Annotated in this window: 52 protein-coding genes and 1 tRNA gene (2 of these 53 only partly in view); 31 read left to right on the top strand and 22 right to left on the bottom strand. The window is 61.6% G+C overall.

Features of this window, described 5'->3' with window-relative positions; translation table 11 throughout:
• The 7 genes from WMW70_RS06240 to WMW70_RS06210 all read right to left on the bottom strand — a co-directional run.
• Positions 1-1,722 carry the 5' portion of an HD domain-containing phosphohydrolase gene (locus tag WMW70_RS06240; protein ID WP_341436653.1) on the bottom strand. 1,239 nt of this gene lie to the left of the window's left edge, so 1,722 of the gene's 2,961 nt are visible here — the first part of the coding sequence; it begins with the start codon at positions 1,720-1,722; its stop codon lies off the left edge, out of view.
• A gap of 175 nt (positions 1,723-1,897) precedes the next feature.
• Positions 1,898-2,962 carry an FUSC family protein gene (locus WMW70_RS06235; RefSeq protein ID WP_341436652.1) on the bottom strand — a complete coding sequence of 355 codons (1,065 nt, stop codon included), beginning with the start codon at positions 2,960-2,962 and terminating at the stop codon, positions 1,898-1,900.
• A gap of 3 nt (positions 2,963-2,965) precedes the next feature.
• On the bottom strand, positions 2,966-4,297 hold the full coding sequence (locus tag WMW70_RS06230; protein WP_341436651.1) for a deoxyguanosinetriphosphate triphosphohydrolase: 1,332 nt from the start codon (positions 4,295-4,297) through the stop codon (positions 2,966-2,968).
• Positions 4,298-4,444: 147 nt separating this feature from the next.
• Positions 4,445-5,608 (bottom strand): EAL domain-containing protein, encoded by a 1,164-nt coding sequence (locus tag WMW70_RS06225; protein WP_341436650.1) that lies wholly within the window; start codon positions 5,606-5,608, stop codon positions 4,445-4,447.
• A 432-nt stretch (positions 5,609-6,040) separates the two neighbouring features.
• The gene (locus tag WMW70_RS06220; protein ID WP_341436649.1) at positions 6,041-6,385 is read right to left on the bottom strand and encodes a hypothetical protein; all 345 of its coding nucleotides are present in this window, start codon (positions 6,383-6,385) and stop codon (positions 6,041-6,043) included.
• Entirely contained in the window at positions 6,382-6,762 is a 381-nt protein-coding gene (locus WMW70_RS06215) for a phage holin family protein (RefSeq protein WP_341436648.1), read from the bottom strand. The genes WMW70_RS06220 and WMW70_RS06215 overlap by 4 nt, the downstream gene beginning before the upstream one ends.
• A 12-nt stretch (positions 6,763-6,774) precedes the next feature.
• On the bottom strand, positions 6,775-7,089 hold the full coding sequence (locus WMW70_RS06210) for a DUF883 family protein (RefSeq protein WP_341436647.1): 315 nt from the start codon (positions 7,087-7,089) through the stop codon (positions 6,775-6,777).
• Positions 7,090-7,460: 371 nt separating this feature from the next.
• Here WMW70_RS06210 and WMW70_RS06205 point away from each other — a divergent pair, with 371 nt between their 5' ends.
• A complete protein-coding gene (locus WMW70_RS06205) occupies positions 7,461-8,669 on the top strand; it encodes an ammonium transporter (RefSeq protein WP_341436646.1) in 1,209 nt (402 codons plus the stop codon).
• A 67-nt stretch (positions 8,670-8,736) separates the two neighbouring features.
• Here WMW70_RS06205 and WMW70_RS06200 read toward each other — a convergent pair whose 3' ends face one another.
• Positions 8,737-10,002: an OprD family porin gene (locus WMW70_RS06200; protein WP_341436645.1), complete on the bottom strand. Its 1,266-nt coding sequence runs from the start codon at positions 10,000-10,002 to the stop codon at positions 8,737-8,739.
• A 255-nt stretch (positions 10,003-10,257) separates the two neighbouring features.
• On the opposite strand from WMW70_RS06200, the gene WMW70_RS06195 reads away from it, so the two are divergent.
• The 3 genes from WMW70_RS06195 to WMW70_RS06185 all read left to right on the top strand — a co-directional run bounded on the left by WMW70_RS06195 (position 10,258) and on the right by WMW70_RS06185 (position 12,660).
• Entirely contained in the window at positions 10,258-11,409 is a 1,152-nt protein-coding gene (locus WMW70_RS06195; RefSeq protein ID WP_341436644.1) for a DUF5610 domain-containing protein, read from the top strand.
• Positions 11,410-11,488: 79 nt separating this feature from the next.
• Complete coding sequence (locus tag WMW70_RS06190; RefSeq protein WP_341436643.1) at positions 11,489-11,725, top strand: glutaredoxin family protein; 237 nt, start codon at positions 11,489-11,491, stop codon at positions 11,723-11,725.
• A 50-nt stretch (positions 11,726-11,775) separates the two neighbouring features.
• The gene (locus tag WMW70_RS06185) at positions 11,776-12,660 is read left to right on the top strand and encodes a chemotaxis protein CheV (RefSeq protein WP_341436642.1); all 885 of its coding nucleotides are present in this window, start codon (positions 11,776-11,778) and stop codon (positions 12,658-12,660) included.
• An 87-nt stretch (positions 12,661-12,747) separates the two neighbouring features.
• Here the strand turns inward: WMW70_RS06185 and WMW70_RS06180 are convergent.
• From WMW70_RS06180 to mobA, 3 genes are all read right to left on the bottom strand, one after another.
• Positions 12,748-12,824: transfer RNA gene (locus WMW70_RS06180), tRNA-Pro, on the bottom strand.
• Between the two features lie 133 nt (positions 12,825-12,957).
• Positions 12,958-13,179, bottom strand: a complete 222-nt coding sequence (locus tag WMW70_RS06175; protein ID WP_341436641.1) for a YgdI/YgdR family lipoprotein — start codon at positions 13,177-13,179, stop codon at positions 12,958-12,960.
• 81 nt (positions 13,180-13,260) lie between these two features.
• A complete protein-coding gene (mobA, locus tag WMW70_RS06170) occupies positions 13,261-13,848 on the bottom strand; it encodes a molybdenum cofactor guanylyltransferase MobA (protein WP_341436640.1) in 588 nt (195 codons plus the stop codon).
• Positions 13,849-13,916: 68 nt separating this feature from the next.
• On the opposite strand from mobA, the gene moaB reads away from it, so the two are divergent.
• Positions 13,917-14,456 carry a molybdenum cofactor biosynthesis protein B gene (gene moaB, locus WMW70_RS06165; protein ID WP_341436639.1) on the top strand — a complete coding sequence of 180 codons (540 nt, stop codon included), beginning with the start codon at positions 13,917-13,919 and terminating at the stop codon, positions 14,454-14,456.
• Positions 14,453-15,667 carry a molybdopterin molybdotransferase MoeA gene (locus WMW70_RS06160; RefSeq protein ID WP_341436638.1) on the top strand — a complete coding sequence of 405 codons (1,215 nt, stop codon included), beginning with the start codon at positions 14,453-14,455 and terminating at the stop codon, positions 15,665-15,667. The genes moaB and WMW70_RS06160 overlap by 4 nt, the downstream gene beginning before the upstream one ends.
• A gap of 71 nt (positions 15,668-15,738) precedes the next feature.
• On the opposite strand, the gene gliR is transcribed toward WMW70_RS06160, so the two are convergent.
• Entirely contained in the window at positions 15,739-16,761 is a 1,023-nt protein-coding gene (gene gliR / locus WMW70_RS06155) for an AraC family transcriptional regulator GliR (protein WP_341436637.1), read from the bottom strand.
• A 125-nt stretch (positions 16,762-16,886) separates the two neighbouring features.
• Here gliR and WMW70_RS06150 point away from each other — a divergent pair, with 125 nt between their 5' ends.
• The 3 genes from WMW70_RS06150 to WMW70_RS06140 all read left to right on the top strand — a co-directional run bounded on the left by WMW70_RS06150 (position 16,887) and on the right by WMW70_RS06140 (position 21,704).
• Positions 16,887-18,482 (top strand): FAD-binding oxidoreductase, encoded by a 1,596-nt coding sequence (locus tag WMW70_RS06150; RefSeq protein ID WP_341436636.1) that lies wholly within the window; start codon positions 16,887-16,889, stop codon positions 18,480-18,482.
• Positions 18,483-18,484: 2 nt separating this feature from the next.
• Positions 18,485-20,065: a glycerol-3-phosphate dehydrogenase/oxidase gene (locus tag WMW70_RS06145; protein ID WP_341436635.1), complete on the top strand. Its 1,581-nt coding sequence runs from the start codon at positions 18,485-18,487 to the stop codon at positions 20,063-20,065.
• A 79-nt stretch (positions 20,066-20,144) separates the two neighbouring features.
• A complete protein-coding gene (locus tag WMW70_RS06140) occupies positions 20,145-21,704 on the top strand; it encodes an FGGY-family carbohydrate kinase (RefSeq protein WP_341436634.1) in 1,560 nt (519 codons plus the stop codon).
• A gap of 86 nt (positions 21,705-21,790) precedes the next feature.
• Here the strand turns inward: WMW70_RS06140 and WMW70_RS06135 are convergent, their stop codons facing one another.
• On the bottom strand, positions 21,791-22,489 hold the full coding sequence (locus WMW70_RS06135; protein ID WP_341436633.1) for a pirin family protein: 699 nt from the start codon (positions 22,487-22,489) through the stop codon (positions 21,791-21,793).
• A 209-nt stretch (positions 22,490-22,698) separates the two neighbouring features.
• On the opposite strand from WMW70_RS06135, the gene yegS reads away from it, so the two are divergent.
• Positions 22,699-23,595, top strand: a complete 897-nt coding sequence (gene yegS / locus WMW70_RS06130) for a lipid kinase YegS (protein ID WP_341436632.1) — start codon at positions 22,699-22,701, stop codon at positions 23,593-23,595.
• A gap of 153 nt (positions 23,596-23,748) precedes the next feature.
• On the top strand, positions 23,749-24,684 hold the full coding sequence (locus WMW70_RS06125; RefSeq protein WP_341436631.1) for a chemotaxis protein CheV: 936 nt from the start codon (positions 23,749-23,751) through the stop codon (positions 24,682-24,684).
• A gap of 17 nt (positions 24,685-24,701) precedes the next feature.
• Here the strand turns inward: WMW70_RS06125 and WMW70_RS06120 are convergent, their stop codons facing one another.
• Positions 24,702-25,112: a DUF1499 domain-containing protein gene (locus WMW70_RS06120; protein WP_341436630.1), complete on the bottom strand. Its 411-nt coding sequence runs from the start codon at positions 25,110-25,112 to the stop codon at positions 24,702-24,704.
• 67 nt (positions 25,113-25,179) lie between these two features.
• On the opposite strand from WMW70_RS06120, the gene WMW70_RS06115 reads away from it, so the two are divergent.
• Positions 25,180-25,983 carry an MOSC domain-containing protein gene (locus WMW70_RS06115; protein ID WP_341436629.1) on the top strand — a complete coding sequence of 268 codons (804 nt, stop codon included), beginning with the start codon at positions 25,180-25,182 and terminating at the stop codon, positions 25,981-25,983.
• Between the two features lie 53 nt (positions 25,984-26,036).
• On the opposite strand, the gene WMW70_RS06110 is transcribed toward WMW70_RS06115, so the two are convergent.
• Positions 26,037-27,962: a transglycosylase SLT domain-containing protein gene (locus WMW70_RS06110; RefSeq protein WP_341436628.1), complete on the bottom strand. Its 1,926-nt coding sequence runs from the start codon at positions 27,960-27,962 to the stop codon at positions 26,037-26,039.
• 281 nt (positions 27,963-28,243) lie between these two features.
• Between WMW70_RS06110 and WMW70_RS06105 the strand changes: the two genes are divergently transcribed.
• Both WMW70_RS06105 and WMW70_RS06100 read left to right on the top strand, forming a co-directional pair.
• Positions 28,244-30,163, top strand: coding sequence for an ATP-binding cassette domain-containing protein (locus WMW70_RS06105; protein WP_341436627.1), 1,920 nt, complete (start codon positions 28,244-28,246; stop codon positions 30,161-30,163).
• A gap of 60 nt (positions 30,164-30,223) precedes the next feature.
• On the top strand, positions 30,224-30,910 hold the full coding sequence (locus WMW70_RS06100; RefSeq protein WP_341436626.1) for a DUF6901 family protein: 687 nt from the start codon (positions 30,224-30,226) through the stop codon (positions 30,908-30,910).
• A 28-nt stretch (positions 30,911-30,938) separates the two neighbouring features.
• Here WMW70_RS06100 and WMW70_RS06095 read toward each other — a convergent pair whose 3' ends face one another.
• A complete protein-coding gene (locus tag WMW70_RS06095; RefSeq protein ID WP_341436625.1) occupies positions 30,939-31,379 on the bottom strand; it encodes a universal stress protein in 441 nt (146 codons plus the stop codon).
• Between the two features lie 89 nt (positions 31,380-31,468).
• Here WMW70_RS06095 and WMW70_RS06090 point away from each other — a divergent pair, with 89 nt between their 5' ends.
• Positions 31,469-31,906 (top strand): hypothetical protein, encoded by a 438-nt coding sequence (locus WMW70_RS06090; protein ID WP_341436624.1) that lies wholly within the window; start codon positions 31,469-31,471, stop codon positions 31,904-31,906.
• 148 nt (positions 31,907-32,054) lie between these two features.
• On the opposite strand, the gene WMW70_RS06085 is transcribed toward WMW70_RS06090, so the two are convergent.
• Positions 32,055-32,873 carry a hypothetical protein gene (locus WMW70_RS06085; RefSeq protein WP_341436623.1) on the bottom strand — a complete coding sequence of 273 codons (819 nt, stop codon included), beginning with the start codon at positions 32,871-32,873 and terminating at the stop codon, positions 32,055-32,057.
• A gap of 486 nt (positions 32,874-33,359) precedes the next feature.
• On the opposite strand from WMW70_RS06085, the gene fadB reads away from it, so the two are divergent.
• The 6 genes from fadB to WMW70_RS06055 all read left to right on the top strand — a co-directional run bounded on the left by fadB (position 33,360) and on the right by WMW70_RS06055 (position 40,672).
• The gene (fadB, locus tag WMW70_RS06080; RefSeq protein WP_341436622.1) at positions 33,360-35,507 is read left to right on the top strand and encodes a fatty acid oxidation complex subunit alpha FadB; all 2,148 of its coding nucleotides are present in this window, start codon (positions 33,360-33,362) and stop codon (positions 35,505-35,507) included.
• 30 nt (positions 35,508-35,537) lie between these two features.
• Positions 35,538-36,713, top strand: a complete 1,176-nt coding sequence (fadA, locus tag WMW70_RS06075; protein WP_341436621.1) for an acetyl-CoA C-acyltransferase FadA — start codon at positions 35,538-35,540, stop codon at positions 36,711-36,713.
• Between the two features lie 85 nt (positions 36,714-36,798).
• Complete coding sequence (locus WMW70_RS06070) at positions 36,799-37,035, top strand: DUF1653 domain-containing protein (protein ID WP_090387350.1); 237 nt, start codon at positions 36,799-36,801, stop codon at positions 37,033-37,035.
• Positions 37,036-37,160: 125 nt separating this feature from the next.
• Positions 37,161-39,770 carry a type I DNA topoisomerase gene (topA, locus tag WMW70_RS06065; RefSeq protein ID WP_341436620.1) on the top strand — a complete coding sequence of 870 codons (2,610 nt, stop codon included), beginning with the start codon at positions 37,161-37,163 and terminating at the stop codon, positions 39,768-39,770.
• Positions 39,771-39,841: 71 nt separating this feature from the next.
• Positions 39,842-40,360 carry a DUF6586 family protein gene (locus tag WMW70_RS06060; RefSeq protein ID WP_341436619.1) on the top strand — a complete coding sequence of 173 codons (519 nt, stop codon included), beginning with the start codon at positions 39,842-39,844 and terminating at the stop codon, positions 40,358-40,360.
• A gap of 78 nt (positions 40,361-40,438) precedes the next feature.
• Entirely contained in the window at positions 40,439-40,672 is a 234-nt protein-coding gene (locus WMW70_RS06055) for a hypothetical protein (protein WP_341436618.1), read from the top strand.
• 107 nt (positions 40,673-40,779) lie between these two features.
• On the opposite strand, the gene sulA is transcribed toward WMW70_RS06055, so the two are convergent.
• Both sulA and lexA read right to left on the bottom strand, forming a co-directional pair.
• Positions 40,780-41,253: an SOS-induced cell division inhibitor SulA gene (gene sulA, locus WMW70_RS06050; RefSeq protein WP_341436616.1), complete on the bottom strand. Its 474-nt coding sequence runs from the start codon at positions 41,251-41,253 to the stop codon at positions 40,780-40,782.
• 10 nt (positions 41,254-41,263) lie between these two features.
• Positions 41,264-41,875, bottom strand: a complete 612-nt coding sequence (gene lexA / locus WMW70_RS06045; RefSeq protein ID WP_341436614.1) for a transcriptional repressor LexA — start codon at positions 41,873-41,875, stop codon at positions 41,264-41,266.
• Positions 41,876-42,148: 273 nt separating this feature from the next.
• Between lexA and WMW70_RS06040 the strand changes: the two genes are divergently transcribed.
• Genes WMW70_RS06040 through WMW70_RS06025 form a run of 4 tightly spaced genes read left to right on the top strand, consistent with a single transcriptional unit; the run spans position 42,149 to position 45,196 of the window.
• Positions 42,149-42,856, top strand: coding sequence for a TetR/AcrR family transcriptional regulator (locus WMW70_RS06040; RefSeq protein WP_341436613.1), 708 nt, complete (start codon positions 42,149-42,151; stop codon positions 42,854-42,856).
• Between the two features lie 47 nt (positions 42,857-42,903).
• On the top strand, positions 42,904-43,428 hold the full coding sequence (locus tag WMW70_RS06035) for a L,D-transpeptidase (protein WP_341436612.1): 525 nt from the start codon (positions 42,904-42,906) through the stop codon (positions 43,426-43,428).
• Between the two features lie 21 nt (positions 43,429-43,449).
• On the top strand, positions 43,450-44,448 hold the full coding sequence (nagZ, locus tag WMW70_RS06030) for a beta-N-acetylhexosaminidase (protein WP_341436611.1): 999 nt from the start codon (positions 43,450-43,452) through the stop codon (positions 44,446-44,448).
• Positions 44,449-44,458: 10 nt separating this feature from the next.
• Positions 44,459-45,196, top strand: a complete 738-nt coding sequence (locus tag WMW70_RS06025; RefSeq protein WP_341436610.1) for an S-methyl-5'-thioinosine phosphorylase — start codon at positions 44,459-44,461, stop codon at positions 45,194-45,196.
• Between the two features lie 53 nt (positions 45,197-45,249).
• On the opposite strand, the gene WMW70_RS06020 is transcribed toward WMW70_RS06025, so the two are convergent.
• Both WMW70_RS06020 and mfd read right to left on the bottom strand, forming a co-directional pair.
• On the bottom strand, positions 45,250-45,789 hold the full coding sequence (locus WMW70_RS06020) for a CsiV family protein (RefSeq protein ID WP_341436609.1): 540 nt from the start codon (positions 45,787-45,789) through the stop codon (positions 45,250-45,252).
• A gap of 11 nt (positions 45,790-45,800) precedes the next feature.
• Positions 45,801-49,253 (bottom strand): transcription-repair coupling factor, encoded by a 3,453-nt coding sequence (gene mfd, locus WMW70_RS06015; RefSeq protein WP_341436608.1) that lies wholly within the window; start codon positions 49,251-49,253, stop codon positions 45,801-45,803.
• A 133-nt stretch (positions 49,254-49,386) separates the two neighbouring features.
• On the opposite strand from mfd, the gene WMW70_RS06010 reads away from it, so the two are divergent.
• The gene (locus WMW70_RS06010; protein WP_341436607.1) at positions 49,387-50,853 is read left to right on the top strand and encodes a glyceraldehyde-3-phosphate dehydrogenase; all 1,467 of its coding nucleotides are present in this window, start codon (positions 49,387-49,389) and stop codon (positions 50,851-50,853) included.
• Between the two features lie 79 nt (positions 50,854-50,932).
• On the opposite strand, the gene WMW70_RS06005 is transcribed toward WMW70_RS06010, so the two are convergent.
• Positions 50,933-51,493, bottom strand: a complete 561-nt coding sequence (locus WMW70_RS06005; protein WP_341436606.1) for a chalcone isomerase family protein — start codon at positions 51,491-51,493, stop codon at positions 50,933-50,935.
• A gap of 272 nt (positions 51,494-51,765) precedes the next feature.
• Between WMW70_RS06005 and WMW70_RS06000 the strand changes: the two genes are divergently transcribed.
• The 5 genes in view from WMW70_RS06000 to nqrE are tightly spaced (at most 3 nt apart) and all read left to right on the top strand, a layout consistent with a single transcriptional unit that may run on beyond the window.
• Positions 51,766-53,103 (top strand): Na(+)-translocating NADH-quinone reductase subunit A, encoded by a 1,338-nt coding sequence (locus WMW70_RS06000; RefSeq protein WP_341436605.1) that lies wholly within the window; start codon positions 51,766-51,768, stop codon positions 53,101-53,103.
• Between the two features lie 3 nt (positions 53,104-53,106).
• The gene (locus tag WMW70_RS05995) at positions 53,107-54,318 is read left to right on the top strand and encodes an NADH:ubiquinone reductase (Na(+)-transporting) subunit B (protein ID WP_341436604.1); all 1,212 of its coding nucleotides are present in this window, start codon (positions 53,107-53,109) and stop codon (positions 54,316-54,318) included.
• Complete coding sequence (locus WMW70_RS05990) at positions 54,311-55,099, top strand: Na(+)-translocating NADH-quinone reductase subunit C (RefSeq protein ID WP_341436603.1); 789 nt, start codon at positions 54,311-54,313, stop codon at positions 55,097-55,099. Before WMW70_RS05995 ends, WMW70_RS05990 begins: the two co-directional genes overlap by 8 nt.
• A gap of 2 nt (positions 55,100-55,101) precedes the next feature.
• Positions 55,102-55,770: an NADH:ubiquinone reductase (Na(+)-transporting) subunit D gene (locus WMW70_RS05985; RefSeq protein WP_341436602.1), complete on the top strand. Its 669-nt coding sequence runs from the start codon at positions 55,102-55,104 to the stop codon at positions 55,768-55,770.
• Positions 55,770-56,113 carry the 5' portion of an NADH:ubiquinone reductase (Na(+)-transporting) subunit E gene (gene nqrE / locus WMW70_RS05980; RefSeq protein ID WP_090238197.1) on the top strand. 265 nt of this gene lie beyond the right edge of the window, so only the first 344 of its 609 coding nucleotides appear in the window; it begins with the start codon at positions 55,770-55,772; the stop codon falls past the right edge of the window. The genes WMW70_RS05985 and nqrE overlap by 1 nt, the downstream gene beginning before the upstream one ends.

Below are 56,113 nucleotides of genomic sequence, written 5' to 3'. Positions count from 1 at the left end.
CACTGCTTCGACGAAGGCGATGCGTTCGGGGCGCAGCATGGTCTGGTCGGACTCTTCGCCGAGGTCGCGATGCAGCAGCAGCAGGACTCCAAGGGTATCGCCCTGACGGTTGTGCAGGCCGGTGGCGACCAGGTGCACCCTGGGGCTGTCGAGGGCCTGCAGCAGGCTCTGGAAGTCGCCGGCCTGGTCGAAGCCTATGGAGGTGGCCGTACTGCCGCCGCCACTGGCCGGCTGGCGCAACCAGTCGGGTATCTGGCTGGTTGCCAGGTCGTAGTGGATCAGACCGTGCTTGCCCAGGCTGTGCTGCTGGCCATTGATAAACAGGCCGTGGGGTTCCAGGCGGCCACTCTCGCTATCGCTCAGGTAAATCAGCCCGCCATTGGCCCCGCTGATATCCACGGTTTCTTCCAGCACTCGTTTCAGCAGTGGGTCGAAGCGGGTTTCGGCGGAAAGGCTGGCGGCGATTTCCAGGAAGCTGGAGATCGTCTCTTTCATCCGCGTCATGGACACCGCCAGTTGATCGACTTCCAGCACCGGCGAACGGCCGCTGGCCGGGTAGCTGAAATCGAAGCGGCGAATCGCCTCGGCCTCCAGCACCAGGGAACGTAACGGCCTGACGATAATCCGCGAGCTGAGCCAGCCCAGGGGCAGGCAGAGCAGCAGGGTGGTCAGGGTGACCAGCGCGCCTTGCCAGCGGATGCGGTAGGCGTCGGCCAGCAGTTCGTCTTCCGGCACCAGCAGGGCCAGATGCAGGCCCTGGGGGCCGCCTTCCTGCAGATGGCGGCTGGAAACCACCCAGCGCCGCTGGTTGAGTTCCAGGGTGTCCTGTTGCCGTTGCTCCACGCCATTGGCGAGCAGGGCGGCAAAGGTCGGGCTGAGGTCCCTGGCCAGAGTCAGCTTGGGCGTGCCGTCATCGGTTACCAGGCGTTCTCTGTCCGGGTAGGCCACGGCATTGCCCTGGGGGTCGAACAGGATCACCTCGGTCGAAGGCGTGACTCTGTGCTTGGCCAGGGTATCGGAGAGGTCGGCCAGGGTCAGGTCGGCCCCCAGCACCGTGGTCATGCCGGCGCGCCGGGCCAGCGTGGTGCCGACCTCGGCGGTGGAAAAGAACACATAGGGGGCGGTGGTGATCTGTCCGCCATCGGCGCGGGCGCGGTTGTACCAGTCGCGCTTGCGCGGGTCGTAGCTTTCCTTGAGGCGCTGGCGGCGGCTGATGGGGTTTAGCGAGCCATCGAAGAACAGGTAGTTGGCCTCGGTGCCGGCGGCGCTGCGTTCGATCGACCAGACCTGGTAGGCGGCCTGCTCCGGGGCGTCGAAGCGCTCCTTGAGCATGTCGCTGCGCAGCGGGCGCACCATAAAGAAATCGCCATCGGCGTAGCCGAGGTACAGCGATGCCAGTTTCGGGTTGTCGCGCAGCGCCTGCACCAGGGGCTTGAGCAGCGTCAGGCGGCCTTCCAGGTCGGTGGCCTGGGTGGCTTCATGCAGGGCCAGCAGGCTGAGGAGGTGGCGGATGGGTTGATAGGTGTGCTGCAGATCCTGTTGCACCTCCTGCTCGATACGCTGGAACAGGCTGTTGCTGCTGGTGAAGATGATCTGGGTGGTTTGCCGGTAATTGAACACGCCGAGAACGATGCCGGTCAGCAGGAGCAGAAAGGTGAACAGCGCGCTGATATGGATATGCAGCGGTGCGCGTCGCTCGCGTATGCGGACTTGGTCGGGCATTCGCCTCACTCCTGTGGTTTGCGCTCTGTTAGCAGCAAAGCATAGTGAAGGCGCGACGGTTTGCCGGCGGAACGTAGCGAAGAAGATAAAGTTTTATTGCCAGCGGTTCTAAGCGCTCAGGGTGGACGACAGCCCCAGTGGGGCTGTCTGCAGGCACGCGCCTGTGCGCGACCGCTCAGGGCTGCGGCTGATTGGCCGCCAGCCGCTGGGCGCGGTTGCTCAACAGCTGGCGCAGGCCGTGAACCAGCAAGGCGATAGACAGGGCGATTACCACGCCGAACAGCGCATTGAGCAGACGTACTTCGGCCAGGTCCCAGTCCTGGGCCAGGCTTTCCGCCAGGAGCACGAAGCACACCGTGGTCTGCAGCACGAACAGCCCGTAATTGTTGGCCTGCAGGCCGCGACTGAGGGTGATCAAGGGCAGCAGGATGGCCACCATCAGCGCCGGATCCTGCACGCTATGGCCGAGCAGGATCAGCAGGCCGGCTGCCGCCACGCTGGCCAGGATCGATTGCAGGGCGCGCACCAGGCTGCCCTGGAAATTCAGCTGCAGGGTGGTGACCACGGTCAGGGTCAACCAGTAGCCGCGCTCCAGCCCCGCCAGGTTGACGACCAACCCCGCCAGGGCGAAGGCCAGGGTGCAGGCCAGGGCATGCAGCCGCCATTGCTGCTGCGGCAGGCGTTTGGCGTGGCGCTTGAGTACCTTGAAGATGCTGATAAAGCGCGGCATATAGGGCCACATGCGCAGGCCGTGCATGCCGCGCAGGCCGAAGGCCAGAAGCATCACCCAGAGCCCGCCGAGGATAAACAGCATGGCGATGGCATAGGGGTTGTTGAGGTTGCCCAGGCCCTGCTGGCCCTGACCCAGGCACAGGCAGATAGCCAGGCCGATGCCCAGCTTGCCGGCTTCGCTGCCGAAGCGCTGCAGCCAGGCCAGAAGGAAACCGAAGGCGGCGAAGATAAAGAAACTGGCATAGGGGTGGCTGGCCGACCAGAAGCCCAGACCGGCGCTGCAGGCCCCCAGGCCACAGAGCATCAGCATGCGCAGCATGCCCAGGCGATGCAGCGGGTTGGCCTGGGCGGCCTGGAACGCCCCCGCCGAGGCCCAGAGAAAGCCCGGGTGAGCGCTGAACAAACCGAGCAGCAGCGGCAGGGCGCAACCGAAGCCGGCGACCATGGCCGGGCCCCAGGCGGGTGGGCCGGCGTGCCAGCTGAAGACTTGTTTGAGCAGATGCTTCATCGCTTATACCGGGCTTGAGCGGCCGGTCATCTCCCGGGCCATTTCAGTAGCGTAGCTGTCGGTCATGCCGGCGATAAAGTCGATCATGCGCAGGAACGAGCGGTACAGCGGCCAGTTCGGATCGGGCGCGTTGTTGCCGAGCAGGTCGAGAATGCGCCGATTCTTGAACGAAGGCGTGCGTCCGCCGTGCTGCTCCAGGGCCGCGCCGCAGAAGGCGTTGAGGAGGATTTCCAGGGTGGTGTAGGCACCGATCTCGTGCAGGGTCTTGCGCTTGTCCTGGAAGATCTTCTGCCGGGCCATGTCCTTGGCACTCTGTACGCAGCGCTTGGCGGTGCCATGCATATGCTCGACCAGATCGCCCTGCAAGGTGCCGGCGAGCAAGGCATCCTGCTGCTCGACAAAGGCCTCGGCGGCGGCATTGGTCAGATGTTCGATGGCCTTGCCGCGCAGGATCGCCAGCTTGCGCCGCCTGGAGTCGTCCGGGCCGAGTTGGCGGTAGGTTTCCGGCAGGTCATCGCCCACCAGGTCGAGCAGCAGCGCTTCGACTTCGCTGTAATCGAGCAGCTCCATTTCCAGGCCGTCTTCCAGGTCGATCAGGCCGTAGCAGATATCGTCCGCGGCCTCCATCAGGTAGACCAGCGGGTGACGCCCCCAGCGCTGTTCTTCCAGCTGCGGTAGGCCGAGTTTGCCGGCGATCTGCTCAAGCAGCGGCAGCTCGCTCTGGTAGCAGCCGAACTTGTGCTTCTTGTAACCCAGGGCCTCGGCGTGGCGGGCGGTCCAGGGGTATTTCAGGTAGGTGCCGAGGGTTGCGTAGGTCAGCCGGGTACCGCCGTCGAACTGGTGGTATTCCAGCTGGGTGAGCACGCGAAAGCCCTGGGCGTTGCCCTCGAAACTGAGAAAGTCACCACGCTCGGCGTCGCTCATGCTGTCCAGCCAGCCGCGTCCGGCGGCCTGTTGAAACCAGTGGCGAATGGCGTCTTCACCGGAGTGGCCAAAAGGAGGATTGCCGATGTCGTGGGCCAGGCAGGCGGACTGCACGACCATGCCCAGGTCGCTTGGCGCGCACCAGGCCGGCAGGGCATCGCGGATCATTTCGCCGACGCGCATGCCCAGAGAGCGGCCCACGCAGCTTACCTCCAGCGAGTGGGTCAGACGGGTATGGATATGATCGTTGCTCGATACCGGGTGCACCTGAGTCTTGCGCCCCAGGCGGCGGAATGCGCCGGAGAAGATGATGCGGTCGTGGTCTTTGTGAAAGGGCGTGCGGCCCAGTTCATCGGCGCTGTGTGTCGGCTTGCCAAGGCGTTCGCGGTTGAGCAGGGTTTGCCAATCCAAAGCATGTCCTCGCCATCGGGTGGCTTGTTGGGGCGCTATCGAGCTGCCCTACGGAAACGTCTGGGCCCTAGCTTCGGGGTTCGGCGGGGCGGCTGCAAGTGGCTCGTTGAATTGTCAGGGGTTTTCTGCGTGCCCCGGTGCCCCGGGTCAGAAGCCTGCGGCGTCGATGTCCATCAGCAGCAGGCGTTTGCCATTTTCGATAAATTGCCCGGCGGTCAGGCAGTACTGGTTGGTTGTGGCGTCGCGGTAGGTGCTGGAAAGAATCAGTCGGCGCTCGTCCCAGCCTTCGGCGAGCAGCTGGTAGAAGTAGGGCCGCCACGACCAGTTATGCCCGACATAGCGTGCGTCGCTTTGCCAGGCGCTGTCGCGCCACTCCAGATTGGCGGTGAGCTGGGTGCCGTGGCGGTCGCACTGGTAGATGCGCAGCAGCCAGGGATAGGCCTGTGGCAGTTGCAGCAGGTGCTCCGGTGAGCCGTTTTCCACCCACTGTTTGAAGCTGTTCATCAATTCGCTCAGTTGCTGGCGCAGGGTCATCAGGCGGGCGCGCTCTGCAAGCTTCTGTTGCACGTAGTGGTCGCGCAGCTGGGCGAAGCGTTTGACGAAGGCATTGCTGCTGAAAAAAGTCTCTTCGGGTTTGGCGAACAGATAGCCCTGTACATAACGCGCGCCGCATTCCAGGGCGAAGTCCAGCTCGGCTTCGGTTTCCACCCCTTCGGCGATGATCCAGCAGCCGGTCTTTTCTGCCATCTGTGCCAGGGCCTTGACCACCTCGCTGCTCGGGCCGCCGCGGGCGGCTTGCTGGAACAGGCGCATGTCCAGCTTGAGGATATCTGGCTGCAGGGCCAGTACCCGGTCAAGCTGGGAATAGCCCGCGCCAAAGTCGTCGATGGCTATGCGTGCGCCGGCCTCGCGATAGCGCTCGACCACCCGCGGCAGGCGCAGGGTGGCCCCGCCCAGTTCGGTGATTTCAAAGACAATACGCGCCGGGTCTATACCGCTGCGCTGCAGTTGCTTGAGGCTGGGCAAGGGTTGCCCGGGCCGCAGCTGGCTGATCCAGCGGGGGGAAATATTCAGGCTGAGAAACCAGTCCTGGGGGGCTTCATGAAAGCGCTCCAGGGCTTGCTCGCGCACGGCGCGATCCAGGCGCCGCAAGGCCGCCGGCGGCGTTTTCGGGTCGCTGAACAAGGGGCCAGCGGAATGCAGCTGGCCGTCTTCGTTGCGCAAGCGCGCCAGTGCCTCGACCCCAGCGATGCGGCCGGTGGCGGTGTCGATAAAGGGTTGGAAGACAGCGACTGGTTGACCGTCGAACACCAAGCACATCCTTAGGGTTTGTTGCCGTTTCGTTCGCGGCCGCGCCGGAGCCTGTTTTAGCGCGAGGCAAGGCACGAGACACGAAGTTTGGTTGTTCCAAATGAGTGTCGAGAAACGCAGTATCGCGCTAAAACAGGCCCGGCCCTTCGGGTTGCGCGCAAAATCTCGCCATGCGGTGTTGGAGGACTTGGCAAGGGAACAACCATTACCTGCGTCCTCCGCCTAGCGGAGCGCCGCCCGGCCATGGCGAGATTTTTCGCGGCAACGCGGTTCGCGACGAAACGGCAACAGACCCTAGGCAGCGCAGTGCCCCGATAGATGGCACCGGCATTACCTTAGCAATATTGCTGCCAGGCTGATGGCAGAGTGCTCTGTGTGCTGCGGGCGGCAGCGGCTGTCAGGGCTTTGCGCTCGGATGCTGTTGGTCGGGGCTCAGGCCGCGTCGTCTGTGCCCGTCGCGCGGCTCGGCGGGCGGGGTGGGTTGCGTCTGAGCAGGGGAAAGGCGACCAGGGCGATGCGCAGCCAGCGTCGCCAATTACCCTGACGCACGCCGAGAGTGGCCAGGAGCAAGGCACCGCCTGCGACCCAAAGTGGTGCATTGCTTTTTCCCAGCTCTTCGCGCCAGTGCTGCGTGAAGTACTGCGCCTGGCGCAGCGGTTGCAGCATCACCAGGGTTTCATGGCGCAGCTCCTGGCGGTGCATCTCCAGGCGCATGCGCAGCATGGCTTTGCGCAGGTCGCGGCGCGAGGCTTTGGCGGGCAGGTCGGTTAGGCTCATGGCAGCAGTTGCTCGCGGTCACGGGCCAGCTCTTCCAGGCTGGCGGCGAAGGGGGCTGGGGCGTTACGTACACGCAGCAGCAGGCCAAACAGGCAGGCCAGCAGACCCAGGGCGTAGAAGGCGCAGAGCAGCGCGATCACCGTAAGCCGGTGACTTTCCCAGAAGACGATCAGCAGCGCAGTCGACAGACCCAGCAGCAACAGAAAGGCGAAGGCCAGACTCAGGCTGACCAGCACCAGCAGGCTCAGGGTATGGCTCTGCTGCTCTTTGAGTTCTTCGCCGAACAGGGCCACATGGCCCTGCAGCAGACCCAGCAGGGCACCGGCAAAGCGCCGCGGTGCGGCACCGCGGCTTGGGGATGACGGTGTTTCTTGCATATGTATTCTCGATCAGCGTCGCGAAATCAGCATGCCCAACAGCAGGCCGATGGCGGCGGCAACCCCCAGGGTCTGCCAGGGATGGGTCTGGACATAGCCTTCGGTGGCTTGCACGGCGGCCTTGCCGCGCTCAAGCAGGGCACCTTCGGCATTGTGCAGGGTGGTACGGGCGCGGCCGAGGCTGCTGCGGATCTGCTCGCGCAGCTCTTCCGCCTGCTCGCCGGCCAGGCTGGCCGAGTGCTGCAGCAGTTGCTCGGTGTCGCGAACCAGTGCCTGAAACTCTTCCAGTAACTGGTCTTGGCTGGATACAGGGTTTTTACGGGCCATGGTGTCTCTCCTTTGACTTGTCAGTTCAGTGTAGGGGGTTCGAGTCCTTTGTGGGACCAGGGTTCCTTCTTTAATTGTGCGCTCCAGCTGAAGCCAGGGCTGGTATAGCGCTTGCATTGCGTTGGTGCGCTTTCTTGCAGATGTGCGCCTTTATGGGGCTCTGCAGGGGTTGGCCTGGACGCCGTGGTGCATCAATAACCCATTAATAACTATGGATTTAGTACCTGAAAGCTGATCTGGCAAAGTGTCATTTTGGTGCCTTGCCCGAGGCTGAAGACTGACCTTATGTGCAGTTTGTGCTGCTATATGGTGCGTTTTTGCCGTAAATGATCCTCTTTGGTGCTTTTCCCGCAACGGAGTTTTCTTTGCCGATGGAAAACATCAACAGTGCTGTGGAAACCCTGATTCACGGCTCTAATACCCTGTTTATCCTGCTCGGTGCCGTAATGGTACTGGCCATGCACGCCGGCTTCGCCTTCCTTGAGGTCGGCACGGTCAGGCAGAAGAACCAGGTCAATGCCCTGTCGAAGATCATCTCCGACTTTGCCGTTTCGGCCCTGGCCTACTTCTTTGTCGGCTACTGGATCGCCTATGGGGTGTCCTTCCTGGAGCCGGCCAGTGTGCTGACCGAGGGCCACGGCTATGGTCTGGTGAAGTTCTTCTTCCTGCTGACGTTCGCTGCGGCGATTCCGGCGATCATTTCCGGCGGCATTGCCGAGCGCGCCAAGTTCGGCCCGCAGCTTTGCGCCACGTTGCTGATCGTCGCCTTCATCTACCCATTCTTCGAGGGCATGATCTGGAACGGCAACTATGGCGTACAGGCCTGGCTCGAAGCGCAATACGGTGCGGCCTTCCATGATTTTGCCGGCTCGGTGGTGGTGCATGCGGTGGGCGGCTGGCTGGCCTTGGGCGCGGTGATTCTGCTGGGCCGGCGCGATGGTCGCTATCGCGATGGTCGCCTGGTGGCGTTTGCCCCGTCGAATATTCCGTTTCTGGCCCTGGGCTCGTGGATCCTGATCATCGGCTGGTTCGGCTTTAACGTGATGAGCGCGCAGACCCTGGGCAGCGTCAGTGGCCTGGTGGCGGTCAACACCCTGATGGCGATGGTCGGTGGTACGGTGGCGGCCTTGCTGGTCGGGCGCAATGACCCGGGCTTCCTGCACAACGGCCCGTTGGCCGGTCTGGTGGCGGTGTGTGCCGGTTCCGATCTGATGCATCCGGTCGGTGCACTGGCGACCGGCGCGATTGCCGGTGCGCTGTTCGTCTGGGCGTTTACCGCGACCCAGGTCAAATGGAAGATCGATGATGTGCTCGGCGTCTGGCCGCTGCACGGCCTGTGTGGCGTGTGGGGCGGCATCGCCTGCGGCATCTTCGGTCAGCAGGCGCTCGGTGGCCTGGGCGGCGTCAGCCTGGCCAGCCAGTTTATCGGTACTGCGCTGGGCGTGGTGGTGGCGCTGCTGGGTGGTTTTCTGGTGTATGGCGTGCTGAAGGTTTCGATCGGCATTCGCTTGACCCAGGAAGAGGAATACTACGGAGCCGACCTGTCGGTGCATAAGATCGGTTCGCTCAGCCAGGACTGATCGAGGCGCGCAACGCAAAAGGCCCGGACAATGTCCGGGCCTTTCTATTTACGGTTGTTGCCGGCAGTTAAAGCAGCGGCAGGGTGTAGCTGACAATCAGACGGTTCTCGTCGATGTCGTTAGTAAAGTTCGAGCGCACAGTCGCATTGCGCCAGCGCACGCCGAGGTTCTTCAGCGCGCCTTCCTGGAACACATACATCAGCTCAGTATTGCGCTCCCACTCTTTCCCTTCGGAGGCAGTGGCACCGCGGTCGACGTTATCACCGGTCAGGTAGCGGGTCATAAAGGTCAGGCCGGGGATGCCGATGCTGGCGAAGTTGAAGTCATAACGCGCTTGCCAGGACTGCTCGTCCTTGTTGGCAAAGTCACTGATTTGTACGTAGTTGACCAAGAACGGATCGGTGCTGGTTGCCAAGTAAGCAAAGCCAGTGTCCCCACTCATCTTCTGGTAGCCCAGGCCGAAGCTGTGACCTTCGATGCCATAGGTAATCATGGCACCCAACGCCTTGTTGTCGACGTTGCTGCGCCCGTCATCGGTGGAACGGGCGTAACGCAGGTCGGTCTTCAGGGTTTGCTTATCAGCCAAGGGCAGGACATGGACCAGGTTGAAGGAGTTCTGCTTATACAAATCCTCCAGGTTGGAATAGTAATACGCGCCAGTCAGGTCCTGAGTCAGCTTGTAGGTGCCGCCGAGGAAGGTGAACGCATCGGTGGTGCTGTCGCCCGTTACGCTAATCCCGCGCCGGCCGCCAGTAGTCATGGACAGGTCTTCAAAGTCACCTGAATTTCGGTTGTTCACTTCCCGCACATAACCGCCGTCGAGGGTCAGCCCGTCGATTTCCTGGGAAATGAGCTGGCCGCCCTTGAAGACCTGCGGGGTCAGACGGCTATCGCTGGAGGCGATGGCCATGTTCTTGAACTGCATGCTGCCGACGCGCAGGGTGGTCTTGGACACTTTGGCTTTTGCCGCTACGGCCAGATCAGAGGAGTAATCCTGTGAGCCGCCGGAACGATCCGGAACCAGCAAATCGGTATTGGCGGTGCCGCCACCAGAATCCAGCTTGAAGCCGAGCATGCCGATAGCGTCGAGACCAAAACCAAAAGTGCCTTCGGTGTAGCCGGAGTCTGCACGCAGGATAAAGCCCTGAGCCCATTCTTCACGCTTGGCTTGGGACGCACCGTCCTGACGGAAATCACGGTTGAAGTAGAAGTTACGCAGTTCCAGGCTGGCTTTGCTGTCCTTGATAAATTCAGCCTGGGCCAGTGACGGCAGGGTCATGCAGGTGCCCAGTGCGGCGAGTGCCACAGCGCGGGCGAGGGGAGATTGACTCATTATTGTTAGCTCCTCATGTGTGCGGGTCGGCTTGTGGCCGATCTATTACAGCGAAACGCAATAAAACACGGGCAAGGCGGCTTGACCCTTAGACTTTGGTCGGCCCACCGCGCGCCCTGCACGTTGAAAGTGACCGTGCAGTCGCTGTGCGCTGTTTGTGCGCCGGGTACCGTTGATCGGGCACTTTTCCCCTGAGCTAAAGTTTCACCTGTTACCGCCGCTAACCATCCAGATACTCCGCCTAGGTAATTTGCCATGAACCCCCTGGCCTCGCCGTCATCCACTGCTACCCGCCCATCTTCCAGCAGCACTCAGCCGGTCGTGCGCACTGTCGCCGATGCCAATGCGGTGCTGGCCAACCGTCTGGCCGAGCGCCTGGGGTTGCCGCCGGGTGGCATGGGGATCAAGGCCGAGGACTACAGCCCGGAGAAAGTCGCCGGGCGCATCATCGGCTTTATCGAGCAGCGCCTGCACAGCGAGCAAGCCGGCGGTGCCGATACCGGCAAGCTGCAAAAGCTTCTCGACCAGGCCCGCAGTGGTGTGGAAAAGGGCTTTGCCGAAGCGCGGCAGATCCTTGATGGCATGGGCGTGCTGCAGGGCAAGGTGGCGAGCGATATCGACGACACCTACCAGCGTATTCAGGACGGCTTTGCCAGCCTGGATCAGCGTTTCAATCCACCCGCCCCAGCGGAAGGCGGCACCACGGCAGTGGCGGCCTATAGCGAACGCTTGAGCGCCCAGGCGCAAACCTTCGAGCTAGCGGTCACGACCCGCGATGGCGACCGTTTGCGTATTTCCATCGCCCAGGCCTCGGCCAGCTGGTCGCAGAACAGCATTGCCGCGGCGAGTAATGGCAACAGCAGTGCGGTGGTCGCCAGCAGCCAATCGGGGAGCCTGCAGATCGGGGCCTGGCAGGTCAGCGTCGAAGGTGAACTTGACGAGCAGGAGCGTGCGGCCCTGGAGAAACTCTTCGGCCAGGTGCAGGAGCTGTCCAACAAGTTCTATTCCGGCGATCTGTCGGGGGCCTTCGACCGGGCCATGGCCCTGGATCTGGATGGCGAGCAGTTGGCCTCCATGTCCCTGCGGTTGACCCAGACCAGTATTCGCCAGGCCACCGATGCCTACAGTGCAGTCGCCGAGCAGGGTGGTCAGGCCGCAAGCGCGGTCAATGCCAGTCTGCTTGATTACGCCCAGAGCCTGCTGGAGGCGCTGCGCAGTGCCAATCAGGTGAGCGACGACGGCAAAGGCAGTCTGCTCGACCTGCTCAAGGGCGGTTTTTCTCTGGATGAGCGTTTTGATGACAAGCGTCTGGAAAAAGCCGAGCGCCTCAACAGCCGTCTGCTCGAAGGCTTGCAGCCTCTGCTTGATGAGCCCCAGCCCGCCGCCGGAAAAAATACCGAGGTCTGATGGCTGCGACTAAGGATCGAGCCGATGGTCGTGCGGGCAGTGCTAGACTGAGCCCTTAGTGAATGATCGAGGCGTGCAGATGCTTCCGGAATGTCAATTGTTCGGTACCCTTGGCTGCCACCTGTGCGAGGTCGCGGAGGCGTTACTGATGCCGTTCGTCGAGCACGGTTTGCTGGTCGAGCTGGTCGATATCGTCGAACACCCGGACTGGCTTGAACACTACGCGTTGCGCATCCCGGTGCTGCGCCGTAGCGACACCGGTGCCGAGTTGAACTGGCCATTCGAAGCCGAACAGATTGTCGAATTTCTGCGCTGAGCCTGCCTGTTCCAAGTGCTTGATAACTCATAGTCAAAGGATAAAGAAGCATGAGCATGGTGCTGGGGGATGCCTTGTCGCTGCTGTTGTTTCGGCTGCACAGTGGCCGCTTGTTGGGAATCAACCTGCTCAAGGTTCAGGAAATCATTCCCTGTCCGGTCTTGACCAAACTTCCCAGTCGCCACCCGCATGTGCGTGGGGTAGCGACCTTGCGCGGCTCGGCTCTGACCGTGATCGACCTGGCCCGGGCAATCGGCGAGCAGGGCGTCAGCGACAGTCGCGATGGCTGCCTGATCGTCACCGAACTCAGCCGCTCGCGTCAGGGTCTGCATGTGCAGAGTGTCGAACGTATCGTCCAGTGCTCGACCCGTGATGTGCGTCCACCGCCCGCCGGCTCCGGGAGCAAGGCGTTTATCACCGGGGTGACCCAGATCGACGGCAAGATCGTGCAGATTCTCGATATCGAGAAGGTGCTGCACGAACTGGCCCCGGTGGTTGTCGAGGAGCTTGATGAGCAGCTGCTGTCGGAGGCCGAGCGCAACCTGCTCAGGGGTCGCCGAGTACTGGTCGTGGACGACTCCCATGTGGCCCTGCAGCAAAGCATGATCACCCTGCGCAAGCTGGAGCTGGACTGCCAGATGGTCAGAAGCGCCGCCAGTGCGCTGCAGCTGTTGCTGGCTGAGCACGAGGCGGGGCGGCCGATCGAGGTGCTGGTTTCGGATATCGAGATGCCGGAGATGGATGGCTACGACCTGGTGCGCGCGATCCGCAAGCAGGCGGATATTGGCCAGACCTATGTGCTGCTGCACACCTCGCTGGATAGCACCATGAACACCGAAAAAGCCCGGGCGGTGGGAGCCAATGATGTACTGACCAAGTTCTCCACCGTCGACCTGAGCAAAGCCCTGGTGCGTGCCTTTTCCAGCCTGAACTAGCTTTCCAGCGGCCACAAAAAAGCCCGCTATCTGCGGGCTTTTTTGTGTGTTCTGACTGCGTATTGCACGCTGGAAAGAACTGGGAATTGGTCGGAGAGACAGGATTCGAACCTGCGACCTTCTCGTCCCGAACGAGACGCGCTACCAAGCTGCGCTACACTCCGAATAATTCGAGATTGTACTCAAAAAGTTTTGTTGCACAAGGGGTTAGGCGCGTTTTTTTTGAGCCGTCGAGGGCTCCGCGGCTATCAGGCGGCACGCCATAACGGCATAGACACGCCTGAATGCAGCCGCTAATTACAATTCCTTGACCGTACGAACCTGGTCCTTGTTGACCTTGGCGCGTTTGCCGTCGAGTTGTTCAAACTCGTAGAAGCCGGAGGTGGAATCGTAGTCGGGAGCATCGACTGTCTGGATTTCGCGGCCATCGTTCAACGTGATCACCGAAGGCGATGCACAACCCGCCAGAGTGGCCAGGCCGAGGGCGAGCATTAGTGCCGGAACAGTGCGCAGTGTCATGTGAATCTCCTTGGTTAATAGGGCTTTGCACATTCGTGAGACGAGACCTGATCGGCCAAGTTCCCTAGCGAGGCTTATACATCAACTACGGCGCGCGGATTCAAGTAATTCAGGCGTGTTCAGGTTGGCCAGCCGCGGATCGTCTGCCGGGCAATCGACCGTCGCTATGGCGAGGCTGCGCAGCCAGCGCTGCGGGCTGCGTTCGCCGGCTTGCCAGGCCCGCTCCAGGGCCGGGGAAAGTGCACTGGGGATCAGGCTGAACAATGGCTCCAGATAGCCCCCCTGGCGTACCACCACCGGCTGTTCGCCCGCTTGGCTGAGCAGGGCCTGGAGCAGTTCCCGGTCGATTCTGGGGGCATCGCAGGGCAGTACCAACAGCCAGGGGTGGCGTGCCACCTTGAGGCCGGCGCGGATACCCGCCAAGGGGCCCGGAAAGTCCTTGTCGTCATCCTCGATCAGGCGGTCGGCGTAGGGGGCATAGCGCTCGGCGTTGCGGTTGCAGGAGATAAGCAGATCATCGGTCAGCGGTCGCACCAGCTCGTGCAGCCAGGCAATCAGCGGGCGGCCTTGCCAGTCGATCAGGCCCTTGTCGGCACCGCCCATGCGTTGTCCGCGGCCGCCGGCCAGCAAGAGGACGGAACAGCTGGGCAGGGTAACGGGAGCGGGCATGACGGAGCCTCCGGGGATGGGCCTGTGATATAACGGCGAGCATTATCGCCCATAACTGGAAGCCTGCCATGAACCACAAGGCCGAGGCACATTTCGTGCCTTTGAATATCGCGGTGTTGACTGTCAGCGACACCCGCAACCTGGACACCGACACCTCCGGCCAGCTGTTTGTCGACCGCCTGCAGGCCGCCGGTCACCAGCTCGCCGCACGGGTTTTGCTCAAGGACGATCTGTACAAGATTCGCGCCCAGGTCGCCACCTGGATTGCCGATGATCAGGTGCAGGTGGTGCTGATCACCGGCGGCACCGGCTTCACCGGCCGCGACAGCACCCCGGAAGCGGTGGCCTGCCTGCTGGACAAGCAGGTCGACGGTTTTGGCGAGCTGTTCCGACAGATTTCCGTGGCGGATATAGGCACCTCGACTGTGCAGTCCCGCGCTCTGGCTGGCCTGGCCAATGGCACCCTGGTGTGTTGCCTGCCGGGCTCGACCAACGCCTGTCGCACCGCCTGGGATGGCATCCTCGGCGAGCAGTTGGATAACCGTCATCGCCCGTGCAATTTCGTTCCGCATCTCAAAGCGGTGGCCGCCTGCGAGAGTCGTGGATGAGCGGCTGTGACCAGCCCGGGCTGATGCCCGTCGAGACAGCGCTGGCGCGCTTGCTGGCGCAGGCCGAGGCCAGCGCCATTGTTGAAACCGAGCGGGTCAACCTGAGTGACGCGGCTGGCAGGGTATTGGCCGAGCCGTTGCTTGCCGAGCTTGATCTGCCGCCTTGGGACAACAGCGCCATGGACGGTTACGCCCTGCGCCTGGCCGATTGGAACGGCGAGCCCCTGGTCGTTAGCCAGCGTATTCAGGCCGGTAGCGCGCCTGCACCTTTGCAACCCGGCACCTGCGCGCGGATCTTCACCGGCGCACCGCTGCCGGCCGGTGCCGATACCGTGGAAATGCAGGAAAACGCCGTGCTTGGCGAGGATGGCCGCGTCGCCTTTAGCGAGCCTTTGAGCCTGGGGCAGAACGTGCGCGCTCAGGGGCAGGAAACCCGGATCGGCGATTCGGTATTGCCGGCGGGTACTCGTCTGGGCCCGATCGAACTGGGCCTGGCTGCATCCCTGGGGTGCGCCGAGTTGACGGTGCGTCGGCGGCCGCGCGTGGCTGTGTTGTCGACTGGCGATGAGTTGGTCGAGCCGGGCCAGCCGCTGGGCCCCGGGCAGATCTACAACAGCAATCGCCGTTTGCTGATCGCCTGGCTGCAGCGTCTGGGCTGCGAAGTAGTGGACGGCGGCATTCTGCTCGATGACCTGGAACTAACCCGCGCTGCGCTGGGCGCGTTGAGCGACGTCGACCTGATTCTCTCCACCGGCGGTGTGTCGGTGGGCGAGGCGGATTTTCTCGGCATGGCCCTGCGTGAAGAGGGCGAGCTGGCGCTGTGGAAGCTGGCGATCAAGCCGGGCAAGCCGCTGACCTGCGGACAGTTTCGCGGCGTGCCGGTGATTGGCCTGCCGGGCAATCCGGCCTCGACCCTGGTGACTTTCGGCTTGCTCGCGCGGCCTTATCTGCTGCGTCGCCTGGGCGTGCAGCGGGTCGAACCGCTGGGTTTTCCGATGCCCGCCGGTTTCGCTTGGAACAAGGCCGGCAAACGCCGCGAATACCTGCGCGCGCGTCTGGAAAACGGCCGGGTGGTGCCTTATCCGAACCAGAGCTCCGGGGTGCTGCGCAGCGCCGCCTGGGCCGAGGGATTTGCTGAAGTGTTGGAAAATACCACGCTGGCCGAGGGCGATAGCCTTAGGTTTATCCCGCTAAGCGAAATCCTCGGCTAGCGCCGCGTAGGATGGGTCTGAGGTAGGGTGGATGACGCTTTACCCATCCACCAACCCCAAAGCTCATGGTGTTAACTATTGCGCTTGCTCTCGCGAAATTCTCCCGGAGTCTGCCCGGTCCAGGTCTTGAAGCTGCGGTGGAAGGAGCGCGACTCGGTAAAGCCCAGGTAGCTGGCGATATCCTGAATCGCCAGGTCGCTGCGCAGCAGGTAGTGCTCGGCCAGTTCCTGGCGCAGCTCATCGAGAATCTGCTGGTAGCTGGTGCCGGCCAGTTGCAGGTGGCGCTGCAGGGTGCGCACCGTCATATTGAATTTCTCCGCCACCCGTTCCTTGCGTGGCAGACCATCCTTGAGCAGCAGGCGCAGGGCGTTCTTTACCCGTTGTGGCAGTGGCTCGTTGTCGTCCAGGCCGGCCATCAGGGTCAGGGCATGTTCTTCCAGAGTGCGCAGCAGGTTGGCATCGGCCTGGCGCAGCGGCACTGTGAGGTATTCCAACGGCACGATCAGCGCATTGCAGCTCTGCTCGAAGCGGATCGGGCAGCCGAAAATCGCCTGGTACTCGGCAATATCGACACTTTCAGGCAAGGCGTGCTCGAACCATACCTCCCGCGGCGAGCTGTCTGAGTCGGAGATCCAGCGCGCATACAGCAACCACGAAGCCAGTACGTTCTCCACCATGTGCCGGCGGATCGGCTCAGCCTGATGACGACAGGTCCAGATCAGGCGAACGTGGTCTGCGCCGGCCTCGACCCGGCTGACGCCCATATCCCCCACCAGTTTTTCGTAGGGCACGATGCGGCTCATGGCCTCACCGAGGGTTGCGCAGTTCATGGTGATATAGCCCAGTACGCTCCAGGAGCCTGGCTGCACAAAACGCGCGCAGTGCAGGCCGAACAGCGGGTCACCGGATACGCGCAGCAGATGGGCGAGCAGGCGCTCATGGGTTTCGCTGGGGATGCGCTTGCCGTTGTCAGCCAGGTCCTCGGCCTTGAGGCCTACGGCTGCCAACGCCTGGTCGATATCCAGACCCAATTGCTCGGCGTGGCGCAGGTACTTGAGCAGGGAGGGGACGGAGGTGTAGCCGAGGTTTTCCATGAACTGTTCTTATTCTGAATGTCTTGATTGGCGATAACGCCTGGCTCGATACGACAGTGACGCCCTGAAGAGGCCAGCTAGTATAGGCAGCCATCGAGGGTGACTGAAATATCCGGGAGATGCAGATGCGACGTTGGAACGGCTGGGGTGATGAAGCAACAGTGGTGGAACTGCCGGCCCATGGCGAGGCTTTTCTGGCCGAACTGGTCGGTCCTGGCCAGCTGCTTGCCGATGCCAGCCTGGAACAGGTGCTGGCGCAGGTACCGGCCTCGCGTCTGCCGGCCCATCCGCTGATCTGTCTGAATGCTGAAGATCGCGTGCGCCACGCCCGTGGCCAGAGTCTGCCGGACTGGCTGGCGATGCGTTCCGGCGATTTTGGTGTGTTCCCCGATGGCGTGGCCTACCCGGAGAGCTCCGCGCAGATCCGCGAGTTGCTGGCCTGGGCCGGTCAGCAGGATCTGATCGTGATCCCCTATGGCGGCGGCACCTCGGTGGCCGGGCATATCAACCCGCAGGCCGGCCGCAAGCCGGTCCTGACCCTGTCGCTTGAGCGCATGGGCAAGCTGATCGAGATCGACCACGACAGCCTGATCGCCACCTTCGGCCCCGGTGCCACTGGCCCGCAGGTGGAAAGCCAGTTGCGCGCCCAGGGCTACACCCTCGGCCACTTTCCACAATCCTGGGAGCTTTCGACCCTCGGCGGTTGGGTCGCCAGCCGCTCCAGCGGCCAGCAGTCGCTGCGCTACGGGCGCATCGAGCAGCTGTTCGCCGGCGGCACGGTCGAGACTTTCGCCGGCACCCTGGACATTCCGACTTTCCCGGCTTCCGCCGCTGGGCCTGACCTGCGGGAAATCCTGATGGGTTCGGAAGGGCGCTTCGGCATCATTTCCGAGGTCAAGGTGCGCATCACCCGCCTGGCCGAGCAGGAAAACTTCTACGCGGTGTTCCTGCCCAACTGGCAGCAGGCGCTGAACGCCATCCGCAGTCTGGCCCAGGCGCGGGTGCCGCTGTCGATGTTGCGCCTGTCCAATGCCATCGAAACCAAGACTCAACTGGCCCTGGCCGGTCATCCGCAGCAGATCGCCTGGCTGGAGAAATACCTGGCCCTGCGCGGCGCACGCGAGGGCAAATGCATGCTGACCTTCGGCGTCACCGGTAGCCGTGCGCAGAACGCCGCCTCGCTGAAACAGGCGAAGAAGCTGCTGAAGAGCTTTGACGGCGTGTTTACCGGCACCCTGCTGGGCAAGAAGTGGGCGGAAAACCGCTTCCGTTTTCCCTACCTGCGCCACGGCCTGTGGGCCGCCGGTTATGCGGTGGACACCCTGGAAACCGCCACCGACTGGAGCAACGTCGACAGCCTGCTGGACAAGGTCGAGACCAGCCTGCGCAACGGGCTGAGTGAGGAGGGCGAGCAGGTGCATGTGTTCACCCACCTGTCCCACGTCTACAACCAAGGGTCGAGCATTTACACCACCTACGTGTTCCGCCCTGGCAATAGCTACGCCGAGGCCATGGCGCGCTGGCAGAAGCTCAAGCACGCCGCCAGCCTGACCATCGCAGGCAACCGCGGCACCATCAGCCATCAGCACGGTGTGGGTCGCGATCACGCGCCTTATCTGCCGGTGGAGAAGGGCGAACTGGGCATGGCCACACTCAAGGCACTGGCCGGCCATTTCGACCCTGAGCAGCGCCTAGCCCCTGGCGTGTTGATTCAGGACTGATGATGAGCAACTGGAACGCCGCCTGGCGCGAACTGGCCTTGCCCGAACTGGCCGCACGCGACTGGGATCTGATAGTCGTGGGTGGCGGTATCAGCGGTGCCGGGATTCTGCGTGAAGCAGCGCGGCGTGGCTGGAAGTGCTTGCTGCTGGAGCAGCGCGACTTCGCCTGGGGCACTTCCAGCCGTTCCTCGAAAATGGTCCACGGCGGGCTGCGTTATATCGCCAAGGGCCAGCTGGCGCTGACTCGGGATTCGGTGCGCGAGCGCCAGCGTCTGCTGCAGGAAGCGCCGGGGCTGGTCGACCCCTTGAGTTTTATCATGGCCCATTACCAGGGCGGCTTCCCTGGCCCCAAGGTATTCGGCAGCTTGCTGGCGCTGTACGACGCTCTGGCCGGCAAGCGCAACCATCTGTACTACCCTTTGCAGCAGCTGCGTTATCTGGCTCCGGGTCTCAAGGAAGACGGCCTGCTGGGCGGTACGCGGTTCTTCGATGCGGTGACCGATGATGCGCGACTGGTGCAGCGCGTGCTGGGTGAGGCTCGCGCCGAAGGTGGCGAAGCGCTCAATGGCATGCGCGTGGTCGAGCTGCTGCGTGAGGACGGGCGAGTCACCGGCCTGCTCGCCGAAGACAGCGAAACCGGCTTGCGCTGCGGCTTTAATACCCGCGCCGTGGCTCAGGCCACAGGTGCCTGGGCCGATCAGCTGCGGCAGAAAACCGGCCTGGAACATATCCGGCCGCTGCGTGGCAGCCATCTGTTGCTGCCTGCCTGGCGTCTGCCGGTGGCCCATGCGTTCAGCTTTATGCACGCGGCTGACAAGCGCCCGGTATTTGTCTTCCCCTGGGAAGGTGCGACGGTAATCGGCACCACCGATCTGGATCACACGGCACCGTTGTCTGAGGAAGCGCGAATCAGCTCGGATGAAGTGGAGTATCTGCTGGCGGCCTGCGCTCAGCAGTTCCCTGCTGCGCAGATCAAGGCCGCGGATGTGCTCTCGACCTGGGCCGGCGTGCGCCCGGTGGTCACGGATGGCAGCGAAGGGCGCAAGCCTTCGGATGAGAAGCGTGAGCATGCGCTGTGGGTCGAGCCCGGCTGCGTGACCCTGGCCGGCGGCAAGCTGACTACTTTCCGTCTATTGGCGCTGGAAGTGCTGCGGGCCTGTGCGCCTTTTGTGGGGCGTACTGTGGATGATCAAGGCGCGGCGACCTTTGCAGCGGTCCCCAGCCAAACAATGCCAACCCTAAGCCCCGCTCAGCAGAAGAGACTGATCGGCCGTTATGGCCGGGCGCTGCCGCAGCTGCTGGCGCTGGTCGATGAGCTGGGTGTCGAGCAGGTGGCGGGTACGGATACGCTCTGGGCCGAACTGGCCTGGGCCGCCGAGCAGGAGCTGGTGCTGCACCTGGATGATCTGCTGCTGCGCCGTACCCGCCTGGGTCTGCTGCTGGCGCTCGGCGCGGCTGCCGAACTGCCGCGTATTCGCGCGTTGTGTCAGGCCCGCCTTGGTTGGAGTGATGCGCGCTGGCAGCTGGAAGAAGCGGATTACCTGGCGTTGTGGGCGCGCTGCTACAGCCTGCCACAACACTAGGGTACGCCGTGCATACCGGGATGAAAGGCGGTGCGCATGGCGTACCCTACAGAGTTTGCATAGCGCTAAGGATGATGTCTTGAGCGAGAAAAACTACCTGCTGGCCATCGACAATGGCACCCAAAGTATCCGGGCGCTGTTGTTCGATCTTCAGGGCAACCTGCTCGCCAAGGGCAAGGTGGAGCTTGAGGCTTATTACTCCAAGCAGCCCGGTTGGGCCGAGCAGGACCCCGAGTATTACTGGGCCAGCCTGGGCCAGGCCTGCGCGCAGTTGTGGCAGCAGGTGGATATCGACCGCAGCCTGATCAAGGGCGTGTCGCTTACCACCCAGCGCGGCACCCTGATCAATGTTGACCAGCAAGGTCAGCCCCTGCGCCCGGCGATGCTCTGGCTCGATCAGCGCCAGGCCAAGGTCGAGGGACGGATCAGCGGGCCCTGGGGCTGGCTGTTCAAACTCGCGGGTTTGCAGGCTACGGTGGATCATTTTCGTGCCCAGGCCGAGGTCAACTGGATCGCGCAGAACCAGCCGGAGATCTGGGCCAATACCCACAAGGTGCTGCTGCTCTCGGGTTTTCTCACCCATCGCCTGTGCGGCAAATTTGTCGACTCGCTGACCAGCTGCGTGGCCTACCTGCCGTTCGACTACAAGCGCCTGCAGTGGGCCAAGCCCGGTGACTGGAAATGGCAGGCCATGCCGGTGCGCCGCGAGCAGTTGCCGGAGCTGTGCAAGCCGGGCGAGCTGCTGGGGCATATCAGCGCGGCAGCCAGCCGCCATACCGGCATTCCCGAGGGTCTGCCGCTGATTGCCGCCGGTGCCGACAAGGCCTGCGAGGTACTCGGCGCTGGCGGTGTGGAGGCGAGCACGGCCTGTCTGTCCTATGGCACCACGGCGACGATCAACACCACCCGCAGCCAGTACCTGGAAACCATCCCGCTGATTCCGCCATACCCCTCGGCGATTCCCGATCACTTCAACACCGAGGTGATGATCTATCGCGGTTTCTGGATGGTCAGCTGGTTCAAGCAGGAATTCGGCCTGCGCGAGATGCAGCGGGCCAAGGAGCTGGGCGTGGAGCCTGAGGCGCTGTTCGATGAGCTGGTCAACAGCGTACCCGCCGGCTCCATGGGCCTGATGCTGCAACCCTACTGGTCGCCGGGCATCCGCGAGCCGGGGCTGGAGGCCAAGGGCTCGATCATCGGTTTTGGCGACGTGCACACCCGTGCGCATATCTACCGGGCGATTCTGGAAGGACTGGCCTATGCCCTGCGCCAGGGCAAGGAGAGGATCGAGAAGCGCTCGGGCACGCGCATTACCCGCCTGCGCGTCTCCGGTGGCGGCTCGCAAAGCGATGCGGCGATGCAGTTGACGGCCGATATCTTCGGCCTGCCGGCCGAGCGCCCACATCTGTATGAAACCAGCGGCCTGGGCGCGGCGATCAATTGCGCGGTAGGGCTGGGCTTGTACCCCGACTACCCCACGGCGATTGCCGCCATGACCCGGGTCGGCCGGGTGTTCGAGCCCAATCCCGAGGCGCAGCGCACCTATCAGCAGCTGTATACCCAGGTCTATCAACGCATGTACAAGCAGCTCAAGCCGCTGTATCAGAGCATTCGCAAGATCACCGGCTATCCAGCGTAGGATGGGTATCGCGCATATCGGTGGGCCACGCCTTCGGCTAACCTGCGCGGCCCGACCCATCCTACGGGCTAAGCCATCACGGTGGGTCAGGCCACATCCACCAGGATGATTTCGCTGTCTTCGAGTGCCGTCACCCGAATCACCTCGACATCGCTAATGGCCACACCATCGCGAGCCTGGGCGCTGACGCCGTTGACCTCGATACTACCGCTGGCGGCTACCAGATAAGCACGGCGCGCAGCGCCAATCGGGTACTCGGTGCTCTGACCGGCTTGCAGGGTGGCGGCGGCCATCCGCGCATTGCTGCGGATCGACAGGGCGTCCTGGTCTTCGGCAAAGCCGCTGGCCAGGGTGACAAAGGCTCCGGCGCGTTCACCCTTGGGAAACGGCTTGGCTCCCCAGGACGGCGGCAGGCCCGACTGGTTGGGCTGAATCCAGATCTGGAAGATCTTGGTGGTGGTGTCTTCCAGGTTGTATTCACTGTGGGCAATCCCGGTTCCGGCGCTCATGACCTGCACATCACCGGCTTCGGTACGGCCATGGTTACCCAGGTTGTCCTTGTGGGTGATGGCCCCTTGGCGTACATAGGTGATGATTTCCATATCGCGGTGCGGATGGGTTGGAAAGCCCGTGTGCGGCGCGATCTCATCATCGTTCCAGACCCGCAATGGCCCCCAGCTCATACGCGCCGGGTCATAGTATTCGGCAAAGGAAAAGTGATGACGGGCATTCAGCCAGCCGTGATGGGCACCGCCGAGTTCGGCGAAGGGGCGTACTTCGATCATCTGCGTATCCTAATTGAGGAACACCGGCTTGCAGCGGCGGTGTTCATTGGCGATGAACAGATGATCCAATAAATTAATACGATTAAAAATACGTAAATATTGAGCTTAATGATCTGTTTTGTTGATGCTTCTGTGGGCCTGTCGCAAGCGTATACAGCCTCACATCATGTTGCCGAGCCTTTATCTAAGGCGCGAAAAGGATGCCGGGAATGCAAGAACGTAAAGCGCTGCTGATTCTGCATGGCAAGCAAGCTCTCAATGCCGAGGTGCGTGCTGCCGTGCAGGAGCGTCGTGAAGAGGGCTGGCAGCTGGATGTGCGGGTGACCTGGGAGGCTGGTGATGCCCAGCGTCTGGTCAATGAGGCGCTGCAGGCCGGTTACCCGACCCTGATCGCCGGCGGCGGTGATGGCACCCTGCGTGATGTGGCCGAAGCCATGGCACTGGCAAAAACCAAGGCCAGCCTGGCGCTGTTGCCGTTGGGCACGGCCAACGACTTTGCCCACGCGGCGGGGATTGGCCTTGAGCCGCGAATTGCCCTGGCGCTCTTGGATACGCCAGCGCAGCCGATTGACCTGGGTGAAGTCGACGGCCAGGTGTTTCTCAATATGGCCACTGGCGGTTTTGGTTCCAACGTCACTGCCAATACCTCGGACGATCTCAAGCGTGTACTCGGCGGCGCGGCGTACTTTCTGACGGGCCTGACCCGTTTTGCCGAAGTGCAGTCGTCGTTTGGCCGCTTTACCGGGCCGGATTTTCAGTGGGAAGGCGAGTTTCTCGCCCTCGGCATCGGCAATGGCCGTCAGGCTGGCGGCGGGCACGTGCTGTGCCCGCAGGCACGGGTCAACGATGGCCTGCTGGATGTCTGCATCGTGCCGGCGGCGGCCGATGTGGTCGGCACCCTGGGCACGCTGCTGTCGGGCGGTATCAATGGCTTGCAGAGCGTGGCCCTGAGCGCGCGGCTGCCCTGGCTGGAGGTCGAGGCACCGGAGGGGTTGGATCTCAACCTGGATGGCGAGCCGATGGAGAGTCGCAAGCTGCGTTTTGCGGCAATGCCGGCAGCCTTGCGTGTGCATCTGCCGGAAAACTCGCCGCTGCTGGAGGAGTAGGCAGGGCGGCTAATGCCGTCTGACTGGCCTCGGCGCTGCGCTTGTCGCATGATGGCTCCGCGCTATCTGCCTTCAGATGCGCGGCAGGAGGCCGATACATCAGGCTATGGCTATTTCAGCTAGGCTAAACCGATACGTTAACAGGAGCGCATGATGGCCGGCATTCTCGACTCAGTGAATCAACGCACCCAGCTGGTGGGTGAGAATCGCCTGGAAATTCTCATGTTCCGCCTGGCGGGTCGGCAGTTGTTTGCGATCAACGTGTTCAAGGTGCAGGAAGTCCTGCAGATGCCCAAGCTGACCCTGATGCCGCAGCGTCACCGCTTTGTCTGTGGGGTGGTCAACCTGCGCGGGCAGACCCTGCCGGTGATCGATCTGTCCCAGGCCATCGGCATGCGTCCCATCGTCCCCGATGAGCGCAGCACCATCATCGTTACCGAGTACAACCGCTCGGTACAGGCGTTTCTGGTGGGCGGCGTGGAGCGCATTCTCAACCTCAACTGGGAATCCATCCTGCCGCCGCCGGGTGGGGCCGGCCGTCAGCATTACCTGACCGCGATCACCAAGGTCGAAGACCAGATCGTCGAAGTGATCGACGTGGAAAAGGTGCTGGCGGAAATCACCCCGATGAGTACCAAGGTGTCCCCGGAAAAACTCGCCGATCCGCTGCTGGAGTTTGCCCGCGGCCGTGAGGTGCTGCTGGTGGACGACTCCAGCGTGGCCATGAGTCAGCTCAAGGGCACCATGGCGCAACTGGATGTTCGCTGCCATGCCGCGAGCGACGGCCTGCGTGCCCTGAACCTGCTGAAGAGCTGGGCCGATGCCGGGGTCGATGTGCATGAAAAACTGCTGATGGTGATCACCGATGCGGAAATGCCGGAGATGGACGGCTATCGCCTGACCACCGAGATCCGCAATGATCCGCGCCTCAAGGATCTTTATGTGGTGCTGCACACCTCGCTGTCCGGCAGCTTCAACGAGGCCATGGTGAAGAAGGTCGGCTGCAATAACTTTCTCTCCAAGTTCCAGCCCGACAAGCTGGTGGATGTGGTGCACGAGCGTTTGGCGTTGCTGCACCCGGAGGCGTAAGCCGGGGCGCAGGCGCGCTACTCGCCGAGGCGCTGGCGTAGCCGCTCGATACGCTCGCGATTGACGTCGAAATCCGCATAGCCCAGGCGCGACGCCGAGCGTACATCGACGGCGGTCGCGCCGATCATAAACTCCACATCGTCGACAAAGCGCATCAGCTTGCTGCTGAATTCCGCGCGCAGATAACCCGGGCTTTCCTCCACCAGGCGCGTTCGCGGTTCGCTGGCGAGCAGTTGCTTGAGCAGCGCCTGGGTGGCTTGCGCCGAGCCCTTGAGCGGCAGGGGGGCTATCGCGTGCCTAGGGTCGCTGGCCTGGCTGTTGACGCAGTTGGGCGAGTCCGGGCAGGGAGCCAGGCGACCGTCATGGATGCCCAGGTTTTCTGCCGGGCTACCACTGCAGGCAGCCAGCAACCAAGCCAGGGCTAACACCAAGGTTGGCTTGTGGGCGCGGCGGGTTACTAATATAAGAGCGTTTTGCCAGAAGGAACGCGGGTTCATGTATCTCTCCGGGTTGTACCGATATCCATTGAAGTCTGCTGCGGGCGAATCCCTGAAGGAAACTGACCTGGATGCCCTGGGCGTGGTGGGTGACCGTCGCTGGATGGTAGTCGATGCAGCGACCGGGCGCTTCCTGACCCAGCGCCTGTTGCCGCAGATGAGCCAGTTGCAGGCGCGTTGGCAGGGCACTGAGCAGCTGCTGCTCAATGCCCCGGGGATGTCCGAACTGAGGGTGGCGCTGCCTAATCAGCGCGCCGAGCTGCGCGGCGTCACCATCTGGCGCGACAGCCTGCAGGTGCCCGATGCCGGCGAGGCCGCGGCGCTGTGGCTGAGCCAGTTGCTCGGTCGCGTCTGCCGCCTGGTGCAGGTGCCGGCCGCCTATGCGCGGCAGGTCGATACCGCTTATGCCGAGGTGGGCGACAAGGTGGCCTTTGCCGATGGCTTTCCCCTGCTGCTGATCGGCCAGGCTTCGCTCGACGATCTGTCGGCGCGGGTCGGCCGGCCGCTGGAGATGCTGCGTTTCCGCCCGAATCTGGTGGTGACCGGCAGTGAGCCCTATGCCGAGGACGGCTGGAAGCGTATCCGTATCGGTGAGCTGGAGTTGCGGGTGGTCAAGGGCTGCTCGCGCTGCATCATGACCACCCTCGACCCGCAGACCGGCGAGCGCAGTGCCGATCGTGAGCCGCTGACCACCCTGAAAACCTACCGTGAGCGTGAGGGCGAGGTGTATTTCGGCCAGAACCTGATCGCCTGCGGCGAAGGGCGGCTGGCGCTGGATATGCCGGTGCAGGTGCTGGAGTAGAGCGGGTAATGCACGCTCAGCAGTTGCTGTTGAGCGTGCCTGTTTATTAGCCGTTACTGATCGAAGTAACGCTCGTGCCAGGCCACCAGCGGTTGTGGTGCGTTGAGCTTCTCGCCGTAGATCACCGAGTAGGACAGCACGTTCTGCACGTACTGGCGGGTCTCATCGAACGGGATGTTCTCGATCCACACGTCATAGGACAGGTGATCCGCCCCTCGTAGCCACTGGCGTACGCGACCGGGGCCGGCGTTGTAGGCGGCGGAGGCGAGCACGCGGTTGCCGTTGAACTGGCCGTAGATCTGACTGAGGTAGGCCGCGCCCAGCTGGATATTGACTTCGGGACGGTAGGCCAGCTGCGGCGATGACAGCGGAATGCCGAAGCGCCTGGCGGTTTCCTTGGCGGTGGCTGGCATCAGCTGCATCAGGCCCATGGCACCGACCTGGGATTTGGCATCGGCCATAAAGGCGCTTTCCTGGCGGGTGATGGCAAATACCCAGCTGGAGTGGATATCACGGCTCTTCGCTGCGCGCACCAGTTGCTCGCGATGGGGCATGGGGAAGCGTACGTCCAGGTCGTCCCAGTACTGCGCCTGGCTGATGGTGCGGATGGCCGGGAAGTACCAGCCCATGTCGTAGGCCAGGCGGGCCTGGGCGACCATCTCGTCGCGGCTGAACAGGCGACTGACGTTGTACCACTCGCGGCGGCCATCGGCGATCTGGCCACGGGCGTGGAACTCCAGGGCGCGGCGAATGGCCGCCGAATTGCGGACTTTCTGCACGGTTTTCGGGTTCAGGGCCAGCGGCTTGTTGTTCAGCTGGTAGGGCGCTTGCACCTGGTCGGCGGCCATAAAGCCGTAGAAATCCCGCTCCTTGGCCAGGCTTTGGTAGAGCGCCTTGGGTTCCTGGCTGTTGGGTTGCGCCAGCTGCAGGCTGCGTGCCTGCCAGTAGCGCCAGCGGTTGGTGTTGCCCAGCTCGGCGGGCATCCGGCGGGTCAGCTGGTTGGCTTCATCCCAGCGGCCCAGGCGCAGCAGCAGGCGGGCACGCCATTCGCTGACGGTGTTGTCGCGCAGCTCGGGGTCGTACTTGGCCATGACCTGCAGGGCACGCGGGTCGAAGCGCTTGGCCAGGGTCAGGCCGATTTCACGGGCGATGGCCACTTGTTCTTCGCTGGAGAACTTCATCCGCGCGGCATAGCTATCGAGTAGGCGCAGGGCAGCTTCGGGGTCCTGGCGGGCCAGGCGGCGCAGACCGAGGCCGACTACATCGGCCATGGCCGGGTCGGTCTGGGTAAAGCGCGCGGTTTGCTTCAGTAGTTCAGGCTTCTGCGCAACCTGCAGCAGGGTTTTGCCGTGGTTGCCCAGAGTCGGCATGCTTTTGATCAGGTGAGTGACCAGGCCGTAGTTGCGCGCCTCGGCCGCCAGCTTGGCGCGCTGCCAGCGTTTCTGTTCGGTGAGTTGGCCATCAGCAGCCCAGCGCTCGAACAGTGGATCGCAGGCGTTGGGTTGGGATTTGCCCACTAGCCAGAGTTTTTCTGCGCTGGCGTTGCCTTCGGCGCGCATGCCATGGCTCAGCTGATACTGGCCATACAGGCAGTCCAGCTCGGTGAAGTTCAGCGCCGGGTCGTAGTAATTGATAAAGGTCTGCCACTCACCGCGTTCGGCCAGCCAGCGCAACCAGCGCAATTTCATCCAGTTGATCTGTGGCAGGTCGCCGTGTTCGGCGAGAAATTTCTCGATTTCGTCATTGCTTGCCGACTTCAGACGTGCGGTCAGCTCGTCGTAGGCCAGGTAGGGCTCCAGCGGATAGTCGCGCAAGGCGCTGGCATAACGCTGGTAGGGGCCTTTATCGCCCTTGGCCAAGGCGGCCTTGGCCTGATCGTAGTACTGGCGTTGCTGGGTGAGTGTGGCTGCATGCACCGCAGAGACACTAAGGGCGGATATCAGGATGCAGGACAACAGGTTGAACAGAGAACCGCGCATGACACTTCCAGGCTAGAGACGCTTTATTTCACTAGCTTAGTCTTTTGCCAGGGAGGGGTGAAGGCCGGAAGCTGTTTGCCCTGTGACTAAAAATTGCCCGCGATGCCGGGGCGCTTCTCGGTTAGAATGCGCGCCCTGTTTTTGTTGGCGTCCAGCGGACGGCAGCAAATGATTTTTCTGCTGCGACGGGCCAGCGAACGGGTCCGGACGTGTGTTATTGCGTCTATATCGGGCCTTTGCGCTGTCGCCGTTGCCACCTGTCGTATTTGTTGAGGCACACCATGACCCTGCTCAAGTTCACCGATGTTTCCCTGGCCTACGGCGCTATGCCGCTGCTGGACAAGGTTTCGTGGCAAATTGCCCGTGGTGAGCGGGTGTGCATCATCGGCCGCAACGGCACCGGCAAATCGAGCATGATGAAGCTGGTCAAGGGCGATCAGAAGCCCGATGAAGGCTCGGTCTGGCGCGCCCCGGGGCTGAAAATCGGCGAGTTGCCCCAGGAATTGCCCCTGGCCGACGAGCGCACCGTGTTCGATGTGGTTGCCCAGGGGCTGGACGGTGTGGGTGAGTTGCTCGCGCAATACCACCATTTGGCGCAGAACTGTGTCACTGAGGCTGACCTGGACAAGCTGATGCATGTTCAGCAGGACCTTGAAGCCCGTGACGGTTGGCGCTTGCAGCAACTGGTCGAGAGCACCCTGAGCCGCCTGCAGCTGCCGGCCGACAAGACCCTGGCCGAACTGTCCGGTGGCTGGCGTCGCCGCGTGCTGCTGGCCCAGGCGCTGGTCTGCGAGCCGGATCTGCTGCTGCTCGACGAGCCGACCAACCACCTGGATATCGGTGCCATTGCCTGGCTGGAAGAGGCACTGAGCGGTTTTCAGGGTGCCGTGCTGTTTATCACCCACGACCGTTCCTTCCTGCAGAACCTGGCTACGCGCATTCTCGAGCTGGATCGTGGCGGCCTGATCGACTGGAATGGCGACTACGCCAGCTTCCTGGTGCACAAGGAGGCCACCCTGGCCGCCGAGGAAACCGCCAACGCCCTGTTCGACAAGAAGCTCGCGCAGGAGGAGGTGTGGATTCGTCAGGGCATCAAGGCCCGTCGCACCCGTAACGAAGGCCGCGTGCGTGCCCTCAAGGCCCTGCGCGTGGAGCGCAGCGAGCGTCGCGAGCGCACCGGCAAGGCCAATATCCAGCTGGAAACCGCGGACAAGTCCGGCAAGCAGGTGATGGTGCTGGAAGATGTCAGCTTTGCCCATGCGGACGGTCCGTTCCTGGTCAAGAACTTTTCCATGGTGCTGCAGCGCGGCGACCGTATTGGCCTGCTTGGGGCCAATGGTACCGGCAAGACCACGCTGCTCAAGTTGATGCTGGGCGGCCTGCAGCCGACCAGCGGCACGGTGAAAGAGGGCACGCGCATCGACGTGGCCTACTTCGATCAGTTGCGTCACCAGCTCGATCTGGAAAAGACCGTGATCGACAACGTCGCCGAAGGCCGCGACTTTATCGAGATCGACGGGCAGAACCGCCACGTGTTGAGCTACCTGGGCGATTTCCTGTTCAGCCCGCAGCGTGCGCGGACTCCGGTCAAGGCGCTGTCCGGTGGCGAGCGGGCGCGTCTGCTGCTGGCCAAGCTGTTCAGTAAACCGGCCAACCTGCTGGTGCTGGACGAGCCGACCAACGACCTGGACGTGGAAACCCTGGAACTTCTGGAGGAAGTGTTGCTGACCTTCCCCGGCACCGTGCTGATGGTCAGCCACGACCGGGCTTTCCTCGACAACGTGGTGACCAGCACCCTGGTCTTCGAGGGCGATGGCCTGGTGCGCGAGTATGTCGGTGGTTATCAGGACTGGCTGCGTCAGGGCGGTTCGCCGCGCCTGCTTGGAGTCGGCGAAAGCAAGGCCGGCAAGCCTGAGCTGGCCTCGGCCGTGGTCGAAACCCCGGTGGCCGCAGAGCCCGTGGTCGCGCCGGCATCTGCTAGCAAGAAAAAACTGAGCTACAAGTTGCAGCGCGAGCTGGAAGCCATTCCGGGGCAGATCGATAGCCTGGAGCAGCAGGTGGCCACTCTGGAGGCGCAGATCGGTGCCCCACAGTTCTATCAGCAGCCTGCGGAGCAGAGTGCTGCGACCCTGGCGCGCTTGCAGGCTGTGCAGCACGAGCTGGAGCAATTGGTCGAGCGCTGGGCCGAGCTGGAAGGCTGAGCCCCGGCAAGCCTGTCGAAGACCCTCAAACAGAACATCAAGAAGTCTGGCGGAGCATCCATGGCCATCGAGTACCGCATCACCCTCGACGACAATCATCAGTTCAGCTATTGCATCGAACTGGACCGTGCCTATGCCGCAGCGGCCGTCCAGACCGCACCGGCCTGGACGCGTCTGGGGCACCAGCAGTGCAGTAACTGCCCGCTGAGCAAGGACACTTTCAGCCATTGCCCGGCCGCGGTGGATCTGCACCGGGTGATCGAGGATTTTCAGGGCTTGCCGGCGTTCAAAAAGGCGTCGGTCTGGGTGCGTACGCCGGAGCGCGAGTACACCAAGCTGGTGAGTCTGGAGGAGGCCCTGCGTTCACTGCTCGGGGTGATCATGGCCACCAGCGCCTGTCCGATACTGGGCAAGTTGCGGCCCATGGCGCACAACCATCTGCCCTTTGCCAGCAACCAGGAGTTCACCCTGCGCACCGTGTCGCTGTACCTGAGCCGGCAGTATTTCAACGCCCGCGAAGGCCGTCATGCCGACTGGGAGTTGAAGGGGCTGGTGCGCATGTTCCAGCAGTTGCAGCTGGTCAATCAGGCGTTCTGGCAGCGGATTCACGACACCTGTGAAGGTGACTCCAACCTAAAGGCCTTCCTCACCTTCTTCTCGATGTCGTCGAGCATGAGCTACTCGCTGGAAACCCAGTTGCAGAAGATCCGCCCGCTGGTCATGAGTTCGGGCGAAACGCCTGACTGATATGCGCCGAAGGCCGTTGGTCGCGGCGTTATTCGGCTTTCTTCAGGCGCACGGCGAGGACATCGCAGGGAGCACCGTGGAGTACGTCGTTGGCGGTGGAGCCGAGCAGCAGGGCCAGGCCGTGGCGGCCATGGCTGCCGACAATGATCAGGTCGCAGCCCTGTTCTTCGGCCAGGCGGTGGATTTCCTGGCGCGGCTGGCCGTAGGCCAGGTGGCGGTGATCGGCGGTCACGGCCGGGTATTTGCCGGCAAAGCTGTCCAGGCGCTCGCGGGCCTGGTCGAATTGCTGCTGCTGGAGCATCGACAGATCCATCGGCACGTCGCCGCCGAAGGCCATGGCCATGGGTTCGACTATATGCACCACGGACAGGCGGGAACCACTGGCAGCTGCCAGCTTCTGGGCGCGGTGCATGACCGGGTCGCATTCTTCGGTGAGGTCGACGGCAACCAGAATATGCTGGTAGGGCATGGGTGACTCCTTATTAAAGGACAGTTGAATAGCTCAAGTATGGCTGTCCTGAGCGTTGATGACAGGTTTTTGCCTGCAAGAGTAAGTATATGAGTCCATGGATATCTTTACTGCTGGTGGCGTTCGCCCTTAGTCCGTTGGCATGGCTGGTACAGTCGCGCCGCCAGCGTGGGCAAATGGATGTGCGATTGCAAGCGCGGCGTATGGGCGTGGCCATGCAGCTGATGCCTCAGGAGTGGCCCCATTGGCTGGAGCGCTTGCCGCCTAGTCCGTGCCCGCAGTATCACAGTGTGAGGCGACGCGGGCGACAGGACAGCTGGTGCTATTGGCAGTACGAGCCTGGCCAGTGGCTGAACAAATGGCGCGAGCCCTGCGAGGACGGCGAGTTGCTGGCGCAATTGCTCGAATTGCCGGTAGATGTGTTCAAGGCCGAGGCGAATACGCAGGTGGTTGTGCTTTGTTGGGGTGAGCGGGGCGGCGAAGAGGCGTTGCAGCGGATTGCCGAATTTCTGCAGCTAAGGGCTTGAGTGCGGGAGTGCTGGCGTAGCCGTTACACGCAACAAGACTGCGCGTGCCTCGGCCAATGCCAAAAGAAAGCCCAGCGCAAGCGCTGGGCGAGAGACGGCCAGGCAGGCCGGTAAAGCGAATAATTATGGCTGTGGCGTAAGCAGCCCGTTAGAGCTGTCTGGTGGCGTACTGGCCGGCAATCTCTTCGCAGCCCTGAATAATGGTTTCGGCATATTTGTTGACCAGAAACGGCACGCTATTTTCGTTGTAGTTGATCAGTGACTTCTCAATATAGCGCCATTTGGTCGCCACGTTGCCCCAGGATTGCCGAAGTTGTCCGTTGTTTTTCGGTGCTTTCTCCAATACGTCCAGCGTGCTGGCGAACTCGCTCACCAGTTCCTCGATCGGACGGCTTTCGCCGCCGCCGATAAAGGTTGCGCCGACTGAGGCACTTCGTGACGCGTAATCGACGGCGATGGCCTGCATCAGCAGGCTTTGCTCGCGGCTGCGCTGGGCCATTGGGCTCACCTTGTAGCTACTTTCCTGCTGCAGTCTGTTATACAACTCGAGACTCAGGGCCATAAGCTGGCTATTGCTATCCGCCAGATCAGCCACCGGCTGCAGATCGGTGAAACCGTTGGTCTTGAGAGCCGCGGTCAGGGTATTCAGGTCCGCCTGGTAGCCTTGCCACTGCTGCGCAAGCTGGACGCGCAGGGCCTTGGAGCCGTCCCCCGGCATTTCCACAAGCGCCTCCAGGTGGCCGTTGGCCGCCGCCAGTGACTCGTTGATCATGCGCTCGTAACGTTGATCGCCTTCCATGCCGTTGAACATATAGAAATCGCCCAGGCTTTTTTGCGCCGCCAGACGTAACTGATGCAGCTGGAGCAACTGGCTGGCTGGCTCTGCGGCTTGGCTTGTGAGGCTTAATAGGGGCAGGGTGATTGCGAGCAGGGTGCTCAAGGCACCGGCAAGCAGACGGCTCGACATGGGGGACTCCGGGCACCCGCGCAGGCGGGCTCTAGCTGGTTGTTATTGTTGTGGCTGCGGCAGCTCTAGCGCGGCCGTGTGGCGGCGACTGTACCCGCAGGTCCGGGATTTTGCCAGGTATCGAGCAGAAATCATGCTTGCACCATTATCGTGCCGAATATTGCTGTATCGATGCTAATGATCGCCTTTTCGCTGCAGAGTTTTCGTGAGCCAAGCCTGCGCAGAAACGTAATTTTTTGTACGGCGCACAAGTCCTAACGGGCCAATTGACAAGTTGGGGCTTTTCCTTGAAGGTGTGCACACCCAAATCAAACGGGCGTATGAATTGAGCGTTTGCCTTCAAAGGCACCGCCTTTACAGCCCGATTATCGCGTCGGTGGGTGTGCCAGGCTGATTGGGGCTACTCTGAGACGGCTATGCCGTGGAGTAGCTTGCTGGTTGGCTCCGATGTGTACCGTTCAGCTTCCATACCGTGGAGATCAGTTGATGATTTACGAAGGTAAAGCCATCACGGTTAAGGCTCTTGAGAGTGGCATCGTCGAATTGAAATTCGACCTCAAGGGTGAATCCGTCAACAAATTCAACCGTCTTACCCTCAATGAGCTGCGTCAATCCGTTGATGCAATCAAGGCTGATGGTTCGATCAAGGGCGTGATTGTCACCAGTGGCAAAGACGTATTTATCGTCGGTGCCGACATCACCGAGTTCGTCGACAACTTCAAGTTGCCAGACGCAGAGCTGGTGGCTGGCAACCTCGAAGCCAACAAGATCTTCAGTGATTTTGAAGACCTCAATGTTCCGACCGTAGTCGCGATCAATGGCATCGCCTTGGGCGGTGGTTTTGAAATGTGCCTGGCGGCGGATTACCGTGTCATGGCCGAAGGCGCTCAGGTCGGCCTGCCCGAAGTCAAACTGGGTCTTTACCCAGGCTTTGGCGGCACCGTACGTCTGCCACGGGTTATCGGTACCGATAACGCCGTCGAGTGGATCGCTGCCGGTAAAGAAAACCGCGCTGCCGACGCCCTCAAAGTTGGCGCAGTGGACGCCGTGGTTGCCGCTGACAAGCTGCAAGCCGCTGCTCTGGACCTGATCAAGCGCGCCATCTCCGGCGAGCTGGACTTCAAGGCCAAGCGTCAGCCCAAGCTGGAAAAGCTCAAGCTCAACGCCATCGAGCAGATGATGTGCTTTGAAACCGCCAAAGGTTTCGTCGCAGGCCAGGCCGGCCCGAACTACCCGGCTCCGGTTGAAGCCATCAAGACCATTCAGAAAGCTGCCAACTTCGGTCGCGACAAAGCGCTGGAAGTGGAAGCTGCTGGCTTCGTCAAACTGGCTAAAACGCCGGTTGCTGCCAGCCTGATCGGCCTGTTCCTGAACGATCAGGAACTGAAGAAAAAAGCCAAGCAGCACGACGAAATCGCCAAAGACGTGAAACTCGCCGCCGTACTCGGTGCGGGCATCATGGGTGGCGGTATCGCCTATCAGTCGGCTTCCAAGGGCACCCCGATCCTGATGAAGGATATCCGTGAAGAGGGTATCCAGATGGGCTTGAACGAGGCGAGCAAGCTGCTCGGCAACCGTGTTGCCAAAGGCCGCATGACTGCCGCGAAGATGGCTGAAGCCCTCAATGCCATTCGTCCGACCATGTCCTACGGCGATTTCGGCAACGTCGACATCGTTGTCGAGGCTGTGGTCGAGAACCCCAAGGTCAAGCAGATCGTGTTGGCCGAAGTGGAAGGCGTGGTTCGCGAAGACGCGATCCTGGCTTCCAACACCTCGACCATTTCCATCAACTTGCTGGCCAAGGCCCTCAAGCGTCCGGAAAACTTCGTCGGCATGCACTTCTTCAACCCGGTGCACATGATGCCGCTGGTTGAAGTGATTCGTGGCGAGAAGTCCAGCGACGTAGCTGTGGCGACCACCGTTGCCTACGCCAAGAAAATGGGCAAGACCCCGGTTGTGGTCAACGACTGCCCAGGCTTCCTGGTTAACCGTGTGCTGTTCCCGTACTTCGGTGGCTTCTCCAAGCTGCTGGAATTCGGCGTCGACTTCGTGCGTATCGACAAGGTCATGGAGAAGTTCGGCTGGCCCATGGGCCCGGCGTACCTGTCCGACGTGGTTGGTATCGACACCGGTCACCACGGCCGTGATGTGATGGCTGAAGGCTTCCCGGACCGCATGGCTGTTGAAGGCCGTACCGCGGTTGACGTGATGTATGAAGCAGATCGCCTGGGCCAGAAGAATGGCAAAGGCTTCTACTCCTACGAAATGGACAAACGCGGCAAGCCGAAGAAGGTTTCTGATCCGGTTGCCTACGAGTTGCTCAAGTCCATCGTGACCGAGCAGCGTGAAGTGACTGATGAAGACATCATCAACTTCATGATGATTCCTCTGTGCATGGAAACCGTGCGTTGTCTGGAAGACGGCATCGTCGAGACCGCAGCTGAGGCCGATATGGGCCTGATCTACGGCATCGGCTTCCCGCCGTTCCGCGGTGGTGCGCTGCGTTATATCGATACCGTCGGTGTAGCCGAATTCGTTGCCCTGGCCGACAAATACGCCGAGCTGGGCGCGCTGTACACCCCGACTGCCAAGCTTCGCGAAATGGCCGCTAACGGCCAGAAGTTTTTCGGTTAATCGCGGACAGACTAGAGCGAGAGTGAATTTATGAGCCTGAATCCTAGAGATGCAGTCATCGTCGACTTCGGCCGCACCCCGATGGGTCGTTCCAAGGGCGGCATGCATCGCAACACCCGTGCCGAGACCATGTCGGCTAACCTGATCAGCGGCGTGCTGGCACGTAACACCAAGGTCGATCCGGCCGAAGTGGAAGACGTGATCTGGGGCTGCGTCAACCAGACCCTGGAGCAGGGCTGGAACATCGCGCGCATGGCGTCGCTGATGACCCAGATCCCGCACACCAGTGCTGGCCAGACCGTGAGCCGCCTGTGCGGTTCGTCTATGAGCGCCCTGCACACTGCCGTGCAGGCGATCCAGACCGGCAACGGTGACGTGTTCGTCATCGGCGGTGTGGAGCACATGGGCCACGTAGGCATGATGCACGGCGTTGATCCAAACCCGCACCTGTCGCTTTACGCGGCCAAGGCCTCGGGCATGATGGGTCTGACGGCTGAAATGCTCGGCAAGATGCATGGCATCAGCCGTGAGCAGCAGGACGCATTCGGTGAGCGTTCGCACCGTCTGGCCCACAAGGCTACCGTCGAAGGCAAGTTCAAGGATGAAATCATCCCGATGCAAGGCTACGACGAGAACGGCTTCCTGAAGGTGTTCGACTACGACGAAACCATTCGTCCGGAAACCACCCTGGCAAGCCTGGCTGCGCTGAAGCCTGCGTTCAACCCCAAAGGCGGCACCGTGACTGCAGGTACGTCCTCGCAGATCACTGACGGCGCTTCCTGCATGATCGTCATGAGCGCTCAACGCGCTCAAGACCTCGGCATTCAGCCAATGGCCGTGGTTCGCGCCATGGCCGTGGCCGGCGTTGATCCAGCGATCATGGGTTACGGTCCAGTACCCTCGACTCAGAAAGCCCTCAAGCGTGCTGGTCTGACCATCAACGACATCGACTTCTTCGAGCTCAACGAAGCCTTCGCTGCCCAGGCTCTGCCTGTGCTGAAGGACCTGAAAGTGCTCGACAAGATGGAAGAGAAGGTCAACCTGCACGGCGGCGCGATCGCCCTGGGTCACCCGTTCGGTTGTTCCGGTGCGCGTATCTCCGGTACCCTGCTGAACGTGATGAAGCAGAATGGCGGCACCTTCGGTGTGTCGACCATGTGCATCGGTCTCGGCCAAGGCATCAGCACCGTCTTCGAACGCCTCTAAGCTTCATCGGTGTAAGAGATGGAAAAACCGGGGCCAAGTGCCCCGGTTTTTGTTTATCAGCAGAAAATCTTCAAGGAATTCACCGATGCAGCTACAGCCCGGTCTTTACCGTCACTACAAAGGCCCTGAATACCGTGTGTTTGGCGTTGCCCAGCACTCCGAAACGGAGCAGGCGATGGTGGTCTATCAGGCGCTGTACGGCGAGTTCGGCCTATGGGTGCGACCGTTGGAGATGTTCTGCGAAAGCGTTGAGGTGGACGGCGAGACGGTTCCACGCTTTGCTTTGATTCAGGCTGAAACCGCACTCTTTACTCGGCCTTGAGCTGACATCGGGCCATTGCTGCGCTTGACCTCGGCCGGACCACCACTATATATAGCGGTGCCGCGCTAACAGGCAGTACAGCGCCTCCCGCATTTATTTACCGAATTTCAGGAATTTTCCAATCCATGGGCAAATCGCTGGTCATCGTGGAATCCCCGGCCAAGGCCAAGACCATCAACAAGTACTTGGGCAACGAGTACGTGGTGAAGTCGAGCATCGGCCATATCCGTGACCTGCCTACCAGTGGTTCGGCGAGCACGGCCAAGGAACCGGCCAAACGCGGCAAGGCCGCTGCAGGCGAAGTGCCGGCGCTGTCCCCCAAGGAAAAGGCCAAACGCCAGCTGTTTACCCGTATGGGGGTCGATCCCGAGCACGGCTGGAAGGCCAAGTACGAGATCCTCCCGGGCAAGGAGAAGGTGGTTGAAGAATTGCGCCGCCTGGCCAAGGATGCCGACACCATCTATCTCGCAACCGACTTGGACCGCGAGGGGGAAGCCATTGCCTGGCACCTGCGCGAATCCATCGGTGGCGACGACAGCCGCTACAAGCGCGTGGTGTTCAACGAAATCACCAAAAAGGCGATCCAGGAAGCGTTTTCCAAGCCTGGCGAACTGGATATCAACAGGGTCAACGCCCAGCAGGCGCGGCGTTTTCTCGACCGCGTAGTGGGCTATATGGTTTCGCCACTGCTGTGGGCCAAGATCGCCCGCGGCCTGTCGGCCGGCCGTGTACAGTCGGTAGCCGTGAAGCTGGTGGTCGAGCGCGAGAAAGAGATCCGCGCCTTCGTTCCGGAAGAATACTGGGAAGTCCACGCCGATCTGGGCACCGCCAAGGACGCCACCGTGCGTTTCGAGGTGGCCCGCGAGAACGGTGCCGCCTTCAAGCCGCTGAACGAAGCTCAGGCCATGGCGGCCCTGGCTACGCTGAAAGCCTCCAGCTACAGCATCAGCAAGCGTGAAGACAAACCGACCAGCAGCAAGCCTTCGGCACCCTTTATCACCTCCACCCTGCAGCAGGCCGCGAGTAATCGCCTGGGCTTCGGGGTGAAGAAGACCATGATGATGGCCCAGCGTCTGTATGAGGCCGGCTACATCACCTATATGCGTACCGACTCGACCAATCTCTCGGCCGATGCCGTGACCATGGTGCGTGACTTTATCGAAGGCGAGTTCGGCAAGAAGTACCTGCCGGCCAACCCGATTGCCTACAGCAGCAAGGAAGGGGCCCAGGAAGCTCACGAAGCGATTCGTCCTTCCGACGTCAACCTCAAGCCGACTCAGCTGTCGGGCATGGAACGCGACGCCGAACGTCTGTATGAGCTGATCTGGCGTCAGTTCGTGGCTTGCCAGATGCCGCCGGCCGAGTACCTGTCGACCACGGTTACCGTGACTGCAGCGCAGTTCGAGCTGCGTGCCAAGGGCCGTATCCTCAAGTTCGACGGTTATACCCGGGCGTTGCCACAGCTGAGCAAGCCGGGCGATGACGACGTGTTGCCGGAAATGGAGCAGGGCGAAGTGCTCAAGCTGGTCAAGCTTGATCCCAGCCAGCACTTCACCAAGCCGCCAGCGCGTTACTCGGAAGCCAGCCTGGTCAAGGAAATGGAAAAGCGCGGTATCGGTCGTCCGTCGACCTATGCAGCGATTATCGGCACCATTCAGGATCGCGGCTATGTGGCGTTGCACAACCGTCGCTTCTACTCGGAGAAGATGGGCGACATCGTCACCGAACGTCTGGCCGAAAGCTTCTCCAACCTGATGGACTACGGCTTTACCGCCGGCATGGAAGAGCACCTGGACGATGTGGCCCAGGGCGAGCGCGAGTGGAAGCATGTGCTCGACGAGTTCTATGGTGACTTCAAGAAGAAACTTGAAGTGGCCGAGGCGGGCGAGGGTGGCATGCGCGCCAACCTGCCGACCCTGACCGATATCCCATGCCGGGATTGCGGCCGGCCGATGACCATCCGTACCGCCTCAACCGGTGTGTTCCTCGGTTGCTCCGGTTATGCCCTGCCGCCGAAAGAGCGCTGCAAGGCCACCGTCAATCTGGTGCCGGGCGACGAGATTGCTGCGGACGACGAGGGTGAGTCCGAATCCCTGGTGTTGCTCGGCAAGCACCGCTGCCCGATCTGTTCGACCGCGATGGACGCCTACCTGCTGGATGAAACCCGTAAGTTGCATATCTGCGGCAATAACCCCGATTGCGCGGGTTATGAGGTGGAGCAGGGTCAGTATCGGATCAAGGGCTATGAAGGCCCGAGCCTGGAGTGCGACAAGTGCGGCAGCCAGATGCAGCTCAAGACCGGTCGCTTCGGCAAGTTCTTCGGTTGCACCAACAGCGAATGCAAGAACACCCGCAAACTGCTGAAAAGCGGTGAAGCGGCCCCACCGAAGATGGACCCGGTGAAGATGCCCGAGCTCAAGTGCGAGAAGGTCAACGACACCTACATCCTGCGTGATGGTGCCTCGGGGCTGTTCCTGGCTGCCAGCCAGTTCCCGAAAAACCGCGAAACCCGTGCACCGCTGGTATTGGAATTGATTCCGCACAAGGATGAGATCGATCCCAAGTACCACTTCCTCTGTGATGCACCGAAAAAAGACCCGCAAGGTCGCGCAGCAGTGATCCGCTACAGCCGCAAGACCAAGGAGCAGTATGTGCAGACCGAAGTCGACGGCAAGCCGACCGGTTGGCGCGCGTTCTTTGATGGTGGCAAGTGGAAAGTCGAAGACAAGAGCTGATCTGACTAAGTGCGCGTCTGCCCTTGGCCGGCGCGCGTATGCTTATCCGATCCGTTAGGGAGGGTGCCGCCATGGCCAATGAACTCTATACCCGCACCAATCAGAAAATCTTCTACGCCGGCCTTGCGCTGGAGTCCTGGCGCAAGGCCGAGCAGGGGCAGAGCATGAATGCCCTGGCCCTGATCCAGGCTGAACGCGAGGCTGCGCTGTTTCATCTCTATGGTGCCCTGCTGGGGCTGTGCCATGAGATCGCCGGCTATTATCGGCTAGCGGACAGTGCGGCTCCGCAAGCCGAACGCTTTCTCACCGAGGAGGTGTTGCAAGCAGCGCCGAGCCAGGAACTGGGTGAGCTGGTCGAGTTGGCGCAGTCCGCCGACAGCTGGGTTGCTCAGTTGCTCAAGGCCTATGCCGAGCTGTTTCAGCCGCCGCAGGCGGGTAAGAAAGCCAAGGTCGACCCCAGCACTCCATTGATCACAGCGGTCAGCCTGGATGAAGAAGTCGCACCCCTGGCGCAGGAGACGCTTGAAGCCTGGCGTCAGCAGCTGAAGGTTCTGGCGCAGCGCTTTCGGCAAACCCTGAGCGAGTGGTAAGCGGCTGATTGGACCGGTGGACTAGGGCGAGCCCTGATCGGCTGTTACAATGCCGACCTTTCGTGGAGAACCAAGCCAATGCCTACATCATTCCTGGAAATTGTCGAGTTGCCCGACGGGCGCATTGCCCTGCGCCGCGCAGAGGATGAGGAGTCGTTGGTGGTGCTGGATTTTTCCGATGGTGCCAAGGCTTTCCTGCAAGGCCAGCATGTCGAAGTGGCCAAGGCCATGCTCAATGTCGGTGTGCAGATGGCCGGTCGCCTGGCGGAAAACAACTTTCAGCAGGAAGAAGGGCCGCGGGTTCTGCATTGATGCTGTGCGCATTCTGGCTCTAACCAGAATGCTCTGCTCGCGCTAGATACTCCCTGCATCCAGTCCTACTGGCTGCCACGCACGTCCCTGTGCGGATCGCTGACCAATTATCCCAGGCTGATATTCAGGCTTTGCGCCTTGCCCTGCCGTGCGGCCTGCTCAAGCTGTTGCCGCGCATGGCGTTCGAGCGGGTGCAGCCAGCTGACAACGGTATGGCTGCGGCCCAGCTTCAAGGCTTGTTGCGCCAGCTCCAGCGCGTTCTGTGCACCGCGCGGGTGGAGCAGCAGGATGCGTTCGCGGTTCAGGCCGGCCTCGCGTAGCCAGGTCTGGGTCAGGCTTGATGGTGGGGCAATCAGGGTCAGCCAGCGCTCGTCGTGGTTTTCGCTGAGCTCACGCAGAATCGGCGCTAGAAGGTTCAGGCAGTGCCCGGCTGCACCACGCAGCGACAGTTCACTGAACGTCTCTGTCTCATCCTGCCAGGGCAGCTCGCCGCCATCGGCAAGCATTGGGTTCACTGTCGCTGCCAGAAACGCATCGAACAGGGGCAGTTGTGTATGGTCCAGGGATTGTGGGAACTGCATAGATCCTCCACTAGCGGCGGATAACGCCGACGCTCAAGCCTTCAATAATCAGATCCTGTTCTTCCAGGTTCACTTCGATCGGTGCGAACTCCGGGTTTTCGGCGATCAGCCAGACCATGTTGCCTTCGCGCTTGAAACGTTTGACGGTCACTTCATCGTCGATACGCGCCACCACCACCTGGCCGTTGCGGGCTTCGCGGGTGGTGTGTACGGCCAGCAGGTCGCCATCGAAGATGCCGATGTCCTTCATGCTCATGCCTCTGACACGCAGCAGGTAGTCCGCCCTGGGGTGGAAGAACTCCGGGTTAATCTTGCAGGACTCTTCAATATGCTGTTGAGCAAGAATTGGAGCTCCCGCCGCCACTCGGCCAATGACCGGCAGGCCTTCTTCTTCCTCGGCGTTGGGTTCGAAGCCGGGAATGCGTATACCGCGCGAAGCCCCGGGGGTCATCTCGATGGCACCTTTACGGGCCAGGGCCTTGAGATGCTCTTCGGCCGCGTTGGGTGATTTGAAGCCCAGTTTCAAGGCGATTTCTGCACGGGTTGGCGGGTATCCATTGTCCTCCAGGCATTGCTTGATAAAGGCGAGAATTTCAGCTTGGCGCGGCGTCAGTTTGAGCATGGCTGTCTCTGTTTTTTTGTACAGTGACTGGGATTATATACAGTGATCTGCCGTTGGCAATCATTCTGTGCCTATGTCTGCTGAATAAAGCCTTATCCAGCTTGTATAGTGAGGTTCTGTTACCTGGCCGACCTGACGCTCGTCTAGGCATTGTCCGTGCAGTTTTTGCTCGGTACGCGTGACTGATCAGCCACAAGGTGGTTTGCCCGACTTGACAAGGCGGGCGGCTGAAACGTATGTTTCAAACAAGTGTTTGTTCAGATGAAAAGAGTCATGGCCCAGTCCGAAACCGTTGAACGCATTCTCGATGCAGCAGAGCAGTTGTTTGCGGAGAAAGGTTTCGCCGAAACCTCGCTGCGTCTGATCACCAGCAAGGCCGGGGTCAACCTGGCGGCGGTGAACTATCACTTCGGCTCGAAGAAGGCCCTTATCCAGGCGGTCTTCTCACGCTTTCTCGGCCCCTTCTGTCTGAGCCTGGAGCGTGAGCTGGATCGCCGTCAGGCCAAGTCGGATACCAAAGTCAGCCTGGAAGAGCTGCTTGAGTTACTGGTTGAGCAGGCGTTGGCAGTGAAGCCGCGCAGTGGCAACGATCTTTCAATCTTTATGCGCTTGCTGGGCCTGGCCTTCAGCCAGAGCCAGGGGCACCTGCGCAAGTACCTCGAAGAGGTCTACGGCAAGGTATTCCGTCGTTATATGCTCCTGGTGCACGAAGCCGCCCCACGGATTCCGCCGCTGGAGCTGTTCTGGCGGGTGCACTTTATGTTGGGGGCGGCGGCCTTCAGCATGTCTGGGATCAAGGCGTTGCGGGCCATGGCGGAAACCGATTTCGGCGTTAATACCTCAATTGAGCAGGTCATGCGTTTGATGGTGCCTTTCCTGGCGGCCGGCATGCGTTCGGAAACCGGGCTGAGCGACGAAGCCCTGGCCAGCGCCCAGCTCAAACCGCGCAGTAAAACGGCAGCCGCTCCCAGCAAAGTTTGAAGGGCCTGGGTGGGCGTGGTGGATGTGATCCGCTAAGCTAGCCGCCCATGGCGACTCTCGATTTTCTGCATATCTCCCTGGCCGATCAGTGCCTGTATGGCTTTGCCGACGGGCAGCTGTTGCTGCGCCTGAAGGTTTCCACCGCACTCAATGGTCCCGGCGAACGCAATGGCTCTGGTTGTACGCCGCGTGGTCTGCACCAGGTACGGGCGAAGATCGGCGAGGGCTTGCCGCTGGGGGCTGTGCTGCGTGGGCGGCGCTGGACCGGCGAGGTCTGGTCGCCCGAGTTGCACGAGCAGTTTCCCGGGCGCGACTGGATTCTCAGTCGTATTCTCTGGCTCAGTGGCTGCGAGCCTGGGCGCAATCGGCTGGGCGAGGTCGATACCTTTCGCCGTTATATTTACCTGCATGGCACACCGGATACCGAGCCCATGGGCGTTGCGCGTTCCCATGGTTGCGTGCGTCTGCGCAACAGCGATCTGTTGGCATTATTTTCCCGGGTGCCGGTGCATTGTGCCGTGCGCATCGACGAGGCCCCGTGCCCGCAGTGGGCGGCTGCGCCTCTTATTTAAGGATGAGTTGTGAGTTCAAGCATGCAAGGTTCACTGATGCTGGATATCGCCGGTACCTGGCTGACGGCCGAGGATCGACAGATCCTTCGTCAACCCGAGGTCGGCGGTCTGATTCTATTTGCACGCAATATTGAAGAGCCGCGCCAGGTGCGCGAGCTGGCTGCGGCCATTCGTGCCGTGCGCCCCGACCTGCTGTTGGCAGTGGACCAGGAAGGCGGCCGGGTGCAGCGCCTGCGTCAGGGCTTTGTGCGCCTGCCGGCGATGCGCGCGATTGCCGATAACGTCAATGCCGAAGCCCTGGCCGAGCATTGCGGCTGGATCATGGCCAGCGAGGTTCTGGCGGTCGGCCTGGACCTGAGCTTCGCTCCGGTGCTGGACCTCGATCATCAGCGTAGCGCGGTGGTTGGCAGTCGCGCCTTCGAGAGCGATGCGCTGCGTGCCAGCGACCTGGCCGCTGCCTTTATCCGCGGCATGAACGCGGCGGGCATGGCGGCGACCGGCAAACACTTTCCCGGCCATGGCTGGGCCGAGGCGGATTCCCATGTGGCCATTCCACTGGATGAGCGCAGTCTCGAGCAGATTCGTGCCGTCGATCTGCTGCCCTTTGCCCGTTTGAGTCGGCAGCTGGCGGCGGTGATGCCGGCCCATGTGATCTACCCTCAGGTAGACAGCCAGCCGGCGGGTTTCTCGCGTCGCTGGTTGCAGGATATTCTGCGCGGCGAGCTGGGCTTTACCGGGGTGATTTTCAGCGACGACCTGTCCATGGCTGGGGCTCACGTGGTCGGCGATGCGGCTTGCCGTATCGAGGCGGCGCTGAGCGCCGGTTGTGACATGGGCCTGGTGTGCAATGACCGGGCTGCGGCAGAGCTGGCCCTGAGCGCCTTGCAGCGCCTCAAGGTGCGAGTACCACAGGGCCTGGCGCGTATGCGTCGCCAGGCCTTTCCGGGTGTTGAATATCGGCAGAACCCGCGCTGGCTGGAAGCAGTGGGCGCGTTGCGTGCCGCGCAATTAATCGATTGAGGAAGATTGGATGACTGTTTACGCCATTATCGGTGGTACAGGCCTGACTCGCCTGGATGGCTTGACCATTACTGCTGCACTGCATCTGGATACGCCCTATGGAACGCCTTCCGCACCTGTGCTCAAGGGCGAGTATGCCGGGCGCGAGGTGCTGTTCCTCGCTCGTCACGGGCACCCACACCGGATACCGCCACATCAGGTGAACTACCGTGCCAATCTCTGGGCACTGCGCGAGGCCGGGGCCAAGGCGATTATTGCGGTCAATTCGGTGGGCGGTATTCATCCTGCCATGGTCACCGGGCACTTCTGTCTGCCGCACCAGATCATCGATTACACCAGTGGGCGCGAGCACACCTTCTATGAGGGCGAGCTGGAGCATGTGACCCATGTGGACTTCAGCCACCCCTACGATGCCGGCCTGCGCGGCAAATTGGCGGAGGCTCTGACGGCCGAGCGCTGCGGGTTCAGCAGTCATGGCCTGTACGGTTGCACCCAGGGGCCGCGCCTGGAGACGGTGGCCGAGATCGCCCGCATGGAGCGTGATGGCTGCGATATCGTCGGCATGACCGGCATGCCGGAAGCGGCACTGGCCCGTGAACTGGCTCTGCCGTATGCCTGCCTGGCGTTGGTGGTAAACCCGGCGGCGGGCAAATCCGCGGCGCTGATTACCATGGCGGAAATCGAGCGCGCCCTGGATGAGGGGATGGGCAAGGTGAAGACCGTTCTGGCCCGTGTGCTGACCAGCTAAGCTGGCGTCGATGGATTAAAAAGGGCCGCGCGATGCGGCCCTTTTTTGTGCTTTTAGAGTGGGCTGACGCGAATCAGTAGCCCCAGGCTGCCATTATCAACAAAGGTCAGCTCGCCGCTTTTCAGGCGGCGGCTCTGCCTGATTCGCTCGCTGGCGTTGAGGATGCCGCTCTGGTCGAACTGGTTGACCCAGATATCGCTGTCGAGCTCGATCAGGCTATCTCCGCTAAGGCTGATACGGCCTTGCACCGGGTAGTGGCCGAACTGCTCGTTGCCAGTGCTGATAGCGACGCTGCTGGTCGAGTCGCTGATGCCCTGTGACCAGGCCTGGTGCAATAGCACCTGATAACCGTTGGCCGGGTTGAGTTTGCTCGCCTCGCTGGTCAGTGTCAGGGCGCGGCTGCTGCCGGCATCGACCGGCAGGGCGTTCTGCGCCCAGTTGTCGGGCGGCAGTTGGCCGCCCGAACCATTCTCGCCGGACTGGCGGAATACGATCACTTCCACCTGATAGAGGCGCTCAGCCAGTGCCGCGTTGCTGCCCAGCAGGCTCAGCAGGATAAGCGGCAGGAGGGCCAGGGTGCGGAGTGCGTGCATGGGTCGATCCTTTAGGTTGAGGGCGTCAGGCGCTCGAACAGCGCTTCGAGTGTATTGAAGCGTTCTTGTGCACGTTCCATGGGTACCTGGAACTTGAACAGGGTGGCTCCTTCGAACTTGTAGCGGGTCGGCGCGCCCTGGATCAGCTTGATCAGGGTCAGCGGGTCGACGCAGGTGTCGGCGGCGAACTCGAGGCGACCGCCTTGCGGGCCGGCGTCGACCTTCTTGATGCCGAGTTTCTCCGCCTGCAATTTCAGCAGGGTGATACGCACCAGGTTCTTGGTCGGCTCGGGCAGCAGGCCGAAGCGGTCGATCATCTCCACCTGCAGCTCTTTCAGGCCATCCTCGTCGGCGGCGTTGGCGATGCGCTTGTAGAGGATCAGGCGGGTGTGCACGTCCGGCAGGTAGTCCTCGGGGATCAGTGCTGGCACCCGCAGGTTGATCTCCGGGCCGCCTCCGAGTGGCTGGTCGAGGTTGGGTTGCTCGCCCTTGCGGATGGATTTCACCGCGCGTTCGAGCATTTCCATATACAGGGTGAAGCCGACCGCCTGGATCTGCCCACTCTGGCCGTCGCCGAGCAGTTCGCCGGCACCGCGGATTTCCAGATCGTGGGTGGCCAGCAGAAAGCCTGCTCCCAGATCCTGAGCGCCGGAGATGGCCTCCAGGCGCTTCTGCGCATCATCGGTCATCTGCTTGCGCGGCGGCGTGAGCAGGTAGGCGTAGGCCTGGTGGTGACTACGGCCGACGCGGCCGCGCAACTGGTGCAGCTGGGCCAGGCCGAACTTGTCGGCGCGTTCGATGATGATGGTGTTGGCGCTGGGTACGTCGATACCGGTCTCGATAATGGTCGAGGCGATCAGCACGTTGAAGCGCTTGTGGTAGAAGTCGCCCATCACCTGTTCCAGCTCGCGTTCGCGCATCTGTCCGTGGCCGATGCCGATCCGCGCTTCCGGCACCAGTTCGGCCAGATCGGCGGCGCATTTCTCGATAGTCTTCACATCGTTGTGCAGGTAGTACACCTGGCCGCCGCGCAGCAGCTCACGCAGCAGCGCTTCCTTGATGGTCGGGTTGTTCTGTTCCATGACGAAGGTGCGCACCGACAGGCGGCGCGCCGGTGGCGTGGCGATGATCGACAGGTCGCGCATACCGGCCACGGCCATGTTCAGGGTGCGCGGAATCGGCGTGGCGGTAAGGGTGAGGATGTCGACTTCGCTGCGCAGGGCCTTGAGTTGCTCCTTCTGGCGCACGCCGAAACGGTGTTCCTCGTCGATGATCACCAGGCCCAGGTTGCTGAACTTGACGTCACCCTGCAGCAGCTTGTGGGTGCCGATAACGATATCCACCTTGCCTTCACTCAGCTGCTGCATGGCCTCGGCGACTTCCCGGGCCGACTTGAAGCGGCTCATCACCTCGACCTTGACCGGCCAGTCGGCGAAGCGATCGCGGAAGCTGTTGTAGTGCTGCTGGGCGAGCAGGGTGGTGGGCACCAATACCGCCACCTGCTTGCCGCCGTGTACGGCGATAAAGGCGGCGCGCATCGCCACTTCGGTCTTGCCGAAGCCGACATCGCCGCAGACCAGGCGGTCCATCGGCTTGGGCGCGAGCATATCGTCATGCACGGCGTCGATGGCGGCCTGCTGGTCCGGTGTTTCCTCGAAGGGGAAGCCGGCGCTGAAGGTGGCGTAATCGGCCTTCGGGTCGGCGAACGCATAGCCTTCGCGGGCGGCGCGGCGGGCGTAGATGTCGAGCAGCTCGGCGGCGACATCGCGCACCTGCTCGGCGGCCTTGCGTTTGGCCTTCTGCCAGATTTCCGAGCCCAAGCGGTGCAGCGGGGCGAGGGCGTCGTCGCTGCCGGTGTAGCGGGCGATCAGGTGCAGGCTGGCCACCGGCACATAGAGCTTGGCTTCTTCGGCGTACATCAGGGCGAGGAATTCGGCGGCCTGGCCGTCGAACTCCATGGTCACCAGGCCCAGGTAGCGGCCCACGCCATGGTCGATATGCACCACCGGCGCGCCTTCGCGCAGCTCGGTAAGGTTCTTGATGACGTTGTCGCCGCCATCGCGGGATTTCTCGCGCCGCCGGCGCTGCATCACGCGTTGGCCGAAGAGCGGGCTTTCCGCCACCAGGGCCAGGTCTTCGAGCAGCAGGCCGTCATCCAGTGGCGCGATGCAGATGCCCAGGCGCTCAGTGCTGGCGGTAAAGGCTGGCCAGCTGTCGAATTCGTTGGGTTTGAGCTTGAGGCGGGCGAGCAGCTCCAGCAGCACCTCGCGGCGTCCGGCGGATTCGGCACAGAACAGCACGCGGCCGGGATAGTCCTCGATAAAGCGCCTTAGCGCGGCCAGGGGCTCAGTGGCCTTGGCCTGGATCGCCAGGTCCGGCAATGGCTGGGCGTTGAAACGGGTGCGTCCGACGCCTTGTTCTATATCGTCCTGGCTGACCACCACCCGTGGCCAGTCTTTCAGGCGGGCGAAGCAGTCTTCCACCGGCAGGAAGATGTCGGCCGGCGGCAGCAGCGGGCGCTCGGGGTCGACCCGGCGCTCTTCGTAGCGGTTGCGGGCGTCACTCCAGAAGTGTTCCGCAGCCTTTTCCACTCCCGGCAGGGAGAACACCTGGGTGTCCTGGGGCAGGTAGTCGAACAGGGTGGCGGTTTCTTCGAAGAACAGCGGCAGGTAGTACTCGATACCGGCCGGGGTGATGCCGGTACTGAGGTCCTGATAGATCGGGCAGCGGCGAAAGTCGACGTCGAAACGCTCGCGAAAGCGCCCGCGGAAATCGGTAACGGCTTTCTTTTCCAGCGGGAATTCGCGCGCCGGCAGCAGCTTGATCGACTCGACCTTGTCGATGGAACGCTGGGTTTCCGGGTCGAAGGTACGCAGGGTCTCGATTTCGTCGTCGAACAGGTCGATGCGATACGGTTGGCTGCTGCCCATGGGGAACAGGTCGATCAGCGCGCCGCGTACGGCGAATTCGCCGTGTTCATACACCGTATCGACGCAGCGATAGCCGGCAGCTTCCAGATTGACGCGCATCTGGTTTACTTCGAGGCGCTGGCCGACCTGCATGACCAGGCTGCTGCCGAGCAGAAAGCGCTTGGGAGCCAGGCGGTGTAGGGCGGTGGTGATCGGCACTACCAGAATGCCGTGCTTGAGCTCGGGCAGGCGGTAGAGCGCGGCGATGCGCTGGGAAATAATGTCCTGGTGCGGCGAGAACAGGTCGTAGGGCAGGGTTTCCCAGTCGGGGAAATGCAGCACCGGCAGGCTTGGGGCGAAGAAACTCAGCTCTTCCTGCAGGCGTTCGGCGCTCTGGCTGTCGGCGGTCAGCAGCAGGGTGAAGCGTTTTGCGCTGCTGGCGGCTTCGGCAATGGCCAGGCTCAGCGCGGCACCGGGCAGGTTGCCCCAGTGTTGTTTTCCAGCGGTGGCAGGCAGGGACGGTAGACGCAATACGGATGCAGTCGGTACAGACACGGGCAGCTCGCGGACGTGGCGATATGGCCTTCGATTGTAACTATCCGCGTGCTCTGCTGTCAGTGTTTCACCGCTACACATTGCCGGCGATTGTTCGCGCCGGCATAATGTAGCCCCTTTTTTCAGCCCCTACATGTGGAAGGTACTGCCCGTGACTCAGAAGCCCGACCAGTGTCTCGGTGAGTGGATCGATCGAGAAGCCCTTGCGGAAGCGATGATTCCGATGATTGGCCAACTCTACCGTAACAACAACGTGGTTACCTCGATCTACGGACGTGGTCTGATCAACCGTTCGGTGATCGATATTCTCAAAGCCCACCGCTTCGCCCGTCACCGCCTGGCTGACGACAGCGAGCTGTCGGTGCACGACACCTTCCCCATTCTCAAGACCATGAGCGAGCTCAAGCTGGGCGCGGCCTCCGTGGACCTGGGCAAGATGGCTGGCAAGTTCAAGGCCGAAGGCAATGGCCGCAGCATCGAGCAGTTCGTCAAGGACGAGCTGAGCGAAGTGGCTGGCAAGCAGAACGGTGCCGGTCGCGAAGGCACCGATGTGGTGCTGTACGGCTTTGGGCGTATCGGCCGTCTGCTGGCGCGCATCCTGATCGAGAAGACCGGTGGTGGCGACGGCCTGCGTCTGCGCGCCATCGTCGTACGCAAGGGGGCGAGCAATGACCTGGTCAAGCGCGCCAGCCTGCTGCGTCGCGACTCGGTACACGGCAAGTTCAACGGCACCATCACCATTGACGAGGAGAACAACACCCTCACCGCCAATGGCAACCTGATCCAGGTGATCTACGCCAAGTCGCCGACCGAAGTGGATTACACCCAGTACGGCATCAAGAACGCGCTGCTGGTGGATAACACCGGTGTATGGCGTGACGCCGACGGCCTGGGTCAGCACCTGGCCTGCCCGGGTGTTGACCGCGTGGTGCTCACTGCGCCTGGCAAGGGTGCGCTGAAGAACATCGTGCACGGCATCAACCACGGTGAAATCACCGCCGACGACAAGATCATCTCGGCTGCTTCCTGCACCACTAACGCCATTGTGCCGGTGCTCAAGGCGATCAATGACCAGTACGGCATCGTCAACGGCCACGTTGAAACCGTTCACTCGTACACCAACGACCAGAACCTGATCGACAACTTCCACAAGGGCGATCGTCGTGGTCGCAGCGCGCCGCTGAACATGGTGATCACCGAGACCGGTGCTGCCACGGCTGCCGCCAAGGCGCTGCCTGTGCTCAAAGGCAAGCTGACCGGCAACGCCATTCGTGTGCCGACGCCGAACGTGTCGATGGCCATTCTCAACCTCAACCTTGAGAAAGCCACCACTCGCGAGGAAGTCAACGAGTACCTGCGCCAGATGGCCATGCACTCGGATCTGCAGAAGCAGATCGACTTCGTCAGCTCCCAGGAAGTGGTGTCCACCGACTTCGTTGGCTCGCGCCACGCTGGTGTGGTCGACGCCGAAGCCACCATCGCCAACGACAACCGTGTCGTGCTCTATGTCTGGTACGACAACGAGTTCGGTTACAGCTGTCAGGTGATTCGCGTGATGGAAGACATGGCCGGGGTCAACCCGCCCGCCTTCCCGCGTTAAGCACAGGCGGCAATAAAAAAACGGGAGCTTCGGCTCCCGTTTTGCGTTTTTGCAGAAAATGCCCTGGCCATATCAAGGCCTACCGGGCAAGCAGCTGGTTGCGCAGAGTGTCCGACAGGCCGTTGGGGGCCAGCCAGATGCCCAGGTAAGCCCTGGCCAGCTCCGGATCCTGGCTGGTGAAGGCGATCTGGCCGTTGCGCTCCAGGCTCAGGCCGCTTTCCGGGGCGAAGTTCAGGGCGTAGCGGTCGCCGGGCTGGATATCCTGGAACTTGTCGTGCAGGGCATCGAGTTCGTTGCGCAGGCGCGCGAGGGTGGCGGGGCTGTGCTGTCGGTTGAGGGTCGTCCAGGCGGCCTTGATCACGTCTTCGCGGGCGATATTGCGGAAGTAGTAGAGTTCCAGGCGTTGCTTGAGTGGGCGGCTGAAGGCCTGGCTGGCGCTGGTCTGAGCCGGGGCATAGAAGGCCGCGGCATAGACATCGACCCACAGGTAGGTGAGTACGCTCTGGTTCTTGCGCTCCAGGCTGGCCTCGCTAAGGGTGTGCTGGGCGGCAAAGTTGGCTTCGCGCAGGCGCTCGCTAGTATTGGCCAGCAGCTCGCCGCTGAGCAGTAATAGGGTGGCAAGCACCAGTATTTGGCGCACGGTTTGGCTCCTGTGGCTGGGGTATTCCTGTTTCGCTCCAGTGGCGATTTTCGTCAAGTGTGCACATGTTGCGGCTTGTGACCGAAAAGTCAAAAAAAGCAAGCGCTTGGGTGGTCAGTGGCGGGGACGGTCTTTATAATCAAACGGATTTTTTTCCCGCGTTCGACATCATAAACAGCGCCTATAATCCCAGCGGCACTGTTCTGCATACTAAGCATGCCGATGTCGCCCGTATTCTAAAAAAGCTTATAAATCAGTGGTTAGGCAAACCTATGATCAAAATAAAACATGGGCTCGATTTGCCCATAACAGGCGTGCCGGCGCAACGTATCGAGGCTGCAAGGCCGGTACGTAGTGTCGCCGTCATAGGCTTCGATTATCACGGTATGAAGCCTACGATGGAGGTTCAGGTCGGTGATCGGGTCAAACTTGGCCAGATCCTGTTCTCTGACAAGAAGTCTCCGGGTGTGCATTACACGGCTCCCGCAGCCGGTGTGATCAGCGCTATTCATCGCGGTGAGAAGCGTGTGCTGCAGTCCGTGGTGATCGATGTCGAGGGTGATGAGCAGGTTACCTTTGCACATTTCCCGGCCGATCAGCTGGGCACTGTCGGCAATGCCGGCGTGCGTGAGACCCTGCAGCAGTCGGGCCTGTGGACCGCTTTTCGGGCGCGCCCGTTCAGCAAGGTACCGGCCGTGGATGCGCAGCCCAGCTCGATCTTCGTCACCGCCATCGATACCCACCCGCTGGCAGCCGATCCGGCTATAGTGATCGCCGAGTACGCTGCGGACTTCGAGTCCGGTTTGCAGGTTCTGGGCAATCTGGGCAAGGTCTTCCTGTGCAAGGCCGAAGGGGTCAAGTTGCCCGGCGAGCAGTTGGCTCACGTGCACACTGAAACCTTTGCCGGTCCGCACCCTGCCGGGCTGCCGGGTACCCATATCCACTTCCTTGATCCGGTCAACGCCAGCAAGAGCGTGTGGTCGATCAACTACCAGGACGTGATTGCCATCGGCAAGCTGTTCACCACCGGGCAGCTCTGGATCGAGCGCGTTGTCGCGCTGGCCGGCCCAGTGGTCGAGCAGCCGCGTCTGCTGCGTACCCGTCTGGGTGCCAGCCTCGGCGAACTGACTGCGGGTCAGCTGCAGCCGGGCTTCAACCGGGTAATTTCCGGTTCGGTGCTGGGTGGCCGTACTGCCCAGGGTGCTTTCGCCTTCCTCGGTCGCTATCACCTGCAGGTGTCCTGCCTGGTTGAGGGGCACGAGCGTGAGCTGATGCATTACCTGCGTGCCGGGGTAAACAAGCACTCGGTGATGAACATCTTTGTTTCCAAGCTCAACGCTGCGAAGAAGTTCGCCTTCTCCACCACTACCAATGGCAGCCCGCGCGCCATGGTGCCGGTGGGCAACTACGAAGCCGTGATGCCGCTGGATATCCTGCCGACGCAACTGCTGCGCTACCTGATCGTCGGTGACACCGAGATGGCTCAGAAACTGGGCTGTCTGGAACTCGACGAAGAAGACCTGGCGCTGTGCACCTATGTCTGTGCCGGCAAGTATGAGTACGGCCCGATCCTGCGCGATAACCTCGCCCGTATTGAGAAGGAGGGTTAAGTCATGGGTATTCGTGCATTCCTCGATAAAGTCGAGCACAACTTCGAAAAAGGCGGCAAGTTAGAGAAGTGGTACGCCCTCTATGAGGCTGTTGACACTTTCTTCTATCGCCCAGGCAGCGTAACCAAGACCACCGCCCACGTGCGTGACGGCATCGACCTCAAGCGCATGATGATCACCGTGTGGTTGTGTACCTTCCCGATGATGTTTTTCGGTATGTGGAACACCGGTTATCAGGCCAACCTGATCTTCGCTAACAGCCCTGAGCTGCTGGCGGCCCAGGAAGGCTGGCGTTTTGCGCTGATCGGCTCGCTGGCCGGGTTTGACCCCAATAGCCTGTGGGATAACTTTATCCAGGGCGCGGCTTATTTCCTGCCGGTTTATGCGACGGCGTTTATCGTCGGCGGTTTCTGGGAAGTGCTGTTTGCCTCGGTCCGCAAGCATGAAGTCAACGAAGGTTTCTTCGTGACCTCTGTATTGTTTGCTCTGATTCTGCCGCCGAGCATTCCGCTTTGGCAGGTGGCCCTGGGTATCAGCTTCGGCGTAGTGATTGGCAAGGAAGTGTTCGGCGGTACCGGTAAGAACTTCCTCAACCCGGCGCTGACCGGCCGTGCCTTCCTGTTCTTCGCCTACCCGGCGCAGATGTCCGGTGACGCAGTCTGGACTGCGGTTGACGGTTTTGCCGGTGCAACCTCGCTGAGCCTGGCCGCTGCTGGTGGCATTGAAAACGTGGTGAACAATGGCATCACCTGGATGGACGCCTTTGTCGGCACCATTCAGGGTTCCATGGGCGAAACCAGCACCCTGGCGATCCTCATCGGTGGCGGCATCCTGCTGATGACCAAGATTGCTTCCTGGCGCATCGTTACCGGCGTGATGTTGGGCATGATCGGCTTCAGCCTGCTGCTCAATATGCTCGGTTCGAACACCAACCCGATGTTTGCCATGCCTTGGCACTGGCATCTGGTGGTCGGCGGTTTTGCTTTCGGCATGTTCTTTATGGCCACCGACCCGGTGTCGGCATCCATGACCAATACCGGCAAGTGGATTTTCGGTGCCCTGATCGGCGTGATGGTGGTGTTGATCCGTGTGGTCAACCCGGCCTTCCCGGAAGGCATGATGCTGGCGATCCTGTTCGCCAACCTGTTCGCACCGCTGATCGACCATTTCGTCGTTCAAGCCAATATCAAGCGGAGGCTGGCACGCAATGTCTAGTCAAAAAGAATCTACCGTCCGCACCTTGGTGGTAGCCCTGTTGGTCTGCCTGGTGTGCTCGGTGTTTGTTGCCGGTGCAGCCATCGCGCTGAAACCGACTCAGGTGGAAAACCGCCAGCTGGACAAGCAGCGCAGCATCCTGGCAATCGCCGGGCTGGGGCAGCCGAACATGTCCAGCGCGCAAGTCAAAGACATGTTTAAAGGTACTGTGACGGCCAAGCTGGTTGACCTGGAAACGGGCAAGTTCTCGGACGCTAAAGACCCGCTGACCTTTGATCCGCTTAAAGCGGTCAAAGATCCCAAGCTGTCCAGCGTTCTTAGCGCTGATCAGGACATTGCTTCGATCAAGCGCCTGGAGCGTTACACCACTGTTTATGTGGTGGAGAAAGACGGTCAGATGGACACCTTGATCATGCCTGTGCGTGGTTACGGCCTGTGGTCCACGCTATATGGCTTTATTGCCATCAAGGGCGACCTTAATACTGTTGCCGGTATGGGTTTCTACCAGCACGCCGAGACCCCTGGTCTGGGTGGCGAAGTGGATAATCCGAAGTGGAAGGCGCAGTGGCTGGGTAAAACCCTATTCGATGAAGACGGCAAACTGTCTGTTGCTGTGGTCAAGGGCGGTGTAGATCCGCAAAGCCCTAAGGCTGTTCACCAGGTTGATGCACTGGCTGGCGCGACGCTGACCAGCAAGGGTGTCGATAACCTGCTGAATTTCTGGCTGGGTCAGAACGGTTTTGGTCCGTTTATCGCTAACCTGCGCGCAGGGGAGGCTTAATTATGTCGCAGCCGACTATTAAAGAAGTTCTGCTCAATCCGGTTTTCAATAACAACCCGATTGGTTTGCAGATTCTTGGCATCTGTTCCGCTCTGGCGGTGACCTCGAACCTGAAAACCGCGATGGTGATGTCGATTGCCCTGACTCTGGTAACCGGGTTTTCCAACCTGTTTATCTCGATGATTCGCAGTCAGATCCCTAGCTCCATTCGCATGATCGTGCAGATGGTGATCATTGCTTCCTTGGTGATTGTGGTCGATCAGGTGCTCAAGGCCTACGCCTTCAGCCTGTCCAAGCAGCTCTCGGTGTTCGTCGGGCTGATCATCACCAACTGCATCGTGATGGGTCGCGCCGAAGCCTTTGCCATGCAGAACCCGCCGGTGCTGTCGTTCTTCGACGGTATCGGTAACGGTCTGGGCTACAGTGCCATGTTGATTGCCCTGGGCATCATTCGTGAGCTGTTCGGTGCCGGCAAACTGATGGGCTACGAGATCATTCCGGTGATCAACGACGGTGGCTGGTACCAGCCTAACGGCATGCTATTGCTACCGCCTTCGGCGTTCTTCCTGATCGGTTTGTTTATCTGGGCACTGCGTAGCTGGAAAAAAGAGCAGTTGGAGAAGCCAAGCTTCAAGATGGCTCCACAGGTCTCGAATAAGGAGGCTTACTAATGGAGCATTACCTCAGCTTGCTGGCCAAGGCGGTGTTCGTTGAGAACATGGCACTGGCCTTCTTCCTCGGCATGTGCACCTTTATCGCCATCTCGAAGAAAGTCGAGACGGCGATTGGCCTGGGTATCGCGGTTATCGTGGTGCAGGTCATCACCGTGCCTGCGAACAACCTGATCTACACCTACCTGCTGAAAGATGGTGCGCTGGCCTGGGCCGGTTTGCCGGAAGTGGACCTGAGCTTCCTCGGTCTGCTCAGCTACATCGGGGTGATCGCGGCGATCGTGCAGATCCTGGAAATGCTGCTGGATAAGTATGTACCCAGCCTCTACAACGCCCTCGGGGT

Origin of the sequence: Pseudomonas sp. XK-1 (assembly GCF_038069885.1) — a bacterium.
In the GTDB taxonomy this organism is placed as follows: domain Bacteria; phylum Pseudomonadota; class Gammaproteobacteria; order Pseudomonadales; family Pseudomonadaceae; genus Aquipseudomonas.
Note: the sequence above shows the minus strand (reverse complement) of the source record. Positions and strands in the feature narration are given on the sequence as shown.

Coding starts and splice junctions, on each gene's coding strand:
- WMW70_RS06235 (WP_341436652.1), bottom strand. CDS start 2,962: ATGAAGCATCTGCTCAAACAAGTCTTCAGCTGGCACGCCGGCCCACCC.
- WMW70_RS06220 (WP_341436649.1), bottom strand. CDS start 6,385: ATGAGCCTAACCGACCTGCCCGCCAAAGCCTCGCGCCGCGACCTGCGC.
- WMW70_RS06215 (WP_341436648.1), bottom strand. CDS start 6,762: ATGCAAGAAACACCGTCATCCCCAAGCCGCGGTGCCGCACCGCGGCGC.
- WMW70_RS06210 (WP_341436647.1), bottom strand. CDS start 7,089: ATGGCCCGTAAAAACCCTGTATCCAGCCAAGACCAGTTACTGGAAGAG.
- WMW70_RS06205 (WP_341436646.1), top strand. CDS start 7,461: ATGGAAAACATCAACAGTGCTGTGGAAACCCTGATTCACGGCTCTAAT.
- WMW70_RS06200 (WP_341436645.1), bottom strand. CDS start 10,002: ATGAGTCAATCTCCCCTCGCCCGCGCTGTGGCACTCGCCGCACTGGGC.
- WMW70_RS06195 (WP_341436644.1), top strand. CDS start 10,258: ATGAACCCCCTGGCCTCGCCGTCATCCACTGCTACCCGCCCATCTTCC.
- WMW70_RS06190 (WP_341436643.1), top strand. CDS start 11,489: ATGCTTCCGGAATGTCAATTGTTCGGTACCCTTGGCTGCCACCTGTGC.
- WMW70_RS06185 (WP_341436642.1), top strand. CDS start 11,776: ATGAGCATGGTGCTGGGGGATGCCTTGTCGCTGCTGTTGTTTCGGCTG.
- WMW70_RS06175 (WP_341436641.1), bottom strand. CDS start 13,179: ATGACACTGCGCACTGTTCCGGCACTAATGCTCGCCCTCGGCCTGGCC.
- mobA (WP_341436640.1), bottom strand. CDS start 13,848: ATGCCCGCTCCCGTTACCCTGCCCAGCTGTTCCGTCCTCTTGCTGGCC.
- moaB (WP_341436639.1), top strand. CDS start 13,917: ATGAACCACAAGGCCGAGGCACATTTCGTGCCTTTGAATATCGCGGTG.
- WMW70_RS06160 (WP_341436638.1), top strand. CDS start 14,453: ATGAGCGGCTGTGACCAGCCCGGGCTGATGCCCGTCGAGACAGCGCTG.
- gliR (WP_341436637.1), bottom strand. CDS start 16,761: ATGGAAAACCTCGGCTACACCTCCGTCCCCTCCCTGCTCAAGTACCTG.
- WMW70_RS06150 (WP_341436636.1), top strand. CDS start 16,887: ATGCGACGTTGGAACGGCTGGGGTGATGAAGCAACAGTGGTGGAACTG.
- WMW70_RS06145 (WP_341436635.1), top strand. CDS start 18,485: ATGAGCAACTGGAACGCCGCCTGGCGCGAACTGGCCTTGCCCGAACTG.
- WMW70_RS06135 (WP_341436633.1), bottom strand. CDS start 22,489: ATGATCGAAGTACGCCCCTTCGCCGAACTCGGCGGTGCCCATCACGGC.
- yegS (WP_341436632.1), top strand. CDS start 22,699: ATGCAAGAACGTAAAGCGCTGCTGATTCTGCATGGCAAGCAAGCTCTC.
- WMW70_RS06125 (WP_341436631.1), top strand. CDS start 23,749: ATGGCCGGCATTCTCGACTCAGTGAATCAACGCACCCAGCTGGTGGGT.
- WMW70_RS06115 (WP_341436629.1), top strand. CDS start 25,180: ATGTATCTCTCCGGGTTGTACCGATATCCATTGAAGTCTGCTGCGGGC.
- WMW70_RS06110 (WP_341436628.1), bottom strand. CDS start 27,962: ATGCGCGGTTCTCTGTTCAACCTGTTGTCCTGCATCCTGATATCCGCC.
- WMW70_RS06105 (WP_341436627.1), top strand. CDS start 28,244: ATGACCCTGCTCAAGTTCACCGATGTTTCCCTGGCCTACGGCGCTATG.
- WMW70_RS06100 (WP_341436626.1), top strand. CDS start 30,224: ATGGCCATCGAGTACCGCATCACCCTCGACGACAATCATCAGTTCAGC.
- WMW70_RS06095 (WP_341436625.1), bottom strand. CDS start 31,379: ATGCCCTACCAGCATATTCTGGTTGCCGTCGACCTCACCGAAGAATGC.
- WMW70_RS06090 (WP_341436624.1), top strand. CDS start 31,469: ATGAGTCCATGGATATCTTTACTGCTGGTGGCGTTCGCCCTTAGTCCG.
- WMW70_RS06085 (WP_341436623.1), bottom strand. CDS start 32,873: ATGTCGAGCCGTCTGCTTGCCGGTGCCTTGAGCACCCTGCTCGCAATC.
- fadB (WP_341436622.1), top strand. CDS start 33,360: ATGATTTACGAAGGTAAAGCCATCACGGTTAAGGCTCTTGAGAGTGGC.
- fadA (WP_341436621.1), top strand. CDS start 35,538: ATGAGCCTGAATCCTAGAGATGCAGTCATCGTCGACTTCGGCCGCACC.
- WMW70_RS06070 (WP_090387350.1), top strand. CDS start 36,799: ATGCAGCTACAGCCCGGTCTTTACCGTCACTACAAAGGCCCTGAATAC.
- topA (WP_341436620.1), top strand. CDS start 37,161: ATGGGCAAATCGCTGGTCATCGTGGAATCCCCGGCCAAGGCCAAGACC.
- WMW70_RS06060 (WP_341436619.1), top strand. CDS start 39,842: ATGGCCAATGAACTCTATACCCGCACCAATCAGAAAATCTTCTACGCC.
- WMW70_RS06055 (WP_341436618.1), top strand. CDS start 40,439: ATGCCTACATCATTCCTGGAAATTGTCGAGTTGCCCGACGGGCGCATT.
- sulA (WP_341436616.1), bottom strand. CDS start 41,253: ATGCAGTTCCCACAATCCCTGGACCATACACAACTGCCCCTGTTCGAT.
- lexA (WP_341436614.1), bottom strand. CDS start 41,875: ATGCTCAAACTGACGCCGCGCCAAGCTGAAATTCTCGCCTTTATCAAG.
- WMW70_RS06040 (WP_341436613.1), top strand. CDS start 42,149: ATGGCCCAGTCCGAAACCGTTGAACGCATTCTCGATGCAGCAGAGCAG.
- WMW70_RS06035 (WP_341436612.1), top strand. CDS start 42,904: ATGGCGACTCTCGATTTTCTGCATATCTCCCTGGCCGATCAGTGCCTG.
- nagZ (WP_341436611.1), top strand. CDS start 43,450: ATGCAAGGTTCACTGATGCTGGATATCGCCGGTACCTGGCTGACGGCC.
- WMW70_RS06025 (WP_341436610.1), top strand. CDS start 44,459: ATGACTGTTTACGCCATTATCGGTGGTACAGGCCTGACTCGCCTGGAT.
- WMW70_RS06020 (WP_341436609.1), bottom strand. CDS start 45,789: ATGCACGCACTCCGCACCCTGGCCCTCCTGCCGCTTATCCTGCTGAGC.
- WMW70_RS06010 (WP_341436607.1), top strand. CDS start 49,387: ATGTGGAAGGTACTGCCCGTGACTCAGAAGCCCGACCAGTGTCTCGGT.
- WMW70_RS06000 (WP_341436605.1), top strand. CDS start 51,766: ATGATCAAAATAAAACATGGGCTCGATTTGCCCATAACAGGCGTGCCG.
- WMW70_RS05995 (WP_341436604.1), top strand. CDS start 53,107: ATGGGTATTCGTGCATTCCTCGATAAAGTCGAGCACAACTTCGAAAAA.
- WMW70_RS05990 (WP_341436603.1), top strand. CDS start 54,311: ATGTCTAGTCAAAAAGAATCTACCGTCCGCACCTTGGTGGTAGCCCTG.
- WMW70_RS05985 (WP_341436602.1), top strand. CDS start 55,102: ATGTCGCAGCCGACTATTAAAGAAGTTCTGCTCAATCCGGTTTTCAAT.